The sequence below is a fragment of the Micromonospora sp. NPDC047187 genome (assembly GCF_040643355.1).
Lineage (GTDB): Bacteria > Actinomycetota > Actinomycetes > Mycobacteriales > Micromonosporaceae > Micromonospora > Micromonospora salmantinae.
In genome coordinates this window covers 1-45439 of sequence record NZ_JBEYUF010000005.1, presented here as the reverse complement: position 1 = coordinate 45439, position 45439 = coordinate 1, and the positions used below count along the sequence as shown (strand labels likewise).

Here is a 45439-nt window from a genome sequence, read left to right as displayed (position 1 = left end):
GGGGGGGGGTTGTTCCGCCCCCACCTTAATTTATCCTGGGGGGGACCGGTTGGGTTTTGTTCGTTAAACCCTCAAACACCGCGCCAAACAAGAGCACCAATCGCCAGGTCTGATGGCACGACCGTCCGTCCACACTGGCGCTAAGCCACCTCGCCTCGTCGTGCCGGGCCTGACACCGTCGGCTGGCGCGACACCCCAGCACCGTTGCCCCCTCATGATTCCCAACTGAAGGAGATGCATGTCGTCGCTCCGCTCCGCCCGCCGCATCCTCAAGCGGGCTGCCGTGCCCGCCATCGGCGCGGCACTGGCCATCGGCATCAACGTCACCATCGCCACGCCCGCCGCGGCCAGCGGCTCCTACACGGGCCGGGCGTTCGTCCATGGCGCCGGCGCGGTGTCCGACGACTTCGATGACGAAGGCGTCACCAACGTCACCACCCACCGCAACTCGAACGTCGCCTGTCTCTGGCAGACCATTCTCTGGGCGAATGGCTACCTGCCCTCGTCCGGAGTCGACGGCGTCTTCGGCGACCAGACCGATGCCGCGACGAGGAACTTCCAGCGCGACAAGGGCCTCTCAGCGGATGGCTCCGCAGGCCGGAACAGCTGGACGAAGGCCGGCGACAAGCTGGTGCAGCACGACAACCAGAACGGATGGCTGTACGTGGTGTACCACGGGGCGACGGGTTCCCGGAGCCCGTACGGCTCGCACCAGTTCGTCCTGCAGCGTTCGCCCGACGGGAACTACCGCTTCTACCCGCCCAAGGGCAGCGGCCCCTACTGGGCCGCCTACAACTCCCGCACCTGCTGACCGACATCTGGAAGCCGATGCGGCGCTGCCTGGCCAACTGGCCCGGCCAGCCCTCTCCCTACCGGGGCATCATCGCGAGCGGCCCGACAGCCACGCGGTGACCAGGGACTGCAGGGTAGGTCCGGACGCGACGGGACCCTTGTCCGGACCTACCCTGCAGGGTGCTTCGCGTGCACCCGGACCCTCACCCACAACAGAAGGCGCCAACGGCGCGCCAACGCGGGTGGGGGTCAGTCGCGTTCGATCAGGTGGCCTACGACCGTTGGGCCGAGCATCACCGCGAAGCCGCTGCCGTCGCGGCGTGGGTCCGCCGCGGGCAGCTCCACCGGGTCGCCGGTGGCTGTCGCGCCGACCGGACGCGGGCCCACCCAGGCGACGGCCACGTCCGTCTCGCCCTTGAGGAAGCGGTGCGCGCGCACGCCGCCGGTCGCCCGGCCCTTTGCCGGGTACGCCTTGAACGGCGTCACCTTGACCGTCGCGCCGGTGGAGGTGACCACCATCGGCTCGCCATGCCCCGGGTCGTCGGTGCGCACCGCGCCGAAGAACGCGACCCGCGCCCCGGCCGGCAGGTTGATGCCGGCCATACCGCCGCCCTTGAGGCCCTGCGGCCGGACCAACCCGGCGGGAAAGCGTAACAGCGACGCCTCCGAGGTGACGAAGGTCAGCGTCTCGGTGCCGTCGGTCAGCCAGGTCGCCCCGACCACCTCGTCACCGTCGCGCAGACCGATCACCTCGAACTCGTCGGAGCGCACCGGCCACTCCGGTGAGCAGATCTTCACCGCGCCCTGTCGGGTGCCCAACGCCAGCCCCGGTGAGCCCTCCGCCTGCCCGCCGAGCGGGGCCAGGCCGACAACGGTCTCCCCCGCCGCCAACGGCACCAGCTCGGCCGCGGACATACCGCCACGCAGTGACACAGTGCCCGCCTGCTCCGGCAACACCGGCAGGGGCAGGACGTCGACCTTGAACGCCCGACCGGCGCTGGTCAACAGCAGCACCCGACCGCGGGCGGTGGAGTGCGCGATGGCGCGTACCGTGTCGTGCTTGACCCGGCCGTTGCGTCGGCGCCCCTCGGAGCTCTCCTCCGACTCGGCCGCGGTCCGGGCCACCAGCCCGGTCGCGGAGAGGATCACCTGGCACGGGTCGTCGGCGACCTCCAGCGGGCCGGCCGGCGCGGACGCGGCCAGCACCTCCTTCAGGTCACCGTCGACAAGCGTCGTACGGCGTTCGGTGCTGAACTGCTTGACCACGGCGGCCAGCTCGTCGGAGACCACCTTCCTGAGCACCCGCTCGTCGTCGAGGATCTTGCTCAGCTCGGCGATCTCGGAGCGCAGCCGCTCCTGCTCGGCCTCCAGCTCGATCCGGTCGAACTTGGTCAGCCGGCGCAACGGAGTGTCCAGAATGTACGTGGCCTGGATGTCGGAGAGGCCGAACCGACTCATCAGCCCGTCCTTCGCGGCCTGCGCGTCGTCGCTGCCCCGGATCAGCCGGACCACCTCGTCGATGTCCAGCAGCGCGATCAGCAGACCGTCGACCAGGTGCAGCCGCTCCTGACGCTTGCGCCGACGGTACGAGGTGCGCCGGGTGACCACCTCGTACCGGTGGGCCAGGAAGACCTCCAGCAGTGCCTTGAGGCCCAGCGTGCGCGGCTGCCCGTCGACCAGGACCAGGTTGTTGACGCCGAACGACTGCTCCAGCGGGGTCAGCCGGTAGAGGTCGGCGAGCAGCGCCTGCGGGTTGACCCCGACCTTGCACTCGACGACGAGCCGGGTGCCGCTCTCCCGGTCGGTGAGGTCCTTGACGTCGGCGATGCCGGTGAGCCGCTTGGTTTTGGTGACCTCGTTGGTGATCGCGGCGATGACCTTCTCCGCGCCGACGCCGTAGGGCAACTCGACCACTGTGATCGCCTGACGGCCCCGGCTGCCCTCGATCGGGCCGATCTCCACCTTGCCGCGCATCCGCACCACGCCACGCCCGGTCTCGTATGCCCGGCGCACCTCGTCCAGGCCCAGCAGCACCCCACCGGTGGGCAGGTCGGGGCCGGGGACGAACTCCATGAGTTTGTCCAGAGTGGCGTCCGGGTGGTTGATCAGCCAGCGGGCCGCGGAGACGACCTCCGCCAGGTTGTGCGGGATCATGTTGGTGGCCATCCCGACCGCGATCCCGGACGCGCCGTTGACCAGCAGGTTGGGGAAGGCCGCCGGCAGCACGGTCGGCTGGGTCAGCGACCCGTCGTAGTTGGGCTCGACGTCGACGGTGTCCTCGCCCAGCTCACCGACGAGCAGCATGGCCTCGCGAGACATCCGCGCTTCGGTGTATCTCGATGCTGCCGGTCCATCGTCTGGGGACCCAAAATTTCCATGTCCATCGATGAGTGGCACGTTGAGGGAGAAGTCCTGCGCGAGCCGGACCATGGCGTCATAGATCGCCGTGTCCCCGTGCGGATGGTACTTACCCATACAGTTGTGAACGACATAGCCCTCGGCGACGAACGCGTGCTCGTCACTGCCGACCTGGATATCGTACGTGACGTCGGGCGAAACCGCCTCAACCGAAGTGACCCGTAGGAACGAACTGCCGACCAACGCGTCGAGCCGAGCAGCGAGCGGTGAGCCAAGGCGGTGGAGTTTGTGGATCCAGCCGTCTCGTACTGCCCGCTCCAACTGGAACGACCGGTCCGCAAGTGGAACGCCGTTGCGGTCCTTGCCATACCGCACTTTCGGGCCACCGCTCGCCGAGAGCGAGTCACGGAACGCCTGTCCGTCCTGGTCCCGGAACCACCCTCCGCCCTGATGCGCTGCCGTGAACTCCGCGATGACCGGACCGTACGGCAACCGGTCGTTGCCCTGCTTGCCGCTGTACTCGTAGCCGATCTCGGCGACCCGCTGCAAGCCGTCGTGCTTGTATCCGATCCTCGCCCAGGGCAGCAACAACCGGGCAAGGTCTGCGGCGTCCCGCCCGCTGACCGAGAGACCAAAGAGCGGGTTACCCGCGGAGGCGCGACCGCTGGTCCAGTGGTGCCCGTGCAGCCCCAGGTCGGCAAGCATGGCGTAGATCTGCCGCACCAGCACCTCGCTGGTGCTGACGAAGACGATCTCCCTGAAGCGCTTACGGACGTAGCCGTCCCCGTCGAAGAAGCCGGCGAGGAACGGCACCCACGCTGACCGATTCGCGATGATGTCGCCCGGCACGTGCTTGTCCCGGCTGAGCGGACGTGCAGCCTCCAGCAGCCCCTCGTGCCGACTGAAGGTCAGAATGTGCTGGTCGCGGTGGAGGGGATTGCGCGCCTCGCGCTTACCTCGGGAGACGTTCACTCCACTGGTGACGGCCCAGCCGTGAGCGACATCCAGCGGCTCGACGTCACACATATGGATCCGGACCCGGCCGTCCGCTTCGCGAGACCGATGGGCAGGGAAGCCCTCAGCCACCAGCAGCCCGCGCACATAGTCGTAGACGTCACCGGCGGGCGTCGACGCCGCACTGCGGCGACTGCCGTACGCCAATGCCAGGCGCCCGGGGAGATCCCGGGCCTCCGCCCATTGCACTGAAAGGTCATCGGCGACCACACGGAAGCGCTGGCCCGGCGTGACGAGCATCGTGTGCCCGTTGCTCCAGGTCACGCGCACGAGTTCGGAGGTCGGGTTCCGATAAACAGCAGTCACCGGTATGGGGGCTCCATCGCCGTCCAGCACGAGGTCCCCGACCTCGATCTCCTCGATGGCCCGCAAACCGTCGGGCGTCGAGACGAGTGTGCCGGCAACGAAGCAGTCGCCCACAATTCGGGCAGACTTGACATGCCCGCGATCCGGACGGTAGCCCTGCTCGTACATCGACCAGAGGATGCGCCGGTGCACGGGCTTGAGGCCGTCGCGCGCATCGGGCAGGGCGCGGGAGTGGATGACCGAGAACGCGTACTCCAGGTAGGAGTCGGAGACCTCGGTGACCAGCGGGTTGTCGAACACCCGCGCGCCGGCCTGGTCGAACGAGGAGAGGTCGACCTTGTTTTCCTTACGGCGTGCCATGACTCAGCTCTCCACTGGAACGGAACGGGCGCTGCATCGAAGATTCGCTCGCTGTCGCTCACTCATGCGTCGATCGCATCCCGGTCGACGCGGTCGGCGGAGTCGATGAGCCAGTTGCGGCGCGGCTCGACCTTCTCGCCCATCAGCAGCTCGAGGATGCGTTCGGCGGCGTCGACGTCGTCGAGGGTGATCCGGCGGACGGCCCGGGTGGCCGGGTTCATCGTGGTGTCCCACAACTCGTCGGCGTCCATCTCACCGAGACCCTTGAACCGTGGGATGGGCGTGACGATCTGCTTGCCGGCCTTCTCCAGCTTGCGGACCGTCGTCTCCATCTCGGCCTGGGTGTAGGTGTAGACGGTCTGCGGGCTGCGCCCCCTGGTGGTGATCTTGTGCAGGGGCGGCATCGCGGCGTAGAGCCGACCGGCCTCGATCAGCGGCCGCATGTACCGGGCGAACAGGGTGATCAGCAGCGTACGGATGTGGGCGCCGTCCACGTCGGCATCGGCCATGATCAGCACACGGCCGTAGCGCAGCGCCGAGAGGTCGAAGGTGCGCCCCGAGCCGGCGCCGAGGACCTGCACGATGGCAGCGCACTCGGCATTGTCCAGAACCTGCTGGAGGTTGGCCTTCTGCACATTGAGGATCTTGCCGCGGATCGGCAGCAGCGCCTGGTACTCCGAGGAACGGGCCATCCGGCTCGTTCCCAACGCGCTGTCGCCCTCGACGATGAACAACTCGCTGCGGTCGATGCCGGTGGCCCGGCAGTCGACCAGCTTCGGCGGCATGGACGCGCCCTCCAGGGCGGTCTTGCGCCGGGCGGCGTCCTTCTGTTGCTTCTGGGTGAGCCGCACCCGGGCGGCGTCGACGATCTTCTGCAGGACGGTGCGCGCCTCGGCCTTGGTGCGCCGGTCCTCCAGCCATGCCTTGATGTGCGCGTCGACCAGGGACTGGAGAACCTTGGTGATGCCGGTGGTGGAGAGCTCGTCCTTGGTCTGCGAGGTGAACTGCGGCTCGGGGATCCGCACGTGCACCACCGCCGTCATCCCCTCCAGGACGTCGTCCAGGGTGGGCGGCTCCTCCTTGGCCTTGAGCAGACCGCGGGTGTTACGGATCGCGTCGGCGAGCGAGCGGACGAGGGCCCGCTCGAAGCCCTTGCGGTGGGTGCCGCCGTGCGCGTTGCGGATGGTGTTGGTGAAGCACTCGACGGTGCGCTCGTAACCGGTGCCCCACCGGAACGCCACCTCGACCTCGGCGCGCCGCTGCACGTTGGACTGCATGACGCCGTTGGCGTCGGCGGCGTTCTCCCGGTAGGTGCCCTCCCCGTTGACCAGCAGGGTGCCGGAGACCGGCCGGTCGCCGGCTGGGGCGAGGAAGTCCACCATGTCGCTGAGCCCGTTGGGGTAGTGGAACCGCTCCTCGGCGGGCGCCTCGCCGGTCAGGTCGCGCAGCAGGTAGGTCACGCCGGGAACCAGGAACGCGGTGTTGCGCAGCTTCATCCGGACGGCGTCGACGTCGAGTGCGGCGCCGGTCTCGAAGTAGCGGGCGTCGTGCCACCAGCGGATCGAGGTGCCGGTGTGCTGGCCGCGCTTCATGGCGCCGGTCACCTGGAGGCCGGGGCCGGCGGTGAAGGGGGCGTCCGGGCCGTCGCCGTCGAAGATGCCCGGGACGCCGTGCCGGAACGACATCGCGTGGATCTTGCCAGCCCGGCGGACGGTCACGTCGAAGCGGCGGGACAGCGCGTTGACCGCCGATGCGCCGACGCCGTGCAGACCACCGGAGGTCTTGTAGCCGGAGCCGCCGAACTTACCGCCGGCGTGCAGCCGGGTCAGCACCAGCTCGACGCCGGAGATGCCGGACTTGGCGTGCACGTCGGTGGGGATGCCCCGGCCGTCGTCGTCGACCTGCACCGAGCCGTCGGCGTGCAGGATCACCTCGACGTGGCTGGCATGACCGGCGACACCCTCATCGGTGGAGTTGTCGAGGATCTCGTTGACGAGGTGACCCACGCCACGGCTGTCGGTGGAACCGATGTACATGCCGGGCCGCTTGCGGACAGCGTCCAGCCCCTCAAGGTGGGTGAGGTCATCGGCCCCGTACAGGGTGTCAGGCTCTGCGGTCAACTGGTCGTACTCCCCGGTCTCGGCGGTGTGGTGCCGCGTCCGAACTGTCAGTCGGCCGGCGCGCGCCGCAGCGAGCCTAACCGGCAGATGCGACACGATGACGGCACCCCGCAGTCGGGGCCCGCATCCTCGTTGCGGATGCGGGCCCCGACTGCGTGTGCTGCTGTCCGGATTCGGCGCGTTAGCCGCGCCGTGACCGGTTGCCTCTCAGCGGCCCGACTACGGTGCCACCTCGATAACAAGCGAGCCGTGGCCGACGTTCCCAGCGCTGTCCACCGCGGCGACGTACAGCGTGTTGGTGCCGTACGCCGGCGTGGCAAGGGTCACCGACACGGTCTTGCCGGAGTAGCCGAGGCTGGTGCCGGCCTCCGCCTCCTCGGTGGGCGGGCTGCTCCAGCCGTAGCGGAAGCTGACCACGTCCGGGTCCGGCGAGCGCACCTTGTAGGTGTAGAGCTGCCCGGGCGGGGCGGGGGTGGCGACCGCGTCGACGCTCACGGTGGGCGGCTGGTCGTCGATGGTGAATTCACACCAGGCCGACCAGGGGCTGGTCACGTAGCTGTCGTCGCTGCGCGTCCGGAACGCGTACGACTTTCCGCTGGCAGTGCCGGTCACCGCGGCCGTGGTGGACCGCGCACCGGCCACCACGGTCGAGCCCGCCGGTGGGTTCATCCGGGGGGTGGAGCTGTCGTAGGTGCCCGAGGCGGGGATCTCCAGCAGCTCGTACGACGTCTGGAGGACCTGACCGGTGTCCGCGTCGGGGAAGACGGCGGAGAGGGTCGGCGGGGTGGTCCGGGTGACCCGGCCGCCCGCGACGCAGGCGGCGCCGCCGGCCTGGAGGCTGGTGGGCTGGGTGGGCGCCGAGTCGTAGTCGACGAGCAGGCGCGCCGTACTCGGGTCGAACTTCTTCCACCGGTCCAGGGTGCTCTCGCCGGTCCCGGCCGAGTCGCTACAGGCGCAGAGGCCGTAGGTGATCGAGGACTGGTGGGCGGCCGTGGCGCTGCTGAGGCCGGCGGCGACGCTGCCGGTGAAGCGCACGGTCATGGGCGGTTGCGGTGAGTCGGCGCAGCCAGTCGCGCGGGCGTGCGAACTTGCGGAAGCCCGCAGCGTGGTCAGTGCGGGGGCCCACGCGGTGCGAGGAGTGCTCGTGATGCCCGCCGACTGGTAGAGGTAGGTCGGGGTGTCGAAGCAGGACCAGGTGTGGGTCACCCCCACCTGGACGGAGGCCGACCTGATGAGCTTGCCGCTCAGCGCCGCGATCGGGAACTCGAAGTAGGAGCGGTAGGTGACGCCGGAATCGACATTCTTGCCAACCAGGGCGGAGGTCGTGTCGCTGTTGGTGGAGTTGTTGTTCGTGGCGTACGCCCAGCGGGAGCGGGTGGCGGACCAGGCCGGGTCGATGAACACCGGGAAGGTGGCCTTGGCCGGGTCGAGCAGGTCCGGCGACGGACGCAGCACGAGGTCACCGGCGGGGTCGACCGCGGTCGCCACGGGGGCGGTGCGGGCGGCTGCGCCGGGGCCGGACGGCGACGAGGTCGACGCCGAGCGGGCCGAGCGGCCGGAGCCGGCCGAGTCCCACATCTCGGCCGCCGCGCCGCGCGCCACCTCGGTCTCGCCGGCGAGCGCCCGCAGCGAGCCGTCGGCCTCCCGCCGGACCCGCACGTCGCCGCCGAGGTCGAACCGGATCTCCCGGAGCGCCGGGTTCGCCGCCGCCTGCGGTGTCTTCACCACGAGGACATGGGTGAAGCCGGTGTGGGTCGCCGTGAGCACCAGGTCCACACCGGGCAGTACCTCGGGGTAGGTGGCCGCGTCCTTGGACACGGTCGGCGTGGGCAGCCCACCCGGCCAGCCCAGCGTCATCGCGCTCGTTCCGCTGGTCAGCGTGGCCGCGGGACCGTGCCCTCCGGACGAGAACACCAGGTCGGTCGGGGAGACCGCCGGTCGGAGGCCGGTGGCGCCGCGCCGCAGGGACAGGTCGACGTCGGACCAGGATCCGTCGCTCTGACGGATTCGCTGGGGAACGGCGGCGGTTTCGGACACGAAGCCCCCGCCTGGCTTGGCGAAGACCTGGGTCAACTCCGTGCGGGCGGAGACGACCTCCACCCGCTGGCCGGTGCGCGTGGCCGTGGCGGTTGCCTGGACGGCCTCCCGGCCGGCCGTGCCGCTCGCGGCGACGCCCTCCGCCGGCGCCGCCGACGCGGGTGCGGCGAGCAGGGCGACGCCGATGGACGCCGCGATCCCGGCGGCGAGCAGGCCGCGCGTGGACGGTCGGGGCATCATGGACGGTTTGTGGATGTGGACAGCATGCATGGAGCGGCCAGTGGCCACCGCAACCCCCGTGGATGTAAGACAGCCAGACGGAGGAACTGTAGAGAGCGGTGTCGGGCACTGTCCACGCTTGTCACATCCCGTGAGCACAAATGGAACGAGGTGCCGCATACGTGCGGGACGCGGGCCTCGACCGGGACGGTCGGTGACAGCCCGAGGAGCAGCTCGGTACGGCCGTGATCGCCGGATCACGCAGAGGCACCACCTCCGGTAGGCTCGCCCACCCGACCGGTCGTCGGAAGGTGCTCGCGGTGGACGAGACGATTCGCGACGCGCTGCGGCGCTCCCTCGGTACGCCGGCCCGGCGGTGGCTGCTGGTGGGCACCCTGGTGACCGGGCTGCTGGTCGCCGTGGCGCTGGTCGCGGATGCCGCCGACCGGACCTTCGCCGAACTCTCGGGCACTGTGCAGAGCCTGATGTCGGTCGCGACCCCCCTCTTCGGCATCTTGCTGGTACGCGACCTGCGCCGGGCGCCGGTCCGCCTCCCGGTCCTGCCCACAGTGCTCGCGGTGGGGCTGCCGGCGGTCGTCGTCGGCGTGGTCGGTGTGCTGATCTGCGTCGCGACGCTGGCCCTCACCCCGGCCGACGTCGCCGACGCGCCGTGGCGGTTCGCCGGGACGGTCGCGGTGGGCAGTGTGCTGGTGCAGATCGTCGCCGGTCTGGTGGGCACCGGGCTGGGCCTGTTGCTGCGCTCGGTGGTGCTGGCGTTCCTGGCCACGATCATCCTGCCGCTGGGGCTGTTCGCGCTGCTGGGCGCGGTGGACGCGGCCCTGTTGAACCGCCGCGGCCGCCCGACCGGTCGCTGACTCCGCGCCGAGGGCGGTCGACTACCCGGAGCGCGGGTCCAGTCTCGACGCGGTAGCCCGTGATGCCTACGGGCGCGTGTCCTTCGTCGAACGAATCTGTTACGGGCCATTGACGCCTGTCGCGCCGGGGTGATCTGATCGCGCTCTCAGAGAATCTTTCATCTTTCGATGGTTGGGGGCCCCCATGCCCAGGTTCCGGCGTACCGCGCTCGCCGCGGGACTAACGATCGCCATGGCCGCGTTGTCGACCGCCGTCGCGCTGCCCGCACCCGCGTCCGCCGCGTTGCCCACCGCCGCGGTGGCACTCGGGGACAGCTTCATCAGTGGCGAGGGCGCCGGGGCGTACACCCCGGTCGTCGACGCCAACGGTGTCAGCCAGGGCTTCCCCGGTTGGACCGCGGCGAACAACAACGCGTTCTTCTGCCACCGCTCGGCGAACGCCTCGCTCAACCAGGCCAACCTGCCGGGCATCCAGAACCGGTTCAACCTGGCCTGCTCCGGTGGTCAGCCACACGACATCGCCAACACCTCCCAGGCGCGGACCAACGGTCGCACCGTCGCCTCGCAGCTGAGTCAGCTGCGCGCCGTCGCGCAGACCCAGGACATCGACCTGGTGCTGATCGGCCTCGGTTCCAACAACAGCTCGTTCACCTTCGGCAGCGTCGCGGAGAAGTGCGCCAACCGGTTCATCGCCGACGCCTGGACCGGTTGGTGGGAGTTCTGGGCGTACCTGAACGGGCCGGTGGAGCAGAAGCCGTGCAGCGACGCCGACCTGGCCACCGCCGCGCAGCTCAGCGCCGCGACCGCGGAGACCACCGCGGCCGTACGTCAGATCCTGACCACCCTCGACCAGGTGGACGCGGACGGGCAGCACCGGGTGGTGTTCCAGGACTACACGAACCCGCTGCCGCTGGACCTGAACCAGCAGTTCCACGAGGAGGACAGCCGGGACGACACCCGGGACAAGTTCCGTGACCTGGGTGCCGAGCGGTACGCGGCCGGTTGCCCGATCCACCGGGCCAGCCTGGCGCCGGGGCACCGCTTCTCTCAGGGCCTGGGCAGCATCGTGAAGTCCACCCGGGACACTCTGGCCGCCGAGTTCCCCGCCGACGACCTGGTGTACCTGAGCGTGCAGCAGGCGTTCAACGGTGCCCGGCTCTGCGAGCAGACCAGCAGCCCGAGCGGCGCGCTGGCCACTCCGATCCGGCTTCAGGACGGCGCGACCGGCACCTTCGTCACCAGCCTCGCCGGCAAGGACAAGATCGCCATCCAGCGCATCGCCAACACCTGCGTCACCTACTTCCAGACCTGCCAGGAGTCGTGGCACCCGAACGCCACCGGGCACCAGGTGCTCGGCCAGTGCCTGAGCGGCGCGGCCTCCACCAGCGCCCGTTCGGTGGCCTGCGTGCGGGCCAGCAACGGGGCGATCTCGGTCTCCTGACCGCAGCGTCCGTCGGAGGGCTCCGCCGTTCGGCGGGGCCCTCCGTCGCGTCCGTCGAGCGGACGGCACGTCTGCCCACCGCTGTCCTGGGCCCCACAGCCTGCTGCTACCCGCCGGTAACGTCAGGCCGTAGGCTGGGCCGGTGAACGGGGACCCGGAGTACGCGCAGGAGTTCGTCGACGTCGACGGTGGCCGGTTGGGTGTGCAGGTCTACCCGGAACCGGCCGGGGTGCCGGGCGCGCCGGTGGTGGTGATCTGGCCCGCGATGGGGGTCCGGGCCCGGTACTACCGGCCCTTCGCCGCCGCGCTGCGCGCCGCCGGACTGGCAGTGGCCGTGGCCGACCTGCGCGGCACCGGGGCGAGCACGCCCGCGCCGAGTCGGGCGGACCGGCACGGTTACGCCGATCTGGCCGACGACGTCGGCGCCGTCCTGGCCGCCCTCAAGCCACGTCTGGACGGACGCACCCGACTACTCCTCGGGCACTCGCTCGGCGGGCAGGCCGCGCTGCTGCACCTCGCCCTGCACGGCAGCGGCGAGGTGGACGGGTTGGCGCTGGTGGCGGTCGGCATCCCGTACTGGCGGAGCTACCCGGGCCGGCGCGGCCTCGGCGTACTGCCCTACACCCAGGGGATCGCCGCCACGGCGGCGCTGCTCGGGGTCTGGCCGGGCTGGGGCTTCGGCGGTCGGCAGGCACGCGGTGTGATCCGCGACTGGGCCCACACCGCGCGGACCGGCCGATTCCCCCGGCTCGACGGTACGGACACCGAGGCCGCCGTCCGCGCGGTACGAACCCCGGTGCTGGCCGTCAGTGTGGACGACGACCAGTTCACCCCGCACGAGACCATGGACCACCTCTGCGCGAAGCTCGTCGACGCGCCGGTGACCCGGGAGCGGTACACAGTGGCGCAGGCCGGTACGACGTTGGACCACTTCACCTGGGTCCGCGCCAGCGTCCCGCTGGCGCGGCGGATCGCCGGTTTCGTCGGCGACCTGCCGCCCCGCTGAGCCGTACCGGCCGGTCGGCTCACTCGTCCTGGTCCAGCGGCACCAGTTCACCGTCCCGTTCCACCTGGATCTCGGCGTGTTCCTTGCGGGGTGCGACCTGTGCGGTGTTCCGGTGTGGGTCGTTGTCGGGGTGCATGAGCACCGCGTCTGTTTTGGGGGTCTTCTCCCGGCTCTCGTCCGGCTGCGACATCGCGTTCCCCTCTCGTCGGCGTCACTCGGGAACTACCCGCCACCGGGCGAACGACTCCTGCCCGGGGCAGGTCGACCCGCCGACGCCACGGGTGTCCGGTAGCGGCCCGCCACGACGCGGATCGGCCCGCCCGGGGCGGGGTTAGCCGCCCGACCCTCGGGTAAGCCGCACCGCCCGACACGGCGGAAGGGGATCACATGTCCGAACGGCATACCGCACTGCGCTCGATGCACGATCTGGGCCTGGCGGCCTGGTTTGGCGGCTCCCTCATGGGTGCCTTCGGCGTCAACGGCGCAGCTGCGAAAATCAGCGACTCGACCCAGCGGCTCCCGGTCGCCTCGGCCGGATGGTCCAAGTGGACACCGGTGAACGCGGCCGCGATCGGCGCCCACCTGGCCGGCGCCGTCGGCGAGCTGGTGACCGAGAGCCCACGGGTGGCGGCCCAGTCCGGCGTGGGCCGGGCCAGCGCCATCAAGACCGCGTTGACCATCGGCGCGCTGGCGGTCACCGGCTACAGCCGGTTGATCGGCATGCGGCTGGAGAAGGCCGGCGGTCCGTCGGTGAGCGGTGCCACCGAGCCGAACCACCAGACCCCGGCCAGTGTGGCCTCGTCGCAGCGGCAGATGAAGCTGCTCCAGTGGGCCATTCCGGCGCTGACCGGGACCCTGGTCGTGGTCACCGCGTACATGGGTGAGCAGCAGAAGCCCGGGCAGGTGTTCCGCGGGATGCTCGGTCGCGCCGGTGGGATGAAGGGCGCCTCGAAGGGCATGATCAAGATGGCGGGAATGAGCAACGGCAAGCGGCCGATGGCGATGGCCGGACGCTGAACGTCGGGCCGGCCGGCGTCCCGCCGCCACCTCGACGGCGGGGCGCTGGCCGGCCTGCGCGCGCACCGGAGCGATGAACGGGTCCCGCGCGCGCGGCGGCGTGGCGGCGACATGTCGTGCGCCGCACCCGGGCCGGCGATCCCGGCCCGAGGACGGCACATCGTCCGCCGGAGCGGCGGACCGACGAGCGGGGTGGCGATGACGGCGCACAAGGGACGCAGCGGTGACAACGACCGGCTTCAGCCGGAGGCGACCAAGCCGTGGGGCACCGGCGACGGCTTCGACGCCGACGCGCCCTGGGGCACTGACGACGATTCACCGATGGACGAGGGCAGCGAGGAGACCGCGGTGCCCGAGGGACGGCGCGGCGAGCGACGTGCGGGTGCTCCGGCGGGCCGGTCGGACCCGGCGGGACGACACGGCTTCGGCTCGGTCGAGCCGACCCGTACGACGATGGCCGGACCGGGTGCCCCACCCGACCCCGCTCCCAGCGGCCGGAGCTTCCCCGACGACGCGGACATCGGCGAGTCGACCCAGGACGCCCTGCGCAGCCGGGGACGGCGGTCCTGAGCGGACCGGCGCCCGGCCGGGCGGCCGGTGCGGAGATCAGCCGGTCGCCGGGACGGCCTGCTCGACGACCAGCGTCTCGGCGAGCAGCGTCTCGGCGAGCAGCTGCGCCAGCCGGGTCGCGTCGCGCTGGGCCTGCCCGGCGCAGCAGTTGTTGAACAGCACGTGCAGCTCATCGGGGAGATCAGCGAACTCGGCCAGCCGTCCGGCCCAGTGCCGCAGCTCGTCCTCGGCGTACGCGTACCGGAACTTCTCCTGCTTGTCACCCCCGCCCCAGGCGTCGCTGTGACCGTGGAACCGGACGATCGCCGGCTCCGCCGTCATGGTCAGGATCGGCGGCACCGACGACGGATGCCCCTGTGGCATGTCGACGCAGACCACTGACAGGTCGTGGGCGCGTAGCAGATCCAGAGTGTCCGCCGCGGCGTCGTCGTCCAACCAGGAGCCGTGCCGCAACTCCACCCCGACCCGCCACGGGCGGCAGCGCTGCGCCAGCTCGACGATCCGGCGTTCGGCCGCGGGGCTGCGCACCAGCCACGGCGGGAACTGCAACATCACCACACCGAGCTTGCCGGCCGCCGCGATCGGGTCGAGGGCCGCGCGGAACCGGGTCCACAGCTCGTCGTACGCCGGCTCCGGCAGGTCCCGGCGGCGGATCCGGCTCGGGCCGCTGGTCGGCCGCAGGTCCCGGGGCAGCACGGCGACCGGTGTCGGGTGACCGGTGAAGAGGCTGAACGCCTTGACGTCGAAGGTGAAGTCGTCAGGTGTGGCGTCCACCCAGCCCTGGGTCGTCTCCGGGACCGGGATGGCGTAGTAGGACGTGTCCACCTCGACCATCGGGAACTGGCTGGCGTAGAAGCCCAGTCGACGGGCCGGCGTGCTGGCCGAGCGTGGGTACCACCCGGAGCGCAGCAGGGACTGGTCCGCCCAGGACGACGTGCCCACCTTAATCACACCCATGTCATTCAGTGGACCGCCACCGGCGCGGATCGGCAACCGCTGGCGGGTCTTCGGTCGAGGAGGTGTCGCGCCCGGGAAGTGTCGGTGCCTCGCCCTACGGTGGCACCGGCGGACATCAACGAAGGGTGGCGGCATGACCAGCACTGAGCAGCTCACCGGTGAGCGCACCGACCTCCTGCAGACACTCCGCAGGCACCGCGGTTTCCTCCTGCAGACGGTCGACGGGCTCACCGACGAGCAGGCGGCCAGCCGCCCCACCGTCAGCGGGCTCTGCCTCGGCGGCCTCGTCAAGCACGTGTCCGGCGTCGAGCACCGGTGGATGCTCTTCGCCGTCGGTGGCGCGGAGGCGATGGGCCGCGAGGAGATCGACTGGGTCGGTCAGTTCCAGATGCTGCCGGGCGAGACCCTCGCCGGGCTGGTCGAGCGCTTCCAGGAGGTGGCCTCCCAGACCGACGAGTTGATCGCCACCCTCGACCTGGACGCGGCACACCCGCTGCCGCAGGCGCCCTGGTTCGAGCCGGGAGCGAGTTGGACGGTCCGCCGGGTGCTGCTGCACCTGATCGCCGAGACGGCCCAGCACGCCGGGCACGCCGACATCCTGCGCGAGTCGATCGACGGCGCCAAGACCATGGGCTGACCCCGACACCGACCGCCGAGCGCTGCCGCGCCGAGCGCTGCCGCACCGAGCGCTGCCGCACCGAGCGCTGCCGCACCGCCTCAACGCAGGCGGTGCCGGCGTTCGGTGGTCCGGTCTCTCGCATAGGCGTCGGAATGCCCCCATCGGCCGGGGATGTCCAGCAGCTCCAGCCGACCGAACCCCTCCGGCACCGCCGGGTTCACCAACAGGTTGTCGCCGGTGGGTCGCAGGCCCAGCATGGTGCCGAGCAGCATCAGCAACGCTCCCGACGACCACGCCTGCGGGCGGCAGCTCATCGCCAGTCGGACAGGATAGGTCGTCAGGCTGCGCTCGTAACCGGCGATCACCTCCGGCACCTGGCCACCGAGCGTCTGCGCCATGTCGAAGATGCCGTCCGCGACCCGGGCCGCCTGCACGTCGAGGCGGTAGCGGCGCAACCCGGCGGCGATCAGCGCGTTGTCCGACGGCCACACCGCGCCCAGGTGGGCGCCCACCGGGTTGTACGTGCGCTGCCCGGTGGCGAACGTGCGCACTCCCCACCCGCTGAACAGTCGCGGCCCGACCAGGTGCTCGGCGACCGCCTCCGCACGGTCGTCATCGACGATCCCGCTCCAGAGCAGATGCCCCATGTTGGAGGCCAGCGCATCGACCGGTTCGCCGTACGGGTCGAGCGCCAACGCGTAGTACTCCCGGTGTGGCAGCCAGAAATCCCGGTTGAAGCGCTCCTTCAGCGCTGCCGCCTCCCGTTCCAACCGGTCGGCGTACGCGGGGTCGCCCCAGAACTCCCGGGCCAGCCGGGCGCCACGCCGCTTCGCGTCGTACGCGTAGCCCTGCAACTCGCAGGTGGCGCGGGGGAAGGCGGGTTGCCGACCGTGGGCGTCGACGATGGCGTCCGGGGAGTCCTTCCAGCACTGGTTGATCGTGCCGTCGCGCTCGTTGCGGCGCTGGTAGCGCAGGTAGCCGTCCCCGGTCAGGTCGCCGTACTCGTCGATCCAGTCCAACGCCATCCGGGCCGGGTGGCGCAGCTCGCGGACCAGGTCGGCGTCACCGGACCAACGCTCGTACTCGTCGAGCAGCACGACGAAGAGCGGGGTGGTGTCCGCCGCGCCGTAGTACAGCGCGCTCACCCGGTCGCTGAACGTTCCGGTCTCGCCGTACCGGAGCTGGGCGAGGATCTTGCCGGGCTCCTCGTCCAGCGCGTCGTCGAGCTGGCCGCCCTGCATGAGCGCCAGCATCCGTAGCGTCGCCGGAGCCAGTTCGGGGGTGAAGGCCATCGTCTGGAGGCAGGTGATGAGAGCGTCCCGTCCAAACAACCCCATCGCCCACGGCAGACCGCCGATCGGCACCCGCTCGCGGTACGACAACGGCTTGTACCGCAGTGCCGCCAGGTCCGCGAGGCTGCCCCGGTAGAGCTCCTCCAGGCCGTTGCGTTCGGCCACCAGCTGCGGCGCCCGGTCCAGCCACTGCACCAGGTCCTCACGCATGCCCGTCCGCACGGTCTGTTGGTGCGACTGGAGGTCGGCGCGGAGATCCCGGCCTTCCTCGCCGCCCATCGTCACGCTGACGTGCAGGTCGGTCTCCCATTTCCCCTCGGGTGCGATCCGGATCCGGAACGTCATTCCCTTCTCGTCGACCTCGGCGGGGACGGTACTGCGCACTGTGGTCTGGCGGACGAACCGGTCCCGCTGGTAGCGCAGCACGAGCTGCTGGCCCGCCGAGTCGGCGCTGACCTCGACGGCCCGCTGCCGGAGCTGCCCGACCTCGACGATGTCGGTGAAGTCGCTGGCCATCTCCATCCGGACGGTGTACTCGGCGGGCTGCGACGAGTGGTTGAGCACTGTGATGTTCTCGTGGAAGCAGTCGTGCACCGAGCGGTGCCTGATGATCGACATGTCGGCGTCGACGTAGTGGCTCGCCGCACCGGGGACCAGGAAGAACCGGGTCTCGAAGTACGTGAGGTCGTCGCGGGCGAGTGCGTTGATCCGCTCGCCGTCGATCCTGAGCACCCAGTGGGACAAGAACCGGGTGTCGTACGCGAAGAGTCCGACCGGGGTCTGCGGGTCGACCTCGATGTCGCCCTGGGCGTCGCTGATCGCGAACAGGTTGCCGGCGATGACGTGCACCAGTTCCTGCTTCACGGCCGCTCATTCCGAGCAGTCGTCTCATTCCGAGCGGTCGTCTCGTTCCGAGCGGTCGTCGCGGCCCGGCCAGCCAGCGCGGCTCGGCCCAGCTCATGCGGGTGACGGGCGCCGTCCGGCCCGGAGAAGATCCGCCGCAGCAGCATCAGCAGTCGCATGTTGCCGTGCACGGTCAGCTCGTTGCGCAGCAGGCCCGCGCCCGGGTGCAGCTCGCCGCGGGCCATCCGGTCGAAGACCGGCCGGTCGGCCCGCACCACCAGCTCGGCGTCGTCGGCCGAGCGGGTCACCCGGACCTGTTGGTCGGCGATGGTCAGGTACCAGTGATCGGTGCTGCCGTCGTCGCGGACGTCCAGCCGCAGCGTCCCCGCCGTGGTCTCCGGCAGGTCGGGCCGCCGGCCGGTATCCAGCTGTCGCAGGTACTGCTCCGCCGTCGCGCCCATCGGGTCCCCTCCCCACGGTTTCCCGCAGGATCACCCGCGTCGGGGTGACCCCGGCTCACCCGAAACAGGTGAGGTGCCAGATCCGCCGTGGTGTCAGCCCGTTTGCTCTGGGATGAGGTGGGCAGCCCACGGTTCGGCTTGCTCTGGGATGAGGTGGGCAGCCCACGGTTCGGCCGAGACGGACGGGAGCACCGGTATGCGAGCGCTGCGGTTGCGGGAGTGGAAGTCGGAACCGGAGTTCGTCGAGGTTCCCGACCCGACGCCGGGGCCAGGTCAGGTGGTGGTCCGGATCGGCGGTGCCGGCGCCTGCCATTCCGACCTGCACCTGATGGACGAGTTCGAGCCCGGCACGATGCCCTGGAACCCACCATTCACCCTCGGGCACGAGAACGCCGGCTGGGTGCACGCCCTCGGCGATGGGGTGACCGGCCTGTCCGTCGGCCAACCGGTCGCCGTCTTCGGCCCCTGGGGCTGCGGCACCTGCGCTCGATGCCGGGTCGGAGTCGACCCGTACTGCGAGAACCCGTCCGCAGCGCCGGTGCCCAGCGGCGGCGGCGGGCTCGGACTGGACGGCGGCATGGCCGAGTTCGAGCTGGTCCCGGACGCGCGGCACCTCGTGCCCCTTCCGGAGGGACTGGATCCGGTGGATGCGGCACCGCTGACCGACGCGGGGCTCACCCCCTACCACGCGATCCGGCGCAGCTGGCCGAAACTGCCGCCGGGCAGCACGGCAGTGGTGATCGGGGTCGGCGGGTTGGGGCATGTGGGTGTGCAGATCCTCAAGGCCACCACCGCCGCGCGCGTGATCGCCGTCGACACCCGAGCTGAGGCGCTGCGGCTGGCCGAGGAATGCGGCGCCGAACGCACCGTGGCCCCCGGACCGACCGCCGCCGAGGAGATCCGGGACGCCACCGAAGGCCGCGGCGCCGACGTGGTGCTGGACTTCGTCGGCACGGACGCCACCCTGGCGCTCGGCGTGGCGGCGGCCCGCACCGTGGGCGACCTGACCATCGTGGGGATCGGCGGCGGCACCGTGGGAGTGTCGTTCTTCTCCGTGCCCTACGAGGTGAGTATCGCGACCACCTACTGGGGCAGCCGCCCCGAGCTGGTGGAGGTACTCGACCTGGGTGCCCGGGGCCTGGTCCGTCCGAAGACCACCACCTTCGCGCTGGGAGACGCCCTGGACGCGTACCGCCAGTTGCGCGACGGGACCCTGGACGGCCGGGCAGTGATCGTGCCGTGACCCCGGCGTTCAGTCGGCCTGGATGAGGCCGCGGACGTAGGCGGCCTGGCCCACGTGTTGCAGGTCGTCGTCGACGATGCTGACCAACCGGACGCCGAGGGTGACCGGCGGTTCCCACGCCTCGTCGACCACGCGGTCCAGGTCCGCCGGGCCCAGGCCGGCCAGGAAGCGTCCGGTACGCGCCGCGACCGCCTGGTAGTAGTCGATCAGCGCCTGGGCGCTCTCCGGCCGCACCGCGGCGACCTGGGCGGGCGAGTGCCCGTAGCCGGTGTTGTCGGGGTCGGCGGCGAGCCCGAACCGACCCGCCCAGTCGTCGCTCACCCAGATCTGCTCGGCGTCGAGCAGGTCGGCGACGTGGTGGTCCTGCACCCGGGTGAGGTGCCAGACCAGCCAGCCGACCGAGTTGGCGCCCGGCCCGGGCTGGTGGCGCAGTTGCTCGGGGCGGAGGCCGTCGACGGCCGCGCGGACGAGGTCGGGCAGCCTGTCGTACGCCTCGGTCAGCAGCTCACTCACGTCCACGGGTACGCCTTCCTGGTCGGTTTCCGAACAGGTACCGCCGGACCGGGGTGGGCAAACCTCGGCCGCTACGGTGATCGAATGGTCGCCGCGGTGGAGTTGTACCTGGACCCGGACGCCACCCGCCGGATCCGAGTGCTCTGGGACGCGCTGGAGGCCGAGGGGGTGCAGAGCATGCGCTCGCTGCTGGAGCAGCGCCACCGTCCGCACGTCTCGCTCATGGTGGCGCCCCGTTTCGACAGGGAGCAGGTCGCCGAGGCGCTACAGGGGACGGTGGTGGCCGCCCCGCTGCGGCTCGACTTCCAGCACGCCGGTCAGTTCGTCGGTCGGGTGCTCTGGCTCGGCCCGGTGCCCACCCCGGAGTTGCTGGCACACCACCGGCTGGTGCACGACCGGCTCGCCGGCGCCGGCATCGCCCTCGCCGAGCACTACCAGCCGGGGCGGTGGGTGCCGCACTGCACGCTGTCCATGCGGGTGCCGAACACGCTGATGGCCGCCGCGGTGCGCCGCTGTCTGGAGGTGTTGCCGCTGGCCGCGACAGTGGTCGGCGCGGCGCTCACCGACCACGCGCGTGGCATCGCCCACCCGCTGCCTTGACCGCGCCTCGACCGTCAAGGCGTAATGTCCGGTTTGGCGGGCGACAGTCGGAAACCCGAAAACAAGCGGTGCGGATGCGGCCGGGCGTGGGAAGGTTCGAGTGGCTGTCGTACCGGTGGTGTGCTGCTCACAGGCGGTCCACCCAGCCGGTGTGGCGCGAGGTCACCCCGCGCCACCCACGGCGGCTTCGACGAGGAGAGGCAGGGCCCATGCAGGCTCAGCGCAGGCCACCGCGCACGGAGCGGAGGCAGACCCGGGACGACCGGACCGGCGGCGGAATGACCGGGGCGGCCACGCCACTGACGATCTGGGCGGCCGCCGTACTGCTCGGCCGGATCGGTGCCGGCGACGACGACGTCGAGGACGAACGGCACATCCTGCGCGGCATCGAGTGATCCCGGCCGCGCGGCTCAGAGCCAGCCGCGCCGCTTGAAGATCACGTAGAGGGTGCCGCAGACCAGCAGCATCAACAGCAGCGCGAAGAGGTAGCCGAAGCGCCAGTTCAGCTCCGGCATGTGGACGAAGTTCATGCCGTACACGGTGCCGATGAGCGTGGGAGCGAAGAGGATCGCCGCCCAGGAGGACACCTTCTTCAGCTCCTCGTTCTGGCTGTAGCTGGCCGCGGTGAGGCTGCGCATCTCCTCGTTCTGCTGCTGCGAGACGAGGGTGGCGTTGACGGTGAGGATGTTCTGCAACAGGTGCCGGAAACCGTCCACCCGCTCCACCACCTGGGTCAGGTGGTCGGTCACGTCGCGCAGGTAGCGGCGCAGCTCCTCGTCGGCGCTGGCGCTGCCGGCGCCGTCGGCCAGCGCGTCCAGCACGCTGAGCAGCGGGCGGGCGGCCCGCTGGAACTGGATGACCTCACGGCTGAGCCCGTAGATGCGGCGGCTGGCGTTCGGGTCGCCACCGAACACCTGGGTCTCGATCTCGTCGATGTCGTTCTCCAGTCCGGCCACCACCGGCGCGTACCCATCGACGACCTGGTCGAGGATCGCGTACAGGACCGCCTCCGGCCCCCGGGCGAGCATCTGCGCCTCGGTCTCCAGCCGCCGCCGCACCGCGGCCAGGTCGGGCGCCTCACCGTGTCGGACGGTGACCACGAAGCCCGGGCCGATGAACAGGTGCAGCTCGGAGAACTCGACCTCCTCCCGGAGGTCGTCGTAGCGGGCGGCGCGCAGCACCACGAACAGGGTGTGCCCGTACCGCTCCAGCTTGGGCCGCTGGTGGGCGTTGATCGCGTCCTCGACCGCCAGGTCGTGCAGCCGAAACTCCCGGGCCAGCGAGGTGATCTGCTCGATGTCGGGCCGGTACAACCCGATCCAGGCCATCGCGCCGTCCCGCTCCTGGAGGCAGCGGTACGTCTCGGCGAGGCCGGACGGCGAGGCGAACCGGTGCCCCCGGATGTAGACCGCGCTGTCCACCAGGCCGCCGTGGGACGCGGCGGGCGACTCCGCGGACGGCGCCACACCGACCCTCGTCTCGTACTCGTCGAGTTGGCGGCCGAAGCCACCACCCGGGCGGAAGCGACGGCCGCCGACCATGCCCTGTCCCCTCCCCCGGTGCCGTTCCAGCCAGCCCGGGGCGCTGCTTCCCCCTGTCCTCTGCCCTGAAACCGGCAGTGGCGTCGGCTGGGTTCCACACCGGCGGACGGGGCGACCGGTCGGGCGGATACCCACGGTGACCGTGGGCGGGATGACGGGGGACGCGAGCACCGTGAGCGTGGTCATATCGACTGGACGATCCACCCGTTCCTGCTGTTAGCCTCGGCGCAGGTCATGAGCGCCAGCGCGAAGCCCCGGCTCGCTGGCCGGCAACCCTCCTCCGCGGTGGGGTGCCCCGGGTGAAGACCAGGCACCGGCAGGACGTCGGTGCAAGCGTGGCCTGGCACCCAGGTCAGCACAGACCCGGGAGAACCATGCGCATCCTCAGCACCACCCCACCGACCGACGTCGCGGACTCCCGCACCGGTCGACCCTCGCCCGCACTGATCCGGCGACGGCACGTGGACATGATGCGAATGTGCAGCGCCGCCTGTCGCGGCATCGCGCTCTAGCACCCTCTTCCCAAGCTCCTTTCCACCGGTACGCCCATCGGGCGCGCCGTCGGTGGCGCACGTCCGTGCGCGCCGAGACACCACCCTTCGGAGACACCAGTGCGATTCCTTTCTGCCCTGACCCGCGCCGCCGCCCTGGGCGCGGCCACGATCCTGGCCGCCACCGCCCTGACCGCCTGCGGCGACGACAGCTCGTCCGACGCCACCGCCAACCCGTACGGCCTGGCCCAGACGGGTGTGCTGCGCGCCGGAACGCTGACCGACGCCCCGCCGAACGTGTACCTCAAGGACGGCAAGTTCACCGGCTTCGACAACGACCTGCTGACCGCCGTGGCCGGCAAGCTCGGCCTCACTGTCGAGTTCGTCGGCACCGACTTCTCCGCGCTGCTCAGCCAGGTCAACAACCGCAAGTTCGACGTGGGCAGCTCCTCGATCACCATCACCGAGGCCCGCAAGAGGACAGTCGACTTCGGCGACGGCTACGACTTCGGCTACTTCGGCCTGGACGTCCCGGCCGGCTCGCCGATCACCGGCTTCGACCAGCTCGCCGGCAAGCGGGTAGTGGTGGTGCAGGGCACCGTCCAGGACGACTACGCCACCGGCAAGCAGCTCGACCCGGTGCGGGTGCCCGACTACAACGGTGCGATCAACCAGCTCAAGGCGGGCACCGCCGACGCCTGGATCGCCCCGGCGGAGATCGGCGAGAAGTCGGCCACCGACAGCAACGGCAAGATCACCGTGGCGGCCAAGCAGCTCAGCCCGGCACCGACCGCGTACGCCGTGGCCAAGGGCAACGACAAGCTGCGCGAGGCGCTGAACAAGGGCCTCGACGAGGTCATCGCCGATGGCACCTGGAGCCGGTTGCAGGCGCAGTACTACCCGGGCCGGCCGATCCCGGCGGACTTCACGCCGGGCAGCGGCACTGTGAAGGCCCCGTCCGCGTCGGTGTCGGCTGTGCCGACAGAGCCGTCGGCGTCCGCGTCGACCGCGTCCTGAACCGGTGACGAGCGAGCGGGGCGGTAGGAGGAGCGACCGATGGATCCGTTGAGCACCCTGTGGGAGACCTTCTTCGACTGGGACGCCATGCGCGAGGCGCTGCCCGAGATGCTGACCGTCGGGTTGCCCAACACGCTGATCCTGGCGGTCTCCGCCGCCCTGCTCGGCTCGGTGCTGGGCCTGCTGCTGGCCGTCGCCGGGATCTCCCGCAGCCGCTGGCTGCGCTGGCCGGCGCGGGTCTACACCGACGTGTTCCGAGGGCTGCCGGCCGCGGCGACGATCCTGCTGATCGGCGTCGGGCTGGCCCCGCTGGGCATGCAGGTCTGGGGGCCCGATCCCTACCCGTTGGGCATCCTGGCGCTGTCGCTCATCGCCGCCGCGTACATCGGGGAGATCTTCCGCTCGGGCATCCAGTCCGTGGAGGCCGCCCAGTTGGAGGGCGCCCGGGCGCTCGGCTTCTCCTGGGCCGACGCGATGCGGCTGGTGATCATTCCGCAGGGCATCCGGCGGGTGTTGCCGGCCTGGGTGAACCAGCTCATCGCGCTGATCAAGGACTCCAGCCTTGTCTACTTCCTCGGCCTGGTGGCCAGCCAGCGGGAGCTGTTCCGGATCGGGCAGGACTACGCGGCGACCACCGGCAACGAGTCGGCCCTGCTGCTGGCGGGGCTCTGCTACCTGGCGTTGACCGTCCCGCTGACGCACGTCGTCAACTGGATCGACAGGCGGCTGCGCAACGGCCGGCCGGCCACCGCGTCGACCGAAGAGGACGACGACGTCACGTCGTACGCCGCGACGGAAGGAGATCGGCGATGACCGCCACCACGACGACCTCGGTCAGCCTCGACGTACGCGATGTGCACCTCGCCTTCGGGCCGAACCGGGTGCTGCGCGGCGTCGACCTCTCGGTGCCCCGGGGCGCGACGGCCTGCGTCATCGGGCCGTCCGGGTCGGGCAAGTCCACCCTGCTGCGCACCATCAACCGGCTGATCGAACCGGACCGGGGCGACGTGCTGCTGGACGGGCGCAGCGTGCTGGGCGACGACCCGGACGCGCTGCGGCAGCGGGTGGGCATGGTGTTCCAGCAGTTCAACCTCTTCCCGCACATGAGCGTGCTGCGCAACGTCACGCTGGCGCTGCGCCGGCTGCGCAAGCTCGGTGCGGACGAGGCGGAGAGCGTCGCCCGGGCCCAGTTGGAGTTGGTGGGGCTGGCCGGCAAGGCGAACTCCCGGCCGGCGCAGCTCTCCGGCGGTCAACAGCAGCGGGTGGCGATCGCCCGCGCGCTGGCGCTGCGGCCCGAGGTGATGCTCTTCGACGAGGCCACCTCGGCGCTCGACCCGGAGTTGGTCAAGGGCGTCCTCGGGGTGATGGCCGACCTGTCCGCCGCCGGCATGACCATGGTGGTGGTGACCCACGAGATGGGCTTCGCCCGGCAGGTCGCCGACACGGTCGCCTTCATGGACCGGGGGGTGGTGCTGGAGGCCGGCCCACCCGAGGCGATCTTCGAGCGGGCCGAGCATCCGCGGCTTCGCCGGTTCCTCGACCAGGTGCTCTGAGCCCTGGTCGGACGGCCGCCGACGATCACTCGTTGGGTCCGCGCCCCAGCAGCCGGATCTCCTCGTTGTCCAACGCGGCCTGGAGTTCCTGGAGCACCAGGTCGTCGATCTCCCGGTTGTCGCGCAGCCGGGTGACCTCCCGCCTCTTGTGGGCGAGGACGCCGAGGCGCAGTCGGCGTTCCAGCCGGCGCTCCTCGGCGGTGTTCCCACAGCTCTCGTCGAGGTCCTCCAGATGCCGCCGGTACTCGGCCTCCAGCCGGCGCACCGATTCATCCTGGGCACCGATCTCCGCGGCGACCTGGGGAAGAGCGGCCAGGCCCACCTCGGTGGCCCGCCGCCGGGCGTTGCGGGCCTCGTCGACGCGTTGCGGGTCGCCGCTCAGCCCGGCCCAGCGCACCACCAACGGCAGGGTGGTGCCCTGAAGCAGCATGATCAGCACGATCACCAGCGCGGTGACGAAGATGATCAGATCGCGTTCGACCACCGGTTGACCATCGACCATCACCGTCGGGACGGCCAGGGCGGCGGCCAACGACACCGCGCCCCGGAAACCGGACCAGCCCGCGACGGTCCCCACCCGCCAGGCGGACGGTCCCTGGCTCGGGTCCACCATCCGGCGGCGCCGCAGCCGCGCCGACTGCGCGGTCAGGTAGATGAAGAGCAGCCGGGTGCCGATCACGACCAGGGTGACCACCAGCACGATCACCAGAGCCCGCTCGGGCGAGGTGCTGGTGATGCTCCGCACCGACCGGGGAATCTGCGTGCCGAGCAGGACGAACAACCCGCCGTTGATCAGGAACGTGGTCAGGTCCCAGAACGCGTACGCCAGCACCCGGGACCGGGCGCGGATCACCCGTGGGCCGGCGTAGGCCAGCACCAGGCCGGCGACCACCACCGCCAGCACACCGCTGGCGTGCACAGAGTCGGCGAGCAGGAAGGCGCCGAACGGGGTCAGCACGCTGAGTGCGCCCTCGCGCAGCGGATCGTCGAGCCGCTTGCGGATCAGCACCACGGCGGCCCCCACCAGCAGACCGGCGACCACGCCGCCGACGCTGGCGCCGACGAACTCCTCGCCGACACCCAGCACGCCCGGCTCGTCGCTGTGGCTGAGCAGAGCCACGGCCACCGCGAAGACCACCAACGCGGTGCCGTCGTTGATCAGGCTCTCCGCGTGCAGGGTGGTGAGCAGCTTCCGGGGCAGCCGCTTGGCCAGGCCGGTGACCGCGGCGGCGTCGGTCGGCGCGAGGACCGCGCCGAGCACCCAGGCGGCGGCGGGGTTTACGCCGAGCGCCTGCGCGGCGAACGACACAGTGACCATGGTGAGCACCACCAGCACCACGGCGAGCAGCCCGATCACCGGCAGGTTGGCCCGGATCTCGCGCAGGCTGATGGTGAGGCTCTCCCGGTACAGGATCGCCGGCAGGAAGATCAGCAGGACCAGGTCGGGTTCCAGGGTGACCTCGGACAGCGGCGGCGTGAGCCCGAGCAGTACGCCCAACGCGATGAGCAGGACCGGCGGGGCGACCCGGTACCGGCCGCCGAGGGTGGTGCCGACGAGGACGGTGACGCCGAGCACCACGATCAGGATGAGCGCCTCCACGCGTACACCCCCTCGGACCACGGCCGACGGTGGACGCGCCGGTGGTTCCATCTGACCGCACCCGCCGGTGGGTTCCGGCGGAAACCGGCAAGTCGCTGGGCAGCCCGAGCGCGGGGGCAGTGTCGTGTGGCACCAGAAGGGGAACCGGAGAGCTACGCGATACCTCTCCGCATGGGTCGTGGTTCCGCCGTGCGCCCGACGGCGCTCAGGTTGGGTCGTCGCCGCGGACACGTGCGGTGAGCACCCGGGCGGTACGGCGGTACGCGGTGGCTTCCTCGTCGCGGCCCAGCGCAGCGGCCAGATCCGCGAGATGCCCGGCCACCGGACCGATGGTGATCACCCCGCTGCCGGCTGCCAGTTCGGCGGCGGCCGGGCGGAGCGCGGCGGCGACGCGTTCCATGGTCGGCCGGTCGCCGATGGCGAGCGCCGCCCGAGCGGTGAGGCAGAACCGCACCTCCCGCAGCAGGTCGTGCGGCCCGTCCGGCAGGGCCCGCAGCGCCGCCCGGGTGGCACTGCGGTCGCCGGCGGCGGCGAGCAGCAGTGGTCGGACCCAGGGCTCGTGCGGGCCCCAGTCCAGCCGCGCCCAGTCCTCGTCGTCCGGCCCGGGAATCGGTCGCCCACCGGGTACCAGCCGGGCGTCACCTACCAGTGAGTCGTTGCTGACGGTGTCGGCCAGTCGCAGGCCGAGCAGGGCCAGCGGGAGCAACCCCTGGGTCAGCCCCGGCATGCCGTCGGCGCTCACCCGGTCGGCAGCCGAGCGGTACGCCTGCGCCGCCGCGTCCGACTGACCGTCGAGGGCCAGCCGCAGCGCGGCGTACCACCGGGTGAAGACACCGACCAACGGCAGCTCGTACCGTTCGGCGAGGCGGTCGGCGGCGCGGGCGTGCTCGTCGGCGGCGGGCCGGTCGGCCAGCGCACAGTTGGCCTGGACCAGGACGAGGTGGCCGAGCACCTCGAAGGTCACCAGGTGGTGCCGGGCAGCCAGGTCGACCAGTTCGAGGCCGATCCGGGCCCGCGCGTCGGCCAGACCCACGCTGTGGAAGGCGTGCATGAAGCGGGCGTTGAGCGCGAAGGCCAACAGCCCGGGATCGCCGATGTCGCGGGCGATTGTCTCGGCCTCGGCGGCGGCGCGGCGTCCACGATCGGTGGTGGTGCCGCGCAGCTCCAGCGCGAGGGTACTCAGCAGCCGGCTGCGCTGCGCCGAGCCGACCGGGCCGAGGGCGGTCAGGGCGTGTTCGGCGGCTCGGACGATGTGCCCGGAGAGCAAATCGTCGTCGTTGCGCGTCCAACTGGCGGGCACGTCGAAGCCAGCCAGGGCCTCCTGGATCAGGAGGGGGTCGCCGGTGGACTCGGCGACGGTGATCGCCTCGGCACGCCGTAGCCGCGCCTCGGCCAGCCGGCCCGTCACGGCCAGCGCTCGTCCCAGGCCGAGCAGCGCGGTCACCCGTCCACGCGGCGCGACCCCGCCGGCGCGGTCGTACGCCTCGATCGCCTGGCCCCACAGGCGGGCCGCCTCGTGGGGGTTGCCGCCCCGTTCGGCCCGCTCGGCCGCCACCTGGGCGTACGTCGACGCCTCGGCGGCGTGGACCGGCCCGCCGGCGCGCAGCAGGTGGTACGCGAGGGCCGCCGGCTCGACGGGTTCCCGCTGTCGCAGCACCTCGGCGACGGCCGCGTGCCAGGCGGCGCGGCGCGGCGCGGACAGGTCGGCGTAGAGCGTGTCGCGGACCAGGATGTGGGTGAAGCGCAGCCGCCCGTCGGACTCCCGTTCGGTGAGGAACCCGGCCGCCAGTGCGCGGTCCACGGCGTCCAGCGCTGTCGTCGGGTCACCGGCCAACACGCCCAGCACGTCCGGGTCGAGGTCCCGGCCGAGCACTGCCGCCTGCCGCAGCACGGTACGGGTCGAGGCGGGTAGCTGCGCCAACCGGTGCCGGATCACGTCGCGGACCCCGGGCGGCACGGCGGCCAACCCCGCCTGCCCCGTGCTCGCGTACAGCTGGGCCAGCTCGCGGACGAAGAACGGGTTACCGCCGCTGCGCTGGTGGATCGACCGGGCGGTGGCCGGGTCCAGTTCCGCCCCGACGATGGCGCCGGCCAGCTCGCCGGTCGCCGACGCGGGCAGGCCGGCGAGATACTCCCGGACCGGCTCCAGCCCGGCGGCGCGGGCCAGGGTGGCGGTCAGCTCCGGGCTGATCTCGGTGGCCCGGTAGGTGGCGAGGATCAGCACCGGCCCGCTGGCCGGCTGTGGGCCGGTGAGCAGTGCGGTCAGCAGGTCCAGGGTGTCACCGTCGGCGCGGTGCAGGTCGTCGAGGACCAGCAGGACCGGCTCCCGGTCGGCGACCGCCGCGATCAGCGAGGCCACGGCGCGGTGGCGACGGAACCGCCCGGTGGCGGGGTCGACCGCACCGCCAGTCGAACCATCTTCCGGGTCGGCGGCGCCGGCGGCGGGGGGCCCGGCGAGCGTGTCGGTGATCTGGGTCCACGGCCACGCTGGCGGGGCGCCCTCGTACTCCGGGCTGTGTCCCCACGCCGTGGTCCAGCCCTCGGCGGCGAGTCGACGGGTCAGGGCCTCGGCCAGCGCCGTCTTGCCGGCACCCGGGTCGCCGCTGAGCAGGGCGAGCGTGGGCTGGCGGTGCCGGGACGCGGCCTCGGCGGCTCGCCGCAGCCGTTCCAGCTCCGCGTCGCGGCCGACGAACGGGCGCTGCTCCGCCTGGACGGGTCGTACGGTTTCCCCGAGGCCGGAGGTGACGGCCCGTCCGAGGGCCGGGGCGAGGTGCGGTGCCTGGGCCAGGATGTCGGCTTCCAACTGTCGCAGCTCGGGCCCCGGGTCCACGCCCAGCTCGGTCACCAGGACGTGACGGGCCTCCCGCAGTGCGGCCAGCGCGTCGCCCTGCCGGCCGGCGCGGTACCGGGCCGTCGCGAGCAGCCGCCAGGCGTCCTCGCGCAGCGGATGGCTGGCCAGGTGTGCCGGTAGGTCCGCGGCGGCGTCGTCCGGTCGGCCCACCGCCAGGAGCGCCTCGGCCCGTCGCTCGACGGCGAGCATCCGCAGCTCGTCCAGCCGGTTGATCTCCGCGACCGCCCAGGACTCGTTGGCGCAGTCGGCGTACGCGGGCCCGCGCCAGAGCCCGAGCGCCGCCTCCAGCGCGGCCAGGGCCGGCGCGGGACGCCCGGCCACCAGCAGCCGGGCCGCCTCGCCGACAGCAGCCTCGAACTGTCCTGCGTCCACGGCGTCCGGGGCGGCCTTCAGCGCGTACCCGGGCGGCTCGGTGACCAGGATCCGGGGTGGCTGGCGGGGTGGTCGATCGGGCTCCAGGGCCCGGCGCAGGTCGGCGACGAAGGTCCGGATCGCGCCCACCGCGCCGTCGGGCGCTACCTCCCACAGGTCGTCGACGAGACGATCCACCGGCACCACCCGACCGTGGGCGATCAGCAGCCGGCCCAGCACCAGGCGCTGCCGGTGTCCCCGCAGCGGGACCGGGCCGCGCTCGGTCGCGGCGGTCACCGGCCCGAGTACGCCGAAGGTCACCGCGACGGGCGCCGTCAGCTGCCTGGTCATGGCATCAATCTAGGCCTGCGGCCCGGCCGGCACTGATCCGACGCTGACCGGCTGCTGATCACCTCCGGGCAGGCTCGGTGAGGTAGGACGGCGACGGGCCACCGCCCCCGCCAGCACTGCTCACCAGGAAGGTTCCCCGTGGACCCCAAGATCAACGGATTCGCCTACCGACGCGTCACCGTCGCCGACGGGGTGACGCTCAACGCCGCCGTGGGCGGCTCCGGGCCGGCGATCGTGCTGCTGCACGGCTTTCCGCAGACCCACCTCATGTGGCGGCACGTCGCCGCCGATCTGGCCGCCGACCACACGGTCATCTGCCCCGACCTGCGCGGCTACGGCGACAGCGACAAGCCCCTCGACACCGACGGCACCGGGTACGCCAAGCGCACAATGGCCGCCGACATCGTGACGCTGGCCGGCGCGCTCGGTCACGATCGGTTCGCGTTGGCCGGGCACGACCGGGGCGCCCTGGTCGCGTTCCGCGCCGGCCTCGACCACCCGGCGGCGATCAGTCAGCTGGCCCTGCTCGACGTGCTACCCACCCTGGACATGTGGGACGTGCTGCACGGCGCCAGCGCCGCCGTGGCGTTTCACCTCTATCTGATGGCGCAGCCGCCCGGCCTGCCCGAAGAGCTGATCGCCGGCAGCCCGGACGCCTTCTTCGGTCACTTCCTGGACGTCTGGACCCGTGATCCGAGCGCCCTGCCGGCGGAGGTGCGGGCCGCGTACCTGCGCGCGTCCCGCGACGCCGTTCCCTCGATCGTCGCCGACTATCGGGCGTCCGCCGGGATCGACGTGACCCACGACGCCGCCGACCGGACGGCCGGCAACCGGCTGCGGATGCCGGTGACGGTGCTCCAGCAGGACTGGGGCGCGGCGCTGGGCTACGACGCGGCGGCGGTGTGGCGGGCCTGGGCGCCGGACCTGGACCACCAGACGGTCACCTGCGGACACTTCATGGCGGAGGAGGCCCCGGCGGAGGTGCTCCGGGCGTTGCGCGCCCTGCTCGTCCGTTGATCGATCGGCGACCCGGCCACCGCTGTCACCCTGGGCAAGATATCCGACACTTGCCGTCACCGGCTGGCCGCGCGGCCGGGTCGCCGCGTCTCATCCGCCCCATGCCTCGAGAACCGTCCAGCAATGGGCCCTGACCTGCGGTAATGCGACGTTACACGAGGTGGACGGCAACCGGTCATCGGTGATACACAGGCAGATACCGGCAGCCAACGACGTCGAGTCGCTCCATCTTCTCGCCCAACGACCGTCCACAGGCAACGCACCACTGGGCTTCGCCGCACGGACCGCAGCTCGACAGTCGCGACCCACCGAACGGCACTGGTCCACCTGGTGCTGCCGGACGCCGGTCCTCGACCAAGGAGTTGCCGTGGGAAACCTACGAATCCGATCCCGCCACCAGCCGTACGAGATCGCTGTCCTGGCCGCTGCACCGCTCTGCGGCATTCTGATGATGGCCCTCGACGTCCGGCCGACGTCAGTACAGACGTCGATGCCGCATCCCATCCAGGTCGCCTGGGAGTTGGGTCTGGTCGCGGTGGGCGTGGGTGGACTACTGGGCATCCTCTGGCCCGGCCGGCTCTCCACCGGGCTCGGCCTCGAACTCGCGTCGGTGCTGGTGCTCGGCACGCTCACCGGCATGTACGTGGTGGCCCTGTTGACCATGTCGGGTCGAAATTCCATCGTCGCCACGTCGTTCGTGATGGCGGTGACGGTCGGGTCGCTCTGGCGGGCCGCGCAGATCGCCATCGACCTGCGTCGCCTGGCCCGAGCGTGTGAATTTGTGACCTACGAACAGTTGCAGGCAGGTGTCACGTGATTACCGCACCCGCGCCGGCTGCACCGCATTGGGTGCAGGTGGCGCTCAGCGTGCTCGGCATCCTCGGCGGAGGCACCGGCCTGGCCGCCATCGCCACCGTCGTGGTGCAGCGCGGCAAGTTCAAGGCCGATGCCGCCGACACGCTCACCGAGGCCGCCCTCACGCTCGTGCAGCCGTTGCAGACGCGGATCACCCAGTTGGAGGGCGAGGCGTTCAGCGCCCGGTCCGAGCTGGGCATGCTCCGCGAGCAGGTCAACCAGTTGCAGTTCGTGGTCCGGGTGCTCACTCGGACGCTGGACCGCTGGCGCGCCGCGATTCGTGCCCCCGACGCCACGCTGCGCAAGGTCCGAGCGACGGTGGCGGAGTCCGACCGGATTCCCGGGATGGACCGTTGACCGCAGTGGCGTCCCCGCACCGCCCGACCCCTGGCCGGCAGGCTCAGCCAGCGCCACGAAGGCGTTCGGAGAGTTCGCGCACCGCCGCCCGGAACTCGGGGTCGGTCTCGCCCGGATGGTGGCCCCGCAGCGGCGGCGCAGACCGCTCCCCCAGCGCGGGCAGCAGGTTCGCTGGGTCCCGCAACCGCCGGTCGACCTGGCCCGCCGGATCGGCCGGGTCCGGGGGCGGATCGCCGGGGCGGTGCGCGGCGAAGATCCAGCCGCCGACCGGGTCGGTGTCCCGCCAGAGGTTGAGCCACCGCCACTCGACCCGCTCCCCCACCTCACGCAGCACCTCCTCGTTGAGATAGGCCGGAAAGAGCCGGGCGTACAGGCGATCCAGCGGTGACCCGTAGGTGAGCAGCGCGACCCGTTGACGTACGCGCGGGGGCAGCCGCAGCACCGCGAGAGCGAGCAGCGCGGACCCGTGGCTGTGCCCGCAGAGCAACACCCCGACGTGCCGTTCGGTCAGTTGGCTGATCCGGTCGGCCAGTTCCGGCACCGCGCGGTCGGCGTAGCTCGGTGGTGCGAACGGGTGCGCGGCCCGGGGCCAGAAGGTGCCCAGGTCCCACAGGATGCCGACGTGCCGGCGGAACCACGCGGTCCGATAGGCGAACACGCCGCCGGTCAAGAGCGTGAGCAGCAGCGCGGCGAGAAGGTAGCTGCCCCCGCTGAGCCCCATCTGGACGGCGTCGGCCGGCAGCCCGAGCAGTTGCCGGGTCAACTCCTCCGGTTCGCGCCCGGTACGCCCCACCAGACTCGTGGCCAGTCCGACCACCGCGAGCGCCGCGTACGTGGCGGCCAGCAGACCCAACCACTCGGTGAACCGCGCCCGGGCGACGGCCTTCGTCGCCAGCCGCAGCCGGCCGACCGCCTCCGGCGGCACGACCGGGAAGTCACTGGTGGTGATCGCCGCCGCCGCACGCCGCCGGCGCCGCAGCGACACCACTGACAACGCGCCACACAGCAGCACCGCCGCGACCACGTGCATGAAGAAGGCCAGCAGCGTCCAGCGGTACGGCGACGGTGGCCCATCGTCACCGCGGTAGCCACCGAGCAGCTCCCCCGTCTGGTAGACGAGGCCGGCGGAGAGCGCGCCGGTCAGGCCGACCGCGAGGGCGGCGAGGACCGCCGCACCCAGGCCACCCGGCAGCGCGGACCGGCCGCCCACCCGACCGCGCTGCCACAGCACCACCGCGCTGAGCAACACCAGCAACGTCATCTGGCCGAACAGCGCCACACCCGCGAGCCCGCCGTAGCCGGGAAGCCCCGCCGCCGACGACCAGTCGCGCCGGTCGCTCGCCACGGTGGCGAGGGTCGCCACGCTCAGGACGGCCGCCACGACGCCCGCCGTGCGGGCGGTCCAGGTGGCCGTTAGCGCGGTCGCCGCCCGGTCGATCAGTCCCGGAGCGGCGAGCAGACCGACGCAGGTCAGCAACACCGCCACGCTGAGCGCCAGCAGCAGCGTCGTGGAGAACGTCGCGCCGCCGGCGCGACGGGCCGTGAGCAGCACGACATCGAGTACGGCGAGGGCGGCGGCCACGTGGATCGCGCGCAGCCGGTGCACCAGGGGCTCCACGGCCCACAGTGGGTTGTCGGCCGGGCCGGACCGACGGGTGCCGAGGAGGCGCAGGACCGCTATGGCGGCGATCGGCAGGAACGCCAGCACGGCCAGGCGCTGCCCGACGTGCCGGCCGTCGAGCCCGGACATGGTGTCGAAGGGCGGGCGGCAGCGGGCCGCGCCGAGACACTGCCAGGCGAGCAGGTCGAGGGCGACTCCGGCGATGGACACCACGTACAGCACTGTGAGGTTGAGCGCGAGGAGCCGACACAGCACGCTGACCGCGGCGGCGCGGCGGCGGCCGGTGGGGCGCATCCACACGGCCACGTTGCTGAGCATGAACGGCAGCAGGAAGACCATGGCCAGGGTACGGCCGACGGTGCCCGAGGGCAGGTCTCCCCAGCGGTACGCCTCCAGGGTCACCTCGTCCGGGGCGACGCCGTCCGACCGGGTGGCGCGGTGGAAGCCCCCGCTGCCGTCGCCGGCGACCTGCCGGACCTGCGGCTGGTCGAGGATGACCGTCGGGTCCGCCCCGGACACGCCGTGCACCCGCAACTCCACCACGTCGTGTCGTCGCGGTTGGTCGCTGCGCTGCGGTCTTCCCTCAGGCATCGGCGGAGCTATCCGGGTCGCCGCTGGTTGACTGGGTCGCTCTTCCCGGAGTGGCGGATGAACCGCCGCAGTCCCGGCATCGCGTCGAACAGGACGATCAGCACCAGCACCCCGGCGACGACTGCGCTGTTGACCAGTTGCGGAGACCGCACGGTGGCCAGCCCGCCCACGATGATGGCCGGCACACCGACCAGACGCGCCCAGGGCCAACTGCCGTCGACCACCGCCGCGAGCAGGATCCGGGCGGTCAGGAACAACGCGGGGCCGATGACGCCCACGGTCGTCTGCCCCGTTTCGCGTTCTCCCGGATGGTCGATCGTCATCTCCATGGCCACCGAGGTGGCCAGCACACCGGCGATCATGACGAGGTGCAGGTAGCCCGCCATCAGCGTCAACTTGCTGCCGGGCGGGCCCTCCGCCTCGATTCTGGCGCCCAGCCGCCCGCCGGCGGGCACCAGATAGAGCCGGGCGAGGGCCACCGCGGTCACGAACGCCAGGGCGAAGGCCACCGTGCTGTCCCGGTCCAGCCCGGACCCGCTGTAGGTGACGCCGGCGATCAGGATCAGCTCACCCAGGGCGATGATGAAGATCTGTTGGTACCGCTCGGAGAGGTGTCTGCCGTTCACCTGGAGTTCGGGCCAGGTGCTGCGCCCGAGCCGCGGGAACGGCCAGCGCAGCCGGGCCAGGGAGTACTCCAGCACGAGTGCGACCGCCCAGAGCGCCTCCCGGGCCGGGGCGACGGCCGCCCCGACCACCCAGAGCACGCCGGAGATCGCGAACCAGACCGCCACCCGCAGGCTGCGCACCTGTAGCGGGTGCCCCCGCAGGGCGGGGATCAGGATGGCCGCCCGACCCAGGTGGATGGCCACGTAGGCGACGGCGAACACCATGGCGTGCCGGTCGAACACGGTGGGTACGGCCGCGGCCATCAGCAGGCCGCCGAACATCGTCCAGAGCAGCAGGGTGACGATCAGCGGAGCCCGGGGCTCGAACCAGTCCGCCGACCAGGCGGTCACGAACCACACCCACCAGAGCGCCGCCAACATCAGCAGCACCTCGAAGCCGCCGTTGAGGCTGGGGTCGTCGAGCAGCGCCCGGGACAACCGGGTCAGCGCGAAGATGAACGCCAGGTCGAAGAAGAGCTCCAGGAACGACGCCTTCCCCGGGTTCTCCCGCCGAAGCAGCAGCCGTCCCGGAAGCCTGCCCGCCATCGCCATCCTTCCCCGGCCCGCGGCTGCCACCGCCGCCCCAGTCGTACCACCCGGACTGCCGGGCCCGGGTCGGTTCCGCCGAGCCCGGGCCGCCGTTGTCAGCGGCCAGCGGTGACGCCGCGCTAGGAGATCAGGTCGGACGCCACGGTCCAGAGCCGCTCGGCGTTGCCCGGGTCGACCGCGTACGCGGCCACGCCGCTGTAGTCGGCGGGCCGCTCGGTGACGACCGGAGCCTCGGCGCAGTCCTCGAAGTAGCGACCGCCGACGCCGTCGAGCAACGGGGATGCCGCGAGCAGCACCGAGGTCGCGGCGCCCTGTTGCGGGGTCTTGTGCATTTCCTTCGGCGACTTGAGCCCGCCGGTGTGCTTCTGCAACCCGGTGGCGATCGCGCCCGGGTTCAGCGCGTTGGAGTAGATCCCCTGGTCGGCCCAGCGGCGGGTGGCTTCCACGGCGAGCAGGGCCTCGGCGCTCTTGGACTGCCCGTAGGCCAGCAGCGGGTCGTAGGGCCGGAACGCGAAGTGCAGGTCGTCGAAGATGACCGGGGAGAAGAGGTTGCCGCTGGAGCTGACCGACACCACCCGGGCGCCGCCGGCCGCGGCGAGGGCGTCGTGCAGGCCGACGGTCAACGCGAAGTGCCCCATGAAGTTGGTGGCGAACTGCATCTCCCAGCCTTCGGCGGTGCGCTCCAACTCGGGCAGCGCCATGATCCCCGCGTTGTTGACAAGGATGTGCAGCGGCTGGTCCCAGCCGGCGACGAACTGGCGTACCGACGTCTGGTCGGCGAGGTCCAGCTCGCGGACGGTGACCCGCTGCGCGCCGATGCCGGCCGCGATGTCGGCGGCGGCCTGCTCACCCGCCGCGACCCGGCGGACCCCGAGCACGACCTCGGCGCCGGCGGCGGCGAGCGAACGGGCCGTCTCGATGCCGATGCCGGCGGCGCCGCCGGTGATGATGGCCCGCTTGCCGCTCAGGTCCACCCCGGCGATGACCTCGTCGGCGGTCGAGGCGAAACCGAAGGGGGTCGTGATGCGCTCTGTCATTGCTGTCCCGTCTCTCGATCACGCTTACTCCGACACTGTCACCCCGGTGGCAGGCGCTAGCCGGTTCCCTGTTTTTCCTGGTAGTGGCAGGACCAGGCTGGGCGGTCGGTGGCGGCTCCTACGATGGGCGGGTGAGCGCGGCCGGCCCGCTGGGCGAATACCTGCGTGCCCGGCGCGAGCTGATCGGGCCGGGCGACGTCGGCCTGCCCGCGCACGGCCGTCGGCGGGTGCCTGGCCTGCGCCGCGAGGAGGCGGCCCTGCTCGCCGGCATCAGCGCCGACTACTACCTGCGGTTGGAGCAGGGGCGTGACCGGCACCCGTCGACGCAGGTGGTCGAGGCGCTGGCCCGCGCGTTGAGGCTGGACGCGGACGCCGCGGCACACCTGCACGGCCTGGCCCGGCCGGTGCCTCCGCGCCGGGTGGCGCGCCCCTCGGAGCGGGTGCCGGTGGGCATCCGGCAGTTGGTCGGCTCGTGGGCGGAGACGCCCGCCTTCGTGCACGGTCGACACCTGGACGTGCTGTTCGCCAACCCCGCCGCGACCGCGCTGGCGCCGATCTTCACCGCCGGGGTGAACCTGCTGCGCGCGGTCTTCCTCGACCCGAGCGTGGCGGCGCTCTACCCGGCTCTGACGGCGGTCGCGGCCAACGCGGTGGCCGGCCTGCGCGCACAGGTCGGCCCCGACGTGGACGATCCCCGCCTCGTCGAACTGGTGGAGGAGTTGACGGCCGGCAGCGAGCGGTTTCGGCGGTTGTGGGCCCGGCACGACGTCGCGGCCCGTGCGGGCGGCGGGGTGCGGGTGTTCCAGCACCCGGAGTTGGGCGAGTTGGCGCTGCGCTACGAGAAGCTCTCGATCAGCGGCACCAACCAGTCGCTGGTGGTCTATCACGCCGAGCCGGGCAGCCCGTCGGCGCGCTCGCTGGCCCGGCTGGCTCGACGGGCGGCACCGCGCTAGCGTCGCCCTCCCCGGAGCGGGCGGGCTACCGGTCGGCCGCCCGCTCGGCTACCACCACCGAGATCCCGTCGAGAACACGTTGCAGTCCGAACTCGAACGCGTACTCCGGGCCGTACGCGGCGCCGTGCTGCTCGCCGGCCGCGGTGCCGACCCGAGAGGCGATCGGGTAGGCGCCCGGCTTCAGGAAGGTCTCCAGCCAGGGCGCGTGCGACTGCCACCACTGACCGTCGGTCATGCCGGTCTCGCGCTCCAGGTCGACCACCTCGGACGCGGCCCGGGCGGCGCTCTTCACGTGACCCAGCACAAGGGTGAGCACCGCGTCGACCTCGACGTCGGTGAGCCCGATGTCGACGATCGCGCCGAGCTCGTAGTCGTACTTGGCTATCAGGTGCGGGCCGAGCACCGGTCGCGTCGTCTCGGCCCGCAGCATCCAGGGATGCCGCTGGTAGAGCGCCAGATTGTCGCGGGCGATCCGTTCCAGCCTGGTCCGCCAGTCGCCGTCGACGGCGGGGCGCGGCATCTCGCCGTACGCGGTGTCGATCATGACGGCGACGAGTTCGGCCTTGCCCGGCACGTAGGTGTAGACCGACATCGTGCCGACCCCCAGCGCCTCACCGACCCGACGCATGGTCAGCGCGTCGAGCCCCTCGGCGTCGGCGATGTCGATCGCGACCCGGACGATCCGGTCGACGCTGAGCGCCGGACCGGCGCTGCGGCTGGTCGGCTCCCGGGTGCGCCAGAGAAGGGCCAGGCTGCGGGCCGGGTCCGCGGTCGCCTTGCGCTCACTCGCCATGGTTCGGCCATCCTAACAACGCGGCCGTACGCCGTACGACCGCGCCGGTCTGCTCCCGGGTGGTCCGCGCGGTCGCGCCACGGCGTGCGTCAGAGCGCCTCGCGGTCGTCGGAGAGCGTCGGACCGGCGGCGGCGGGCACCAGGTGTCGGACCTCGGGTTCCCCGTCGGTCAGCTCCCGGGCCCGTTGCTCGGCCGCGCGGTCCTCACCGGTCAACCGGCCACCGTGCTGACGCAGGTGCTCGTCCCAGGACGGCACCAGATACACCTCGACGAACCGGTCCACCGTCTCGGCCGGGCGGAACAGCCCCCAGCGCATCGCGCCGGTCCGCTGCCGCGCGCCACGCACCAGGTCCATCGCCGCCAGGAACCGTTGGGTCCGCTCCGGCCGGACGGTGTACTGCACGGTCACCAGCACCGGCCCCACAGCCGGGTCCGGCTCGTGCGCCAGGTGCAGTTGCGGCCAGTAGGCCGCCGGTTCGCGGTCCACCGACCGCAGGTCCGGCAACGGCCAGATCCGACTCGTCAGGGTGCCGACAAGCATCAGCGCCGCCGCCGCCAGATACGCGAGGACCAGCCCGGCCATGTCGGCCACCAACCCCCACAGCAGCGCGCCGACGGCCTGCCCACCGGCGAAGCACACCTGGTAGACGGCGAGGCCCCGGGCCCGTACCCAGCTGGGCAAGAAGAGCTGCATCTCGGCGTTGACGTTGGCCAGCACCGTCACCCAGGCCATCCCGGCGGGCAGCAGGGCCAGCAGCACCAGCGGCACAACCCGCACGGTGCCGACCACTGTCAACGCCACTGTGAACAGCGCCCCGGCGATCAGCAGGAGCTGGTTGGCCGACAGCCGGGTACGGATCACGGCCAGCAGCACGCCCCCCGCGATGGCGCCCACGCCGAGGGCTGCCAACAGGACCCCGTACCCGCCGGAGCCCAACCCCAGCCGCCGACTCGCCACCAACGGCAGCAACGCCCACAGCGCGCTGGCCGGGACCACGAAGACCAGCGCACGGCGCAACAGCCGGCGGACGGTCGGCGAGTGGCGTACGTAGCGGCTGCCGGCGCGCAACGCGGCGGCGAACCGCTCGGGCACCTCGACCGCGCGGGCGTTACCGGGCCGCCAGCGCCACAGCGCGTACGCGAAGATCCCGAAGGCGACCGCGTTGATGCCGAAGACCGGGGCGACGCCGGTACGGGCGATCAGCACGCCGGCCACCGCGGGCCCGACCGCCCTGGCCACGTTCACGCTTATCGAACCGAGCGCGGACGCCGACCGCAGTTGGTCCTGCGGCACCAGCTCCGGGATCACCGCCGCCCAGGCCGGCAGGGTCAGCGCCTGCCCGACCCCGAACGCGAAGGTGAGCGTGAGCAGCAGCGCCGGCGGCATTCGGCCGGCGAGGGTGAGCAGCGTCAACGCCACCGCCACCGCCACCAGGAACAGCTGCACGGCGATCAGCAGGTGCCGGCGGTCGAAGCTGTCGGCCAGCACCCCGGCGGGCAACGCCAGCAGCAGCACCGGCAGCAGACTGGCGGTCTGCACCAACGCGACAAGGGTGGAGGCGTTGGAGTGGTTGATCAGCAGCCACTGCGCGCCGACGGTCTGCATCCAGGTGCCGATGTTGGCGGCGAGCAGGGCCAGCCACAGGTTGCGGTAGACCGCCGTACGCAGCGGCGCCCAGGCCGAGGCCGGACGGTCGGCGGGTCCGGCTGCGGCCGTCACCACCGCCCGTCCGCGCGCAGCACGCGCTCACCTGAGACGTAGAGGTCGTCGGGTTCGAGCAGCAGCAACCGGACGACCTCGGTGGCGACCTGTTCGGGCATGGCGTACACCTCGTCCAGGAACTCGGCGCCCACCCGTTCCTGTAGCCGCGTCGGCATCGGCCCGGGATGCAGCTGCATCACCTTGACCCGGTTGCTGTGCTGGGCCTCGGCCAGCGAGTCGACGAGGCTGTTGCCGTAGCTCTTGGTGGCCCGGTAGACGGGGATACCGGGCCGGGGGGCCGCCAGCGCCAGCGCGCCGATGTAGACGACGTTGCCGTGGCCCTGTCGGTGCAGGTGCCGCACCGCCTCCCGCAGCAGGTAGGTGATGCCCAGAACGTTGATCTCCACGGCCCGGCGGATGTGTTCCACCGACAGGTCCCCCAGGTCGCCGCCCGCCCACATGGAGGCGCAGGCCGCCACCCCGTCGATAGTGCCGTAGCGCTCGACCACCTCGGCGAACCCGTCGCGGACCTGCTCGTAGGAGGAGATGTCGCAGACGGCGCCGTCGCAACCCAGCTCGTCGGTCGCGGCGGCGACCTCGGCCGGCACGTCGCCGAACACCACTACCTGATGCTCGTCGACGAGCAGTCGGGCCACCGCGAGGCCGAGGCCGCTGGTCCCGCCGACCACCACGAAGGTTCTGGCACCCATGTCTCTCCAGCCGCCGCCAGCACAGGTCACGCGGGCCGCGTGACGGCGCGTTCTTCCCGTTTCCGGACCCCGCACACCCGTTCCCCGGTAGTGCTGGGCATACCCCGAAGAGTGGATCTGGACGGCTGGGGCACCCGGTCGCTCCCGATTAGCGTCTGCTGCATGACCACGCAACCCCCTTCGCACCTGGCCGAGGCGCTACGCCGCCGCCGCTGGCTGATCTCCGGGTGGCCCTGGCGCGCGCTGGCCTACCTGGTGACCACAGTGCCGATCGCCGGCGTCCTCGGTGTCGGGCTGCTCGTCATCGGCGCGCCCCTGCTGGCCGCCGCCAACGGGCTCCGCCAGCACGGCCGACCGCCGAGCATCGCCCTGATGCTGTTCCTGGCGACCGGCAGCCTCATCCTGTTGGCGTTGGCCCCGCTGGTGAGCTTCCCGGTGGCCGTCGTCGAGCGGTGGCGCGTCGGGCTCGTCGACGGTCGTCCGCTGGCCTCGTCGCCGTGGCCGGGCCTGGTCGCCCGCTACCGCAGCGCCGCGACCTGGCGGGAGGTGGCGTACCTGTTCTGGCTGGGCGGGTTCGCTCCGGTCGCCTACTGGGTGTTCCTGGTGCTGGTGCTGCTGGACCTCGGAATGATCTCCAGCCCCTGGCTGGCCGGCGACGCCAACCAGCCGGTGGTGATCTGGCAGCCGATCGACAGCACCGGCGAAGCCATTCCGTACGCGATCGTGGGGGTGCTGCTGATCCCGGTTCTCTGGTACGCCGTCGGTCTGCTCGCCGCCGTCCAGGCAGCCGTGGCCCGGTGGTTGCTGGCCCACCCGGTGGACGCGGCGGCGCTGCGCGAGGTCACCCGCTCCCGCACCCGACTGGTCGGCGCGTACGAGGCCGAACGCCGCCGCATCGAGCGCGACCTGCACGACGGCGCACAGCCCCGGCTCACCAGCCTCACCCTCCAGCTGGGGCTGGCCCGGCTGGACGTGCCCGAGGACTCCCCCGCCTCCCGACCACTCGCCGTGGCGCACGACCAGGCCCGGGGACTGATGGTGATGCTGCGGCAGTTGGTGCACGGCATCCGCCCGCAGAGCCTCACCGACCTCGGCCTGGCCGGCGCCGTACGCGAGCTGGCCGACGCCGCCACCATCCCCGTCGCTGTGCACGCCGACCTGTACGACGAGCTGCCGGAGATCGTGGAGACCACCGCCTACTTCGTGGTCTCCGAGGCGCTGGGCAACGTGGCCCGGCACGCCCGGGCGACCCACGCCGACGTACGCCTCACCCGGGCCGGCGGTGACCTCGTCGTCGAGGTGACCGACGACGGTCACGGCGGCGCCGACCCGGCCCGGGGCACCGGCCTGACCGGGCTCGCCGACCGGATAGCCGCCGTGGACGGCCGGCTGCTGCTGTCCAGCCCGCCCGGCGGGCCTACGGTGGTGCGGGTGGAGCTGCCATGTCGTCGGTGACCCGGGTGGTGCTCGCCGAGGACGAGGTGCTGCTGCGGGAGGGTCTGGTCGCGCTGCTGACCCGCTTCGACTTCACTGTGTGCGCGGCCGTCGGCTCCGCACCGGACCTGCTGGCGGCGGCCCGCGACCACCAACCGGACCTGGTGCTGACCGACATCCGGATGCCGCCGGGCCGCCGCGACGACGGGCTGCGCGCGGCCGTCGCGCTGCGCGCCGAGCGACCTGACCTCCCGGTCGTGGTGCTCAGCCAGTACGTGCAGACCGGGTACGCGGCGGCGCTGCTGGACAGCGGCGACGGCCAACGCGTCGGCTACCTGCTCAAGGACCGGGTCGCCGAGGTCACCGAGTTCGTCGACACGCTGCGCCGGGTCGCCGGCGGCGGCACCGCCATCGACCCGGACGTGGTCCGGCAACTGCTGCACCGCCCCCGCGACCCGCTCGCCGCACTGTCCGCCCGGGAACGCGAGGTGTTGGCGCTGCTCGCCGAGGGACGGTCCAACGCGTCGATCGCCGGGCGGCTGCACGTCAGCGAGGCGGCGGTCGGCAAGCACGTCGGCAACATCCTGCTGAAGCTCGACCTGCCCCCCAGCGACGACACCAACCGTCGGGTGCTCGCGGTCCTCACCTACCTGCGCGCCGACCCGGTGAGCTGACGGGCCGAGATCGGGCCCGACCGCCCCCGGCGTAGATTCTTCTCAGCGGTACCGGCGCCCAGGTCAGGGCGCCGACCAGGGAGACGGGGGAACGGCATGACGAAGGCGCTGCGGGTTGGTCTGCTGGGGTACGGGCTGGCGGGACGGGTGTTCCACGCGCCGCTGATCGCCGCGACTCCCGGGCTGCGACTCGACGCCATCGTGACCCGCGATCCGCAGCGACGCGAGCAGGCGCGACAGCACTTCCCGGACGCCCGCCTGGTCGACGACGCCGACGAGCTGTGGCGTACCCCGGACGCCCTGGACCTGGTCGTGGTGGCGACGCCGAACCGGCAGCACGTGCCGATGGCACGCGCGGCGCTCGCCGCCGGCCTGCCGGTCGTCGTCGACAAGCCGCTCTCCCCGACCGCCGCTGAGGGCCGCGTGCTGATCGACGAGGCTACCGAGCGAGGGGTGCCGCTGACGGTCTTTCAGAACCGGCGCTGGGACGGCGACTTCCTGACCGTCCGCCGCCTGGTCGAGCAGGGCGAGTTGGGGCAGGTGCTGCGCTTCGAGTCCCGGTTCGAGCGGTTCCGTCCGACGATCAAGCCGGGCTGGCGGGAGCTCGCCGGTCCGGAAGAGGCCGGCGGTGCCCTCTTCGACCTCGGCGCCCACCTCGTCGACCAGGCGGTGCAGTTGTTCGGCAGTGTCGACCGGGTCTACGCGGAGGTGGACCGTCGCCGTGCGGGCGCGGCCGTCGACGACGACGCCTTCGTGGCGTTGACCCACGCCAACGGGGTCCACTCGCACCTGTGGATGGGCGCGGTGACCGCGCAGCTCGGGCCGCGCCTCCGGGTGCTGGGCGACCGGGCCGGCTACACCAGCTACGGGCTGGACGTGCAGGAGGCGGCGCTGCACGACGGTGGCCGACCGGACCAGCCGGGCTGGGGCGAGGTCCCGTCGGACCGCTACGGCCTGCTCGGCGTCGACGGTGACCTGCGGCCGGTGCCGACCGAACCCGGCGCGTACCAGAGCTTCTACGCCCAGGTGGCGGCTGCGCTGCGCGACGGTGCGCCGATGCCGGTGGACCCACGGGACTCCGTCCACACTGTCGAGTTGATCGAGCTGGCCCACCGGTCGGCGGCCGAGGGCGTGGTGCTGCCGGTCCCGACCGCCTGACCGGGGCGGACACCTGAGCGATCGGTACCTCCCGGCACCCGGGCTCCTGACGCGTACGCGAAAACCAGTGGAGCGGCGCCACCGTGCGCCGTTACCGTGCTGCGCAACCAGGTCGTCTAGGCAAGGACGTGCCGTTGTACACCCTGTGAGACCTCCCGAGAGCTGATCTGTCGCGCGTCGCGCAGTTGCGCCGCGCTCCTTTTTGCTGCGGACTTCTCACTGAAAACCGGTGTACTTCTGTGCTCATAAATTGGGCCGTCGTGCCCACCTGCCTACCGATCATTCGCCGCCGTTGCCACGCGTGCGCGTCCCAACGCCTTCGGGCGAGCGGCAAGTTCCGTGTCAACGCCAACCACAAGATCCTCGACGTCTGGCTGCTCGCGCTCTGCACCGTGTGCGGGGAGACGGCGAAGCTCACCGTCCTGGAGCGGATGACCGTGCGCTCCATCCCACCCGAACTGCTGGACCGGCTCCATGCCAACGACCCGGGCCTGACCGCCGAACTGCTCCGGGATCCGACCGTCCAGCACCGAAACCGATTCGTCCTGGACTGGGACAACGCCTGGCGTTTCGACACCGGCGGATCGGATCACCTGGACCTCGACGTGATCGACGTCGCGGTCCGCAACGCGGCACGGATCCCGGTCCGGCCGACCCGACTGATCGCTGAGGGTTGCGGTCTGTCGCGGGGCGAGGTCGACCGACTGATCACGGAGGGGAAGGTCGTTTCGGCGTTCCGGTTGAGCGGCAAGCTCTCCGGCGACTTCACCTTCACGCTGAAGCGCTGACCCGCTCCTCGGGGCCTGTCCGGCAGAACGCCGGGCAGGCCCCTAGGCCGTGTCTTCAAAGGTTCACAACCACTGGAGTAGCGCGGCGATAGTGACGGTGGCCCGGTACGACGTCGCGGTCTTGTCGTAGCGGGTG

The 45439-nt window shown here is 71.8% G+C and carries 39 protein-coding genes, 2 pseudogenes and 1 riboswitch; of the genes and pseudogenes, 22 read left to right on the top strand and 19 right to left on the bottom strand.

Annotated features, from left to right (window positions below; translation table 11 throughout):
* Positions 1 to 238 precede the first annotated feature (238 nt).
* Complete coding sequence (locus ABZ794_RS11265) at positions 239 to 811, top strand: peptidoglycan-binding protein (protein ID WP_210784103.1); 573 nt, start codon at positions 239 to 241, stop codon at positions 809 to 811.
* Positions 812 to 1041: 230 nt separating this feature from the next.
* On the opposite strand, the gene ABZ794_RS11260 is transcribed toward ABZ794_RS11265, so the two are convergent.
* The 5 genes and pseudogenes from ABZ794_RS11260 to ABZ794_RS11240 form a co-directional block, all read right to left on the bottom strand.
* Complete coding sequence (locus ABZ794_RS11260; RefSeq protein ID WP_357515597.1) at positions 1042 to 3525, bottom strand: DNA topoisomerase (ATP-hydrolyzing); 2484 nt, start codon at positions 3523 to 3525, stop codon at positions 1042 to 1044.
* Positions 3526 to 3771: 246 nt separating this feature from the next.
* Positions 3772 to 4584: pseudogene (locus ABZ794_RS11255) on the bottom strand (LAGLIDADG family homing endonuclease); the annotation flags it as partial.
* Positions 4576 to 4830: pseudogene (locus ABZ794_RS11250) on the bottom strand (DNA gyrase subunit A); the annotation flags it as partial. The pseudogenes ABZ794_RS11255 and ABZ794_RS11250, both read right to left, overlap by 9 nt.
* A gap of 62 nt (positions 4831 to 4892) precedes the next feature.
* Complete coding sequence (locus ABZ794_RS11245) at positions 4893 to 7001, bottom strand: DNA topoisomerase IV subunit B (RefSeq protein ID WP_308194342.1); 2109 nt, start codon at positions 6999 to 7001, stop codon at positions 4893 to 4895.
* 168 nt (positions 7002 to 7169) lie between these two features.
* The gene (locus ABZ794_RS11240; protein ID WP_238688044.1) at positions 7170 to 9227 is read right to left on the bottom strand and encodes a hypothetical protein; all 2058 of its coding nucleotides are present in this window, start codon (positions 9225 to 9227) and stop codon (positions 7170 to 7172) included.
* 299 nt (positions 9228 to 9526) lie between these two features.
* On the opposite strand from ABZ794_RS11240, the gene ABZ794_RS11235 reads away from it, so the two are divergent.
* The 3 genes from ABZ794_RS11235 (at position 9527) to ABZ794_RS11225 (ending at position 12528) form a co-directional block, all read left to right on the top strand.
* The gene (locus tag ABZ794_RS11235; RefSeq protein ID WP_357515359.1) at positions 9527 to 10081 is read left to right on the top strand and encodes a hypothetical protein; all 555 of its coding nucleotides are present in this window, start codon (positions 9527 to 9529) and stop codon (positions 10079 to 10081) included.
* 184 nt (positions 10082 to 10265) lie between these two features.
* Positions 10266 to 11522, top strand: a complete 1257-nt coding sequence (locus tag ABZ794_RS11230) for a hypothetical protein (RefSeq protein ID WP_357515357.1) — start codon at positions 10266 to 10268, stop codon at positions 11520 to 11522.
* Positions 11523 to 11664: 142 nt separating this feature from the next.
* Positions 11665 to 12528: an alpha/beta fold hydrolase gene (locus tag ABZ794_RS11225; RefSeq protein ID WP_210784098.1), complete on the top strand. Its 864-nt coding sequence runs from the start codon at positions 11665 to 11667 to the stop codon at positions 12526 to 12528.
* 19 nt (positions 12529 to 12547) lie between these two features.
* On the opposite strand, the gene ABZ794_RS11220 is transcribed toward ABZ794_RS11225, so the two are convergent.
* Positions 12548 to 12718 carry a hypothetical protein gene (locus ABZ794_RS11220; RefSeq protein WP_357515354.1) on the bottom strand — a complete coding sequence of 57 codons (171 nt, stop codon included), beginning with the start codon at positions 12716 to 12718 and terminating at the stop codon, positions 12548 to 12550.
* A 197-nt stretch (positions 12719 to 12915) separates the two neighbouring features.
* On the opposite strand from ABZ794_RS11220, the gene ABZ794_RS11215 reads away from it, so the two are divergent.
* Both ABZ794_RS11215 and ABZ794_RS11210 read left to right on the top strand, forming a co-directional pair.
* Positions 12916 to 13545: a hypothetical protein gene (locus ABZ794_RS11215; RefSeq protein ID WP_210784097.1), complete on the top strand. Its 630-nt coding sequence runs from the start codon at positions 12916 to 12918 to the stop codon at positions 13543 to 13545.
* A 198-nt stretch (positions 13546 to 13743) separates the two neighbouring features.
* Complete coding sequence (locus ABZ794_RS11210; protein ID WP_210784096.1) at positions 13744 to 14115, top strand: hypothetical protein; 372 nt, start codon at positions 13744 to 13746, stop codon at positions 14113 to 14115.
* Between the two features lie 36 nt (positions 14116 to 14151).
* Here the strand turns inward: ABZ794_RS11210 and ABZ794_RS11205 are convergent, their stop codons facing one another.
* Positions 14152 to 15072, bottom strand: coding sequence for a DUF72 domain-containing protein (locus tag ABZ794_RS11205; protein ID WP_357515352.1), 921 nt, complete (start codon positions 15070 to 15072; stop codon positions 14152 to 14154).
* A 133-nt stretch (positions 15073 to 15205) separates the two neighbouring features.
* On the opposite strand from ABZ794_RS11205, the gene ABZ794_RS11200 reads away from it, so the two are divergent.
* Positions 15206 to 15709, top strand: coding sequence for a DinB family protein (locus tag ABZ794_RS11200; RefSeq protein WP_357515350.1), 504 nt, complete (start codon positions 15206 to 15208; stop codon positions 15707 to 15709).
* Positions 15710 to 15789: 80 nt separating this feature from the next.
* On the opposite strand, the gene ABZ794_RS11195 is transcribed toward ABZ794_RS11200, so the two are convergent.
* Together ABZ794_RS11195 and ABZ794_RS11190 are read right to left on the bottom strand one after the other, a co-directional pair.
* The gene (locus ABZ794_RS11195) at positions 15790 to 17847 is read right to left on the bottom strand and encodes a glycogen debranching N-terminal domain-containing protein (protein ID WP_357515348.1); all 2058 of its coding nucleotides are present in this window, start codon (positions 17845 to 17847) and stop codon (positions 15790 to 15792) included.
* Positions 17844 to 18287 carry an SCP2 sterol-binding domain-containing protein gene (locus ABZ794_RS11190; RefSeq protein ID WP_210784092.1) on the bottom strand — a complete coding sequence of 148 codons (444 nt, stop codon included), beginning with the start codon at positions 18285 to 18287 and terminating at the stop codon, positions 17844 to 17846. Before ABZ794_RS11190 ends, ABZ794_RS11195 begins: the two co-directional genes overlap by 4 nt.
* 196 nt (positions 18288 to 18483) lie before the next feature.
* Here ABZ794_RS11190 and ABZ794_RS11185 point away from each other — a divergent pair, with 196 nt between their 5' ends.
* On the top strand, positions 18484 to 19530 hold the full coding sequence (locus tag ABZ794_RS11185) for an NAD(P)-dependent alcohol dehydrogenase (protein ID WP_210784091.1): 1047 nt from the start codon (positions 18484 to 18486) through the stop codon (positions 19528 to 19530).
* 9 nt (positions 19531 to 19539) lie between these two features.
* On the opposite strand, the gene ABZ794_RS11180 is transcribed toward ABZ794_RS11185, so the two are convergent.
* A complete protein-coding gene (locus ABZ794_RS11180) occupies positions 19540 to 20049 on the bottom strand; it encodes a DUF664 domain-containing protein (RefSeq protein ID WP_210784090.1) in 510 nt (169 codons plus the stop codon).
* 78 nt (positions 20050 to 20127) lie between these two features.
* Between ABZ794_RS11180 and ABZ794_RS11175 the strand changes: the two genes are divergently transcribed.
* Complete coding sequence (locus tag ABZ794_RS11175; RefSeq protein ID WP_210784089.1) at positions 20128 to 20643, top strand: 2'-5' RNA ligase family protein; 516 nt, start codon at positions 20128 to 20130, stop codon at positions 20641 to 20643.
* 209 nt (positions 20644 to 20852) lie between these two features.
* Positions 20853 to 21038, top strand: a complete 186-nt coding sequence (locus ABZ794_RS11170; protein ID WP_210784088.1) for a hypothetical protein — start codon at positions 20853 to 20855, stop codon at positions 21036 to 21038.
* Between the two features lie 15 nt (positions 21039 to 21053).
* Here the strand turns inward: ABZ794_RS11170 and corA are convergent, their stop codons facing one another.
* Positions 21054 to 22184, bottom strand: a complete 1131-nt coding sequence (gene corA, locus ABZ794_RS11165) for a magnesium/cobalt transporter CorA (RefSeq protein ID WP_357515344.1) — start codon at positions 22182 to 22184, stop codon at positions 21054 to 21056.
* A 230-nt stretch (positions 22185 to 22414) separates the two neighbouring features.
* Positions 22415 to 22526, top strand: a riboswitch (SAM riboswitch).
* A gap of 32 nt (positions 22527 to 22558) precedes the next feature.
* On the opposite strand from corA, the gene ABZ794_RS11160 reads away from it, so the two are divergent.
* The 4 genes from ABZ794_RS11160 to ABZ794_RS11145 all read left to right on the top strand — a co-directional run bounded on the left by ABZ794_RS11160 (position 22559) and on the right by ABZ794_RS11145 (position 25245).
* Entirely contained in the window at positions 22559 to 22696 is a 138-nt protein-coding gene (locus ABZ794_RS11160) for a hypothetical protein (protein WP_210784086.1), read from the top strand.
* A gap of 99 nt (positions 22697 to 22795) precedes the next feature.
* The gene (locus ABZ794_RS11155; RefSeq protein WP_357515342.1) at positions 22796 to 23692 is read left to right on the top strand and encodes an ABC transporter substrate-binding protein; all 897 of its coding nucleotides are present in this window, start codon (positions 22796 to 22798) and stop codon (positions 23690 to 23692) included.
* Positions 23693 to 23731: 39 nt separating this feature from the next.
* On the top strand, positions 23732 to 24505 hold the full coding sequence (locus ABZ794_RS11150) for an amino acid ABC transporter permease (RefSeq protein WP_238688035.1): 774 nt from the start codon (positions 23732 to 23734) through the stop codon (positions 24503 to 24505).
* The gene (locus ABZ794_RS11145; protein ID WP_210784083.1) at positions 24502 to 25245 is read left to right on the top strand and encodes an amino acid ABC transporter ATP-binding protein; all 744 of its coding nucleotides are present in this window, start codon (positions 24502 to 24504) and stop codon (positions 25243 to 25245) included. Before ABZ794_RS11150 ends, ABZ794_RS11145 begins: the two co-directional genes overlap by 4 nt.
* A gap of 25 nt (positions 25246 to 25270) precedes the next feature.
* On the opposite strand, the gene ABZ794_RS11140 is transcribed toward ABZ794_RS11145, so the two are convergent.
* Positions 25271 to 26845: a Na+/H+ antiporter gene (locus ABZ794_RS11140; protein ID WP_357515339.1), complete on the bottom strand. Its 1575-nt coding sequence runs from the start codon at positions 26843 to 26845 to the stop codon at positions 25271 to 25273.
* Positions 26846 to 27050: 205 nt separating this feature from the next.
* Positions 27051 to 30398, bottom strand: a complete 3348-nt coding sequence (locus ABZ794_RS11135; RefSeq protein ID WP_357515337.1) for a BTAD domain-containing putative transcriptional regulator — start codon at positions 30396 to 30398, stop codon at positions 27051 to 27053.
* A 138-nt stretch (positions 30399 to 30536) separates the two neighbouring features.
* Here ABZ794_RS11135 and ABZ794_RS11130 point away from each other — a divergent pair, with 138 nt between their 5' ends.
* The 3 genes from ABZ794_RS11130 (at position 30537) to ABZ794_RS11120 (ending at position 32627) form a co-directional block, all read left to right on the top strand.
* Entirely contained in the window at positions 30537 to 31415 is an 879-nt protein-coding gene (locus tag ABZ794_RS11130) for an alpha/beta hydrolase (protein WP_238688032.1), read from the top strand.
* Between the two features lie 367 nt (positions 31416 to 31782).
* Positions 31783 to 32232 (top strand): hypothetical protein, encoded by a 450-nt coding sequence (locus ABZ794_RS11125; RefSeq protein WP_357515335.1) that lies wholly within the window; start codon positions 31783 to 31785, stop codon positions 32230 to 32232.
* Positions 32229 to 32627 (top strand): hypothetical protein, encoded by a 399-nt coding sequence (locus ABZ794_RS11120; protein ID WP_210784077.1) that lies wholly within the window; start codon positions 32229 to 32231, stop codon positions 32625 to 32627. Before ABZ794_RS11125 ends, ABZ794_RS11120 begins: the two co-directional genes overlap by 4 nt.
* 43 nt (positions 32628 to 32670) lie before the next feature.
* Here ABZ794_RS11120 and ABZ794_RS11115 read toward each other — a convergent pair whose 3' ends face one another.
* From ABZ794_RS11115 to ABZ794_RS11105, 3 genes are all read right to left on the bottom strand, one after another.
* Positions 32671 to 34839 (bottom strand): hypothetical protein, encoded by a 2169-nt coding sequence (locus ABZ794_RS11115; protein ID WP_357515332.1) that lies wholly within the window; start codon positions 34837 to 34839, stop codon positions 32671 to 32673.
* A gap of 8 nt (positions 34840 to 34847) precedes the next feature.
* Positions 34848 to 36050, bottom strand: coding sequence for a low temperature requirement protein A (locus tag ABZ794_RS11110; protein WP_238688030.1), 1203 nt, complete (start codon positions 36048 to 36050; stop codon positions 34848 to 34850).
* Positions 36051 to 36172: 122 nt separating this feature from the next.
* Positions 36173 to 37090, bottom strand: coding sequence for an SDR family NAD(P)-dependent oxidoreductase (locus ABZ794_RS11105; protein ID WP_357515330.1), 918 nt, complete (start codon positions 37088 to 37090; stop codon positions 36173 to 36175).
* A gap of 131 nt (positions 37091 to 37221) precedes the next feature.
* Between ABZ794_RS11105 and ABZ794_RS11100 the strand changes: the two genes are divergently transcribed.
* Positions 37222 to 38043, top strand: coding sequence for a helix-turn-helix transcriptional regulator (locus ABZ794_RS11100; protein ID WP_357515328.1), 822 nt, complete (start codon positions 37222 to 37224; stop codon positions 38041 to 38043).
* A gap of 25 nt (positions 38044 to 38068) precedes the next feature.
* Here ABZ794_RS11100 and ABZ794_RS11095 read toward each other — a convergent pair whose 3' ends face one another.
* The 3 genes from ABZ794_RS11095 to ABZ794_RS11085 form a co-directional block, all read right to left on the bottom strand.
* The gene (locus ABZ794_RS11095; RefSeq protein ID WP_357515326.1) at positions 38069 to 38836 is read right to left on the bottom strand and encodes a TetR/AcrR family transcriptional regulator; all 768 of its coding nucleotides are present in this window, start codon (positions 38834 to 38836) and stop codon (positions 38069 to 38071) included.
* A gap of 89 nt (positions 38837 to 38925) precedes the next feature.
* Positions 38926 to 40560 (bottom strand): MFS transporter, encoded by a 1635-nt coding sequence (locus ABZ794_RS11090; protein WP_357515324.1) that lies wholly within the window; start codon positions 40558 to 40560, stop codon positions 38926 to 38928.
* Positions 40554 to 41249 carry an SDR family oxidoreductase gene (locus tag ABZ794_RS11085; RefSeq protein WP_210784070.1) on the bottom strand — a complete coding sequence of 232 codons (696 nt, stop codon included), beginning with the start codon at positions 41247 to 41249 and terminating at the stop codon, positions 40554 to 40556. Before ABZ794_RS11085 ends, ABZ794_RS11090 begins: the two co-directional genes overlap by 7 nt.
* Positions 41250 to 41411: 162 nt before the next feature.
* Between ABZ794_RS11085 and ABZ794_RS11080 the strand changes: the two genes are divergently transcribed.
* The 4 genes from ABZ794_RS11080 (at position 41412) to ABZ794_RS11065 (ending at position 45303) form a co-directional block, all read left to right on the top strand.
* Positions 41412 to 42704 carry a sensor domain-containing protein gene (locus ABZ794_RS11080; RefSeq protein ID WP_238688027.1) on the top strand — a complete coding sequence of 431 codons (1293 nt, stop codon included), beginning with the start codon at positions 41412 to 41414 and terminating at the stop codon, positions 42702 to 42704.
* A complete protein-coding gene (locus ABZ794_RS11075; protein ID WP_210784068.1) occupies positions 42692 to 43357 on the top strand; it encodes a response regulator transcription factor in 666 nt (221 codons plus the stop codon). The genes ABZ794_RS11080 and ABZ794_RS11075 overlap by 13 nt, the downstream gene beginning before the upstream one ends.
* 96 nt (positions 43358 to 43453) lie before the next feature.
* Positions 43454 to 44515 carry a Gfo/Idh/MocA family oxidoreductase gene (locus tag ABZ794_RS11070; protein WP_210784067.1) on the top strand — a complete coding sequence of 354 codons (1062 nt, stop codon included), beginning with the start codon at positions 43454 to 43456 and terminating at the stop codon, positions 44513 to 44515.
* 260 nt (positions 44516 to 44775) lie between these two features.
* The gene (locus tag ABZ794_RS11065; protein WP_357515321.1) at positions 44776 to 45303 is read left to right on the top strand and encodes a DUF1062 domain-containing protein; all 528 of its coding nucleotides are present in this window, start codon (positions 44776 to 44778) and stop codon (positions 45301 to 45303) included.
* The last annotated feature ends 136 nt before the right edge of the window (positions 45304 to 45439 follow it).

What these genes read in the sequence shown, in the direction of transcription:
- ABZ794_RS11265 (WP_210784103.1), top strand. Translation starts at nt 239, where the DNA reads ATGTCGTCGCTCCGCTCCGCCCGCCGCATCCTCAAGCGGGCTGCCGTG.
- ABZ794_RS11240 (WP_238688044.1), bottom strand. Translation starts at nt 9,227, where the DNA reads ATGATGCCCCGACCGTCCACGCGCGGCCTGCTCGCCGCCGGGATCGCG.
- ABZ794_RS11230 (WP_357515357.1), top strand. Translation starts at nt 10,266, where the DNA reads ATGCCCAGGTTCCGGCGTACCGCGCTCGCCGCGGGACTAACGATCGCC.
- ABZ794_RS11220 (WP_357515354.1), bottom strand. Translation starts at nt 12,718, where the DNA reads ATGTCGCAGCCGGACGAGAGCCGGGAGAAGACCCCCAAAACAGACGCG.
- ABZ794_RS11215 (WP_210784097.1), top strand. Translation starts at nt 12,916, where the DNA reads ATGTCCGAACGGCATACCGCACTGCGCTCGATGCACGATCTGGGCCTG.
- ABZ794_RS11210 (WP_210784096.1), top strand. Translation starts at nt 13,744, where the DNA reads ATGACGGCGCACAAGGGACGCAGCGGTGACAACGACCGGCTTCAGCCG.
- ABZ794_RS11205 (WP_357515352.1), bottom strand. Translation starts at nt 15,072, where the DNA reads ATGGGTGTGATTAAGGTGGGCACGTCGTCCTGGGCGGACCAGTCCCTG.
- ABZ794_RS11200 (WP_357515350.1), top strand. Translation starts at nt 15,206, where the DNA reads ATGACCAGCACTGAGCAGCTCACCGGTGAGCGCACCGACCTCCTGCAG.
- ABZ794_RS11190 (WP_210784092.1), bottom strand. Translation starts at nt 18,287, where the DNA reads ATGGGCGCGACGGCGGAGCAGTACCTGCGACAGCTGGATACCGGCCGG.
- ABZ794_RS11185 (WP_210784091.1), top strand. Translation starts at nt 18,484, where the DNA reads ATGCGAGCGCTGCGGTTGCGGGAGTGGAAGTCGGAACCGGAGTTCGTC.
- ABZ794_RS11175 (WP_210784089.1), top strand. Translation starts at nt 20,128, where the DNA reads ATGGTCGCCGCGGTGGAGTTGTACCTGGACCCGGACGCCACCCGCCGG.
- ABZ794_RS11170 (WP_210784088.1), top strand. Translation starts at nt 20,853, where the DNA reads ATGCAGGCTCAGCGCAGGCCACCGCGCACGGAGCGGAGGCAGACCCGG.
- corA (WP_357515344.1), bottom strand. Translation starts at nt 22,184, where the DNA reads ATGGTCGGCGGCCGTCGCTTCCGCCCGGGTGGTGGCTTCGGCCGCCAA.
- ABZ794_RS11160 (WP_210784086.1), top strand. Translation starts at nt 22,559, where the DNA reads ATGCGCATCCTCAGCACCACCCCACCGACCGACGTCGCGGACTCCCGC.
- ABZ794_RS11150 (WP_238688035.1), top strand. Translation starts at nt 23,732, where the DNA reads ATGGATCCGTTGAGCACCCTGTGGGAGACCTTCTTCGACTGGGACGCC.
- ABZ794_RS11145 (WP_210784083.1), top strand. Translation starts at nt 24,502, where the DNA reads ATGACCGCCACCACGACGACCTCGGTCAGCCTCGACGTACGCGATGTG.
- ABZ794_RS11135 (WP_357515337.1), bottom strand. Translation starts at nt 30,398, where the DNA reads ATGACCAGGCAGCTGACGGCGCCCGTCGCGGTGACCTTCGGCGTACTC.
- ABZ794_RS11115 (WP_357515332.1), bottom strand. Translation starts at nt 34,839, where the DNA reads ATGCCTGAGGGAAGACCGCAGCGCAGCGACCAACCGCGACGACACGAC.
- ABZ794_RS11110 (WP_238688030.1), bottom strand. Translation starts at nt 36,050, where the DNA reads ATGGCGGGCAGGCTTCCGGGACGGCTGCTGCTTCGGCGGGAGAACCCG.
- ABZ794_RS11105 (WP_357515330.1), bottom strand. Translation starts at nt 37,090, where the DNA reads ATGACAGAGCGCATCACGACCCCCTTCGGTTTCGCCTCGACCGCCGAC.
- ABZ794_RS11095 (WP_357515326.1), bottom strand. Translation starts at nt 38,836, where the DNA reads ATGGCGAGTGAGCGCAAGGCGACCGCGGACCCGGCCCGCAGCCTGGCC.
- ABZ794_RS11085 (WP_210784070.1), bottom strand. Translation starts at nt 41,249, where the DNA reads ATGGGTGCCAGAACCTTCGTGGTGGTCGGCGGGACCAGCGGCCTCGGC.
- ABZ794_RS11080 (WP_238688027.1), top strand. Translation starts at nt 41,412, where the DNA reads ATGACCACGCAACCCCCTTCGCACCTGGCCGAGGCGCTACGCCGCCGC.
- ABZ794_RS11075 (WP_210784068.1), top strand. Translation starts at nt 42,692, where the DNA reads ATGTCGTCGGTGACCCGGGTGGTGCTCGCCGAGGACGAGGTGCTGCTG.
- ABZ794_RS11070 (WP_210784067.1), top strand. Translation starts at nt 43,454, where the DNA reads ATGACGAAGGCGCTGCGGGTTGGTCTGCTGGGGTACGGGCTGGCGGGA.